The organism is Corynebacterium sp. HMSC068G04, from assembly GCF_001814885.1.
Lineage (GTDB): Bacteria > Actinomycetota > Actinomycetes > Mycobacteriales > Mycobacteriaceae > Corynebacterium > Corynebacterium hiratae.
The window spans coordinates 15,511-66,420 of the sequence record NZ_KV818318.1; the positions used below are offsets into that span (position 1 = coordinate 15,511).

Consider the following 50,910-nt stretch of genomic DNA (forward strand, 5'->3'; position numbering starts at 1 on the left):
AATGCCCCATTGTTCCGTGGTGGGCCTAGCTGGAATCGAACCAGCGACCTCATCGTTATCAGCGATGCGCTCTAACCGACTGAGCTATAGGCCCTTGACCGGAACGAGTAGTTACTCTACATAGGACCGGCGATTTATTACAAATCGCCTGGTCACATGCATTATTTGAAGCTCTTTTTCCTTCACTTTGTATCGCTATTGATGCGGCTCATCTTGCAGGCGGATCTTGAATCCACCAAAGACGTCCACGATGGCGTTATATATAACAGCCATGAGCGGCGCCAGGATCGTCATCAGGACGGCGATGATGGCGCCGAACAGGGCGGCTGCAGAGACGACCAATCCGAAGGAGACCTCAAAGCCGCCGCCGACACCGCCAACAAGGCTGTTCAAGGAATCCCAGATGCCCGCCTGGTCAAGGCCGATGTACAGCAGGCACACTGCGATGATCCAGGCCACGAGGCCGACGAGGGACATGGCCAAGCCAACGCGGAACGCCGACATGGGCGAAATCCGGGCTAGGTGAAGCTCTCGTCCAATCATGGGTTACTCCTCGTCCTTATCGGAGCCCTTGTCTTCGCCCTTTTCCGGCTTGGAGTTCTCTCCAAGCTTGAGGTGCTCGGGCTTGACGTCCTCAACGGACTTTTCACCCTTGGCAACTGCCTGGGCGTCTTCTTCGCCGTCGTCCTCAACGTTGCGGTCGATGGCCAGCAGCTCGACGTCATCTGCCAGGTTGACCAAACGCACGCCCATGGTGGCGCGGGAGCTCGGGCGAATCTGGTTGACTTCGGTGCGAACAACACCACCTGCAGAGGTGATGGCAAAGATCTCGTCGTCCTCGTCGACGGCGATTGCTGCAATGAGCTTGCCGCGCTTTGGCGTGTACTTAAAGGTCATCACGCCGAGGCCACCGCGGCCCTGCGGTGTGTACTCCTCGATGGCGGTGCGCTTGCCGTAACCACCAGAGGTAGCCACCAAGAGGAACTGGCCGTCATTGACCACAGACATGGACAGCAGCTGGTCATCGCCGCGGAAGCGCATGCCCTTCACGCCGGCGGTAGCACGGCCCATCGGGCGCAGCTGGTCGTCGTCTGCAGTGAAGCGGATGGCCTGGCCCTGCTCAGAGGTCAGCAGGATGTCATCGCCCTCGTTAACAAGCTGTGCACCGATGAGCGCATCGCCTTCGTTGAGGTTGATCGCGATGAGGCCGGCAGAACGTGCGGACTCGTAATCGGTCAGGCGGGACTTCTTCACGCGGCCCTGCTGGGTAGCAAGAACCAGGTATGGGGCGTCCTCGTAGGACTGGATCTGAATGACCTGAGCAATTCGCTCCTCCGGCTGGAACTCCAGCAGGTTGGCCACGTGCTGGCCGCGAGCGGTGCGGCCCGCCTCCGGAAGCTCGTAGGCCTTGAGGCGGTAGACGCGGCCGAAGTTGGTGAAGAACAGGATCCAGTCGTGCGTGGAGCAGACGAAGAAGTTCTTGACAATGTCATCCTGCTTGAGCTCCGCGCCGCGCACGCCCTTCCCGCCGCGCTTCTGGGCCTTGTAAGCATCGACCTTGGTGCGCTTGGCGTAGCCAGTAGCGGTAATGGTGACCACGACGTTCTCGCGGGCGATGAGGTCCTCATCGCTGACGTCGCCGGAAGCGGCAACGATCTGGGTACGGCGCTCATCGCCGTACTTTTCGACGATCTCCTCCAGCTCATCGTGGACGATCTGACGCTGGCGCTCCTCGCGGGCCAGGATGTCCTTGAGGTCTGCGATGATCTCCTCGATCTCCGCCAACTCATCAATGATCTTCTGGCGCTCCAGGGCGGCCAGACGGCGCAGCTGCATAGCGAGGATGGCATCTGCCTGGACATCGTCGACGTCGAGAAGCGCCTTCAGGCCCTCACGTGCCTCATCAACCGTGGGGGAACGGCGGATGAGCGCGATGACCTCATCGAGCATGTCGAGTGCCTTGACCAGACCGCGCAGAATGTGGGCGCGCTTTTCGGCCTCATCGAGGCGGAACTGGGTACGGCGGACGATGACCTCGATCTGGTGGGCCACGTAGTAGCTCAGCATCTGATCCAGGCGCAGGGTGCGCGGCACGCCATCCACGATGGAAAGCATGTTGGCGCCGAAGGAGGTTTGCAGCTGGGAGTGCTTGTACAGGTTATTAAGGACAACGCGTGCTACGGCGTCTCGCTTGAGGGTGACCACGATGCGCATACCCACGCGGTCGGAGGACTCGTCCTCGATCTTGGCGATTCCGGCGATCTTGCCGTTGACCACAGACTCCGCGATATTGGAGATCATGTTGTCCGGGTTGACCTGGTAGGGCAGCTCAGTGATAACGATGGTCTGGCGGTTGCCCACCTCCTCAATGGAGGTCACGCCGCGCATGCGGATAGAACCGCGGCCGGTGGTGTAGGCATCCTTGATGCCCTGATCACCCACGATGAGGCCCGCAGTCGGGAAATCCGGGCCCTTAACGCGCTCCATACAGGCAGCCAAAGCTTCTTCCTCGGAAGCATTCGGGTTATCCAGCAGCCAGTAAATGGCTTCCGCCAGCTCGTTCAGGTTGTGCGGCGGAATGTTGGTGGCCATACCGACAGCGATACCGCCGGAACCGTTCATCAGCAGGTTCGGAACGCGGGAGGGCAGAATCGTCGGTTCCTGCGTCTTGCCGTCGTAGTTCGGTGCGAAGTCGACGGTGTTTTCGCGGATATCGCGGACCATCTCCATGGCCAGCGGCGTCATGCGGCACTCGGTGTAACGCATAGCTGCCGGGCCGTCATTACCGCGGGAGCCGAAGTTACCTTGGCCGTCGACCAGCGGGTAGCGCATGTTCCACGGCTGGGCCAAGCGCACGAGGGTGTCGTAGATGGCGGAGTCACCGTGCGGGTGGAACTGGCCCATCGTGTCCGAGACCGGGCGGGCGGACTTTACATAGCCACGGTCCGGGCGGTAGCCGGAGTCATACATGGCGTAGAGGATGCGGCGGTGAACCGGCTTGAGGCCGTCGCGAACCTCCGGCAGGGCGCGGCCGACGATGACGGACATGGCGTAGTCGATGTAGCTCGACTCCATCTCCTCATTGATGTCAATTGGTTGGATGCGATCGAAGAGATCACCGTTGTTATCACTCATGAGGCCCTATCGTACCGTTTGAGGACCTCTGAGGCTGTTTCTGGCGCGGCAGTGGTATCACAGTGATACCATTCCCACCATGGCCATGACACTACGCCTGACCCCAGAGCAAGACCACGCGCTGACTTTGTTGGCTTCCGCGCAAGGTACCTCCAAGCACGAGGCGGTGGTGCGCGCCGTCGTCGCGGCCGCCGCACGGACCTTGTCGGAGGCCGCCGTGCAAGACACCGCCCGCCGGCTGCTGCCCGGGCGTTCAGAATTGGAGGCGGAGATCCGCCAGGCTCGGGGCTCGCGCAAATGAGTGTTGAGCAACTGATTGTGATCGCGCGGGAGTTTTGCCGGTCCTATCGTGTACGGATTACTGACTTCGCTGCCCTCGCCGCTGCGGCCGCTGCCAGCACGGCAACCATCGAGGGGATTGCCGTGCACGGCAGCCGTGCCGCGGCCGCGCAGTCGCTGGAGACGGTCTTGCGCTCAGTGCCCGCGTTGAGCGGAAAGAATGAAGAATTCGCGCGATTGTGCGCGCAGGTCTATCTTTCTGTTGCAGAAGTTATGTAAGTTAAACGTGATAAAGAAGTCTCTATTCCCTTCTGAGAAAGGAATTCCCTATGTCCTCTATGTCTTTGAAGAAGTTCCTCGCCGCCGGCGTTGTGGCTACCACCCTCACCACTTCCGTAGCCCCCGCCGCGAGCGCTGAAACCACGAATGATGATTGGAAGGCCAACGTAAATCCCGACTTCGAGCAGGGCGAAGGCGGCTCCTCCCTGACCGGCTCCACGCCCATCGACATGACGCTCATCATCGGCGGTTCCATCGCTGCAGCGATGGCACTGCTCAAGCTCGTCGTGGATAACAACCCAGCCCTGCGCGCCCAGGCAGATGAATTCGCCGCGCAAATCGGCATGGCAGGCTCCTCCGGTTCGTCCGAGCACAACCGCCTCTACGAGGGTGGTCTCGACTTCGACCTCGAGCGCCTCGCCCGCACCAATGGTTTCCCGGAGATTGCTGACCAGCTTGCCGCGCTCAAGGCAGGCTCCAGCGCCCCGGCACAGTAAGCTCGCCTGTATGACAAACCTCTCCCAACTCCTCCAGTCCCCTACCCGCAACGCCGTGGTGGCGGACTTGTCCACGGCAGCAGATGATGCCGTGGCATCGCTCACTGGTATCACCGGCATGGCCTTCAAGGGCGCTTTGGTGGCCGCAAAGAAGGCGGATTCCAAGGTTCTGTCCAAGGGAATCAACCAGATGCTGCCGGAGCTGCTCAACACCCTGGATTCCTATTGGAAAGAATTTGAAGGCTCCGAGCAGTCCGACTTTGGCACCTACTTGGACGGGCGCAGCGGCGAAATTACAGAGTCCCTTATGTCTGCAGCTGATAAGTCCGCCGAAGATATTAAAGCCCCCGGTATCGCGCGGACCTACAAGTCGCTGCGCGGCAAGGCCTCGTCCATTGTGGAGCCTCACGTGGCGACCATCGGCCGTGTGGTGCAGCGCCACATGGACTCTGTGTAAGTGGATTAACTCTCCGGGCCGTAGACACCGAAGAACAAAAGACCAGCACCTCGTTCTGAGGGCTGGTCTTTTTTGCTTTCTCTTGTTCCCCTATGGGCTCGTGCTCTGAGACGCCTTAGACGTCGAGGAAGCGAACGTCCTTCGCGCGGCGGGTAATGAAGGAGCGGCGAGCGGCCACGTCATCACCCATCAGGATGGAGAAGAGCTCATCGGCGCGCTGCGCATCTTCCAGATCCACGCGGCGCAGGACGCGGGTGGTCGGATCCAAGGTGGTCTCCCACAGCTCGGCAGCGTTCATCTCACCCAGACCCTTGTAGCGCTGGATGCCGTCGTCCTTGTTGATTTTGCGACCCTCTTCCAGGCCCTCAGCCAGCAGCTTGTCGCGCTCAGCATCGGAGAAGGCGTAGCCCGGCTGGCCCTTGGCCCACTTCAGCTTGTACAGCGGCGGATTCGCCAGGTAGACGTGACCATCCTCAACCAGCTGCGGCATGAAGCGGAAAAGCAGGGTCAGAAGCAGCGTGGCGATGTGCTGGCCGTCCACGTCAGCATCGGCCATGAGCACGATCTTGTCGTAGCGCAGCTTCGAAATGTCGAATTCTTCGTGGATACCGGTGCCCAGGGCGGTGATGATGGCTTGGACCTCAGCGTTCTTGAGAACCTTGTCCATGCGGGCCTTTTCCACGTTGAGGATCTTACCGCGCAGCGGCAGGATGGCCTGGAACATGGAATCGCGGCCGCCCTTCGCGGAACCACCTGCGGAGTCACCCTCCACGATGTAAAGCTCAGAAAGCTTCGAATCCTTGGAGCGGCAATCCGCCAGCTTGCCGGGCAGGCCGCCGAGGTCGCCGGCGGACTTGCGGCGAACCAACTCACGTGCCTTGCGAGCAGCTACGCGGGCATGCGCGGAGGACACGGCCTTGTTGATAATGACCTTGGCCTCAGCCGGGTTGGCGTCAAACCAATCGTTGAGGTGCTCGTTGACGGAGCGCTGGACAAAGCCGCGGATCTCAGAGTTACCGAGCTTGGTCTTGGTCTGGCCCTCGAACTGCGGATCCGCCACCTTTACGGAAATAACGGCAGCAAGGCCTTCACGGCAGTCATCGCCGGAGAGGTTGCCATCCTTTTCCTTGAGGAGCTTGTGCTCCTTGGCGTAGCGGTTCATCAGGGTGGTCAGAGCCGCGCGGAAGCCCTCCTCGTGCGTGCCGCCTTCGTGAGTATTAATGGTGTTGGCGAAAGTGTGGACGGACTGCTTGTAGCCCTGGTTCCACTGCAGCGCGATTTCCACCTCATGGTCCTCACCCTTAACGTCGAAGGCAACGATGGTGGGGTGGATGGCGGACTTATTCTTGTTGAGGTGCGCAACGTAGTCCTGCAGACCGTTCGGGTAGTGGTAGGTGACTTCCTTCTTCTTCTTGGAAGTCTTGCCCTCGCCGTCCTCGCCCTCCTGGCCGGCTTCGTCCTTGTTATCCAGGGAGCTCAGGCTGACGGCGGAATCGCCGGCCTCGGCGATCTCCTCGAGCTCGGCCTGCTCCTTGGAGATGGCGCGCTCGTCACGCAGAACAATGGTCAGACCCTTGTTCAGGAAGGCCATCTCCTGCAGGCGGCGGGCGATGGTGTCGTAGTTGAACTCGACGGTTTCGAAAATTTCCGGGTCCGGCCAGAAGCGGATCGTGGTGCCGGTGCCGCGGGCATTATCGCCTTCTACCAGCTCATCAGGGATGGCGTTGTTGAAGTTCTGGTACCAGTGCTTGCCATCGCGCTTGATGTCCGCCTCGACGCGGGTGGACAGGGCGTTGACCACGGAGATACCCACACCGTGCAGACCACCGGACACGGCATAAGATTCAGAGTCGAACTTACCGCCGGCATGCAGCTGGGTCATAACCACCTGGACGGTAGGGATACCGGAGGCGTGCATTTCGACCGGGATACCACGGCCGTTATCGATGACCTCGATGCCCCCGTCCTCACGGAGGGTGACAATGACCTTGTCGGCATAGCCCGCCATTGCCTCATCGACGGAGTTGTCGACGATCTCCCAGATCAGGTGGTGCAGGCCGCGGGCACCGGTGGAACCGATGTACATACCGGGGCGCTTACGGACGGCCTCAAGGCCCTCCAGAATCGTAATTGACCCCGCATCATATGCGTGTTGTTCAGCCACGGATTCGTGTACTCCTTTTGGCTAGAGCTAAATCTAAGACTTTAGCCATTCTACACTGTGTCCCCCCACGCGAGGACACTGCACGCCCGTGAGAGCCCCAAATTTGCGTGAATTTCGCGATCGCCCCGATCAGCCGTACGTATCCTGTGAACCTTGCGGCTTGACCCATTGGCGGCCCTCATAGTTGCGGTGCTGCTTGGGGCCCTGAATGTGGAGCTTAACCACCACGTCCGGGCCCAGGCGGTCGGCGATCTTTTGCAAGATGGGCCGCTGCAGGTAGCGCAGCTCAGTGGCCCAGCTGGAGGAATCGCACGCCACGTAAACAACCTGCTCCTTGATGTTCAGCGGCTGAGTATGCGCGGCGATGCGTTCACCCACGAGGTTTTCCCAATTGCCCATGACCCAGCCATGAGCTAATTCGTGCTCCCAGCCGCGCTTGCCAATCTCGCGTTGGATCTGCGCGCCCAGGCTAGGGATGTCGAGGCTCCGGCGCCGGCGGCGACCGTCGGGTCCACTCGGCCGCCCGCGCCGAAAAGGCTTCGGCTGCTGTTCTTGTGACGTTGGCGCCAGGTTCATCTTGGGGGCCGGTTTATTGAACTTCGGCGGGTTCTTGGAATTACTCCGCGTGCGCTCAAAGAGCGCTTTGACGGGATCAAATTCCTGCTCAGTCATCGCTTTCACCGCCCGCATCGTACGGTGCGATCTCTGATACTCGGCCCTCGTCGGTATCGCGCACGCTGACGGTGAAGCGCTCGATGGGCTGTAGGTTGCCGGGCAAATCCTCATCCACCGCCGCAGTGATGAGCACTTGTTCCGCGCCTGCGGCGAGATGGACGAGCTTCTCGCGGCGCTTGGCATCGAGCTCAGCAAAGACATCGTCAAGGATGAGGATCGGATCCGTGCCATCCTGGCGCAGCAGGTTGAACTCCGCTAGGCGCAAGGAGATGGCATAAGACCAGGTCTCGCCGTGGCTGGCAAAACCCTTGGCGGGGCTCGTCCCCAGGTTGAGCGCGAGATCATCGCGGTGCGGGCCGACGAGCGAGATACCTCGTTCGATTTCGCGCTGGCGTTTATTTGCCAGCTCGGTCAGCATCATGGCCTCCATGACCTCGCGGTCGGAGGTATCCACCGTGGACTTGTACTCGATGGCCGCGGGGCGCGATTCCGGAGCTAGGCCGGCATAGGCGGCGGGGATGAGCTCGCGGAGTTCGTCGACAAGCGCCAGGCGTGCCTGGATCACCTGCGCACCGAGAGAGGAAAGCTGCGTATCCCACACATCAAGGGTGGCTAGTGCTGAGGCGCCGTCGCTGTCGTTGTAGCCGCGGCGCAGGCTCGGTGACGCCGACTTCAACAGCGCGTTGCGCTGCTTGAGCACCTTGTCATAGTCGGCCTTGATACCCGCCAGGCGCGGAGTGCGGGAGGCAATGATGTCATCCAAATACTGGCGGCGCGTTGCCGGCTCGCCGCGCACGAGGGATAAATCCTCCGGGGAAAAGAGCACTGTTTGCACCACACCCAGCAGCTCCCGCGGGGACTTCAAACGGGTGCGGTTGATCTGCGCTTGGTTCGCCGCGTGGGGTTTGATGAGCAGGTGCGCGGTAAGCTCGCGCCCCTGGTTGACCGCCGTGGCGGAAATGCGGGCGTTGGTTGCACCGTGGCGCACCAGCGGGGCGTCATGAGCGACGCGGTGCGAGGACAGGTGTGCGACGTAGCCGATGGCTTCGACGATATTGGTCTTGCCAAAACCGTTGCGGCCGATAAAAAGGGTAATCCCCGGTTGCAGCCTGAGAGTGAGCTCGGGCCAGGAGCGAAAGTCCCTGACATCGAGATCGCGAATAAACATATGGCCTAGCCCGGCAAGCGCACTGGCATCAGCAGGTAGGTGAAGTCAGTCTCCGGGGTGGGGAAAGAGCCATCCTCGTTGGCCTCCGGCAGCTCCTCCGGCTCCGGAATCATAATCGCCGGGCGCGAGGGCTCGGTAAAGCCGAAGACCACGCGGTCCGTGTGGACCACGGCCAAACCATCCTTGAGGTAGGACGGGTTAAACGCAATGACGAAGTTGTCGCGGCCGTTGAAAGCACAGGGCAGGGACTCGCTTGCGCGGCCGGAATCGGCGCCGGCGGCCAAGGTCACTTCACCTTCGCTGAACTCCATGCGGATCTGAGCGTTGCGGTCCGTCAGCAGGGATACGCGGCGGATGGCTTCCTGCAGCGGTGCGACCTCAATGCTGGCCATGGCCGTGTGGGTCTTCGGCAGCAGGGGTGCCACATTCGGGAAATCTGCATCGAGCATGCGCGTGGTGGTCTCGCGGTTATCGGCATGTAGGCCGAATAAACCTTCCGCAGCGATGTTCTCACCCGTGCCTACGGCGATCTCCACCGGGATGTTGAGGTGTGTGTCGAGGGAGCGGCCGGTCTCCTGCAGCGTCTTTGCCGGGACGAGGAGCTTGGCCTCCACGTCGGGGGATACCGGATCCCACTCGAAGGTGCGCATGGCCAGGCGGAAGCGGTCCGTCGCCGTCATCTGCACGTGGGAGCCATTGATATCGATGTGCACGCCGGTGAGCATGGGCAGGGTGTCATCCTTGCCGGCAGCGGCGACAACTTGGCTGATGGCTTCCACGAAAAGCTGCGGGTTGATCGTGCCGGTGACCTCCGGAAGGACCGGCAACTGCGGGTAATCATCCAGCGGGATGAGCGGCAGCTCGAAGCGGGAGGAACCACAAACCAAGAGAACCTTGTTGTCCTCCTGCGTCATCTCAATTTCCTTGTTGGGCAAGGAAGCGACGATGTCAGAGAGCAACTTACCGGCCACCGCGATACGTCCCGGCTCATCCACCATGCCGGCGATGCGCACGCGAGTCGACACCTCGTAGTCGAAGCCCGTGAATTCCAAACCATTGTCATCCGCGGTGATCAGCATGGCGCGCAGTACTGGTTGGGTGACCTTCGAAGGAAGGCTGCGCGCGACCCACGCTACGGCGTTAGCGAGATCATCTTTGGCAACGCGAAATGACACGGACTGCTCCATGATGGTGAGACGCTCCTCTAGTTCCGGATGGAAGATTCTTGCAAGCTCACTCCAACTTACAGGATCAGCACCGAACCACAGGAGTTTTGTCATTCGCCTCTTCGGCCCTCGATGAGACCGTGCGGCCAGGCTGGGCGCCGGCGAATCACACACATCCTTTTTCTTCTTAGTTAGGGAGAAAACAAAATAGGAGTAGTAATAAGCGCTGTGGGATCTGTGGACAACCCAGCAAAGGCCAAGCTCTCAGCCGCGAACCGATCTGTGAGTGAGGGTGTGGGATCACTGTGATCAAATGACAAGAAATGTGAGTAACTCGGTCGGGGCCGAAGTTATCCACAATCCATCCCCAGATCTATCGCCGCTGATCACAGGGTTGCTCACAAGGCTGAAGAGGCTGCTGATCTGCTGTGGAAGAAGAAAACGTGACGAGGATCTACAAATTACAACAGTGAAATTACACAGCTGTGAATAACTATGTGGATAAGTCTTCACCGATCAAAAAGACGCCCCGGCCCACGCCCGCGCGGAGGTTGTGCGGGGTGGGAGGGGACGTCGCCAAGCGCTGCGTGGTGCTAACGCTGGTTGTGGTTCTTCACGCGCTGGGTCAGCGCCTGGATCTCGTCGTAGGTGTTGCGGTTTTCTGTCATTTCCTTGCGGATCTTGCGGTCGGCATAGATGACGGTGGTGTGGTCCTTGCCGCCGAACTGATCGCCGATCTTCGGCAGGGACAGTTCGGTGAGCTCGCGGCACAGGTACATCGCCAGCTGGCGGGCGTGGGCGACGGCGCGCTTCTTACCGGAACCGCGCAGGGTGTCCACGTCGATGTTGAAGTAGTCCGCCGTGACCTCGATGATGGCCGCCGCGGTGATCTGGCGATCGGCAGAATCAGGAGCCAAATCGTGCAGGGCAATCTCCGCCATCTCCAAGCTGATTGGTTCATTGACCAGGGAAGAATACGCAGAAACACGGATGAGCGCGCCCTCGAGCTCGCGAATTGATGATTCGAAGCGGGAGGCGATGAGCTCGAGTACCGAGCGATCGACGTCTGTGCCGTCCGCAGAAGCCTTCTTCATGAGGATGGCGATGCGCGTTTCCAGGTCTGGCGGCTGAATATCCGTAATCAGACCACCCTCGAAACGGGTGCGGAGGCGATCCTCCAGGGTGGTCAGCTGCTTCGGCGGGCGGTCGGAGGACAAAATGATCTGCTTATTGGCCTGGTGCAGCGCATTGAAGGTGTGGAAGAACTCTTCCTGCGTGGACTCCTTGCCTTCCAAGAACTGGATGTCATCGACCATGAGGATGTCCAGGTTGCGGTAGCGGCGCTTGAAGGATTCTTGGCGGTCATCACGCAGTGAGTTGATGTAATCGTTGGTGAATTCCTCCGAGGACACATATTTCACCCGCAGGCCCGGGTGCAGGACCTGGGCGTAATTGCCGGCCGCGTGCAACAGGTGCGTCTTGCCCAGCCCGGAGCCGCCCCAAATGAACAGTGGGTTATAGGCGCGGGCGGGGTTTTCCGCCACCGCCACGGCGGCACCGTTGGCAAAACGGTTGGAGGAACCGATGACGAAGTTCTCAAAAGTGTGTTTCGGGTTGAGAGATTTTTCGTGGTTTGGGTTGTGCGCAGGTTCCTCGCGCGGAATGCGCGCGCCGGCTGCCTCCGAGTAGTCCGGGTAGCCGCTGGGAGCGGTGTGTTGCTGTTCGCTGTAGTGCTGAGCCAACTCATCCAGGCTGGCCGGGGAATGCGCGGCATCCCATGAGCGCGGCTGATGATGAGCGGGCGGAGCGGGTTGGGCCGGCTGGGTCGGTGGCGTGGGCGGCATGGCTTGTTGGAAAGACTGAGCCTGGTGGCCCATGCCGTACTCCGGTGCCTCGGTCTGAATGGGGCGCTGGGGGGCGGGAGCTTCGGGTTCTTCCTGCGGAGCAGGCTGCGGGGGCGCGGCAATGGTCACGGCCAAGGAACACGGCCGGCCCATGTGCTGCGACAGAGCGCGGGTGATGTACTCCCCCAGCTCAGCCTCAATAACACTCTTGGCATTCTCGTGCGGGGCGGCAATCAACGCGTAGCCATCCCCGATCATGATGGGCTCTACGAGCTGGAGGTTGAGGCGTTGGCTGTGGGTGAAGTTGGGAACGTCCGAGTTCGGTTGTTCGGACTGTGCCAGCAAATCACTGACCACAGCTTTCCAGCTGGCCCTTAGGGCTGCTTGCGGATCAGACAAAACGCCTACCTTCTGTGTGCTTCACGGCCACGCGGTGCCGGCGGGTGGGGCCGGCCACAGCTACTTACGTGCCTGAAAGAGAGGCTTCAGGGCCGCAGTATGTACTGCGTGAACGTGGGTTGGATCGGGGACGGATGGACGGATGAGGAAGAGACGGGGATGCGGAAATTCCAATTTCTTGTGATTTCCACCGGGGATTCCACACGATGTTTTAGTGTGTAACCTCGGATTCCACAAAGTTATCCACAGGTGTGAATAGGTGGTTTATCCACAGCCTATCTCATGGCTGTGGATAACTTTACATCGGCTCCTTAATGCAGTTGACCTGCTCAAATAGCAAAAGTCTCAAGTCATGATTGAGAGTTATCCACACCCTGTGGGCGGCTGTGGAATTAGATTCCTCAGTTGTACCGCGTTATGGGGATGCTGTCTAACGCACTTCTTTGCACGCCTGGCGCGACCGCGGCTCGACCGCGCCACGGTCGGTGGGAGGAGGCGTTGACCGCGCAGCATGTGGGTGAAAAGTGGCGCTCTAGCTGCGGATAAAAACATCCTTGTAATTTCGGGGACACCCAGTGTGTCGATTTGTTTAGCGCGCTACCTGTCACGTAACCTGTGATGGTCTATCGCAACAGTGCATGGTGCACATGTTGCATGTGGGAATGCCTCGCCACGCCTCATGGCGCTTCAAGTGCGAAGCCTCATCCCCACGTACACCATTCATCAGTGGATGTTTAAGCCTGAGCGCCGGCGGCGCTGGGCTGTGCCATCCACCAACAACTTCAAGGAGTTAATCGTGGCAAAGGGTAAGCGTACCTTCCAGCCGAACAACCGTCGTCGCGCTCGCAAGCACGGCTTCCGTACCCGCATGAGCACCCGCGCCGGCCGCGCTATCGTCGCCGCTCGTCGCAAGAAGGGTCGCGCTAAGCTCACCGCTTAATTCATGCTTCCAGCCCAGCACAAGCTCACGTCCCCGAGGCAGTTTCGGCGGACCATCAAGGGCGGGCGCCGGGCGGGCACGCGCACTGCCGTCGTGCATTTGCGCTTTAATGACGGTGAAGACGACATCGCGGCCACTGGGCCGCGGTTCGGCCTCATTGTGTCGAAAGCCGTCGGGAATGCCGTGGTTCGCCACCGCACCTCCCGGCGGCTTCGTCATGTGTGCATGTCGCTCATGCGCGATGGAGTCAACGGGAAAGCTTTACCCGCCAATGTCGACATCGTTATTCGTGCGCTGCCCGCCAGCAGCGAGGCCACCAGCCAGCGTCTTGAGCGTGATATCCGCAAAGCGTTAAGCACATGGGATATCTGAACTCCCAAGGCCAAGAGATCCCCGAAGCCCGCGGGTTCGGCAGGGTCTTGGTTTACGGGGTGCGCTTCTACCAAAAGCATGTGTCAGGCCTTAAGATGGTCTCCACCTGTCGTTTTGAACCGACGTGCAGTGCCTATGCCCTCGAAGCCATCTCCATCCATGGAGCCTTCAAGGGAACGGGCATGGCGCTCGCCAGGTTATGCAAGTGCGGTCCCTGGCACCCGGGTGGGTTTGATCCGGTACCGACCAAACAACAACTGAGGTAAACAACTCTCGTGCTTAATTTCATCTATTGGCCAATTTCAGCCGTCTTGTGGTTCTGGCATTGGCTCTTGAGCTTCGTCCTCGATTCCGCATGGGGCGGAACCTGGATCATCGCCATCGTCCTGCTGACGTGGACGCTCAAGGCCATCATGGTCAAGCCGACCATCACCCAGCTGCGCTCTTCACGCAAGATGCAGGAGATCCAGCCGCAAATCCAAGAGCTGCGCACCAAGTACGCCAATGACCAGACCAAGGCGGCGCAGGAGATGCAGCGCATCTACAAGGAAGCCGGCGTGCGTCCCGTGGCGGGCTGCCTGCCCATGTTCGCGCAGATCCCCATGTTCATTGGTCTCTTCCACGTGCTGCGTTCCTTCGACCGTACTGTGGCCGTCGCCGGTGGTATCGGGCACCCGGCCGGTGAGGCGATGTCAGAGGAAATGAACGCCTCCATCGCCAACTACATCTTCAAGCCCGAGCTGGTGAAGCAGTTCGTGGATGCGAAGATCTTCGGCGTGCCGCTGGTGGCCAACCTGAGCCTGAACTCCGGTCTGGAGATCGTTAAGGAAACCACCACCATGCAGGCGGCCGTTATTATCGTGCCGCTCATCGCCATCATTGCGGTGCTCACGCACTTCAACGCCCGCATGTCCCTCAACCGCCAGGAGGCACGCCGCGCCGCCGGCAAGACCGCTACCCCGCAGGGCCAGAACGCGGAAATGATGCAGCAGCAGATGGCCATGATGAACAAGATGATGCTGTGGTTCATGCCGGCCATGCTGGTCTTCTCCGGCTTCATTTGGCCCATCGGTCTGCTCTTCTACATGCTGGCTAACACCGTGTGGACCTTCTTCCAGACTCGCATCGTCTACGCCAAGATGGACCGCGAGGAAGAAGAAGAGGCAGCCGCCAAGGCTGAGCTCAAGCGCACCTCCGCGCCGAAGCCGGGTGCACGCAAGAAGGACAATCGCTCCAAGAAGCAGCGCCGCAAGAACAATAACTAGAAATTAACCCAGGAGTTTTCACAGTGACTGAATCTGTGTCCGACACTGTGCCACTGGACCCGTCTGACGTCTTCGGATCGCGTCTGCCGCTCGCGCAGAAGTATCACGATTCGCTCGCCACGGACGGGTCCACTCGTGGTTTTATTGGCCCCCGCGAGGTCCCGCGCCTGTGGGAACGCCACCTCATCAACTGTGCCGTGGTCGCGGAGGTGATGCCGCAGGGCGCCACGCTTATCGACGTCGGCAGTGGCGCCGGCCTGCCCGGCATCCCGCTTGCCATCGCGCGCCCTGACCTGAAGATCACCCTCATCGAGCCGTTGCTCAAGCGCTCGACCTACCTCAACGAGGTCGTCGACCTGCTGGGTCTGGATAACGTCACCGTCATCCGCGGCCGCGCCGAGGAAGGCCCCGTGAAAAAGCAGGTGCAGGGCGCCGACATCGTGACCTCCCGCGCGGTGGCCCCGCTGGGCAAGCTGGCCAAGTGGTCCTTGCCGCTGGTGCGTAAAGGCGGCGAGATGATCGCTCTCAAGGGCTCCTCAGTGCATGAGGAGCTGGAGCGCGACGCTGCCGATATCAAGCGCGCGGGTGGCGGAAAAGCCGAGGTCATGACCATCCACGGCACCACGATTATCCGTGTCCCGCGCGTGAACTAAAGTAGACGGCATGACTCATCCTCGTCTTATCACCATCGCGAACCAGAAGGGTGGCGTGGGTAAAACCACCTCCGCCGTCAACCTTGCCGCCGCGCTCGCTGAGGCCGGCAAGAAGGTCTTGGTGATCGACTTGGACCCGCAGGGCAACGCCTCCACCGCGGTAGGCGCGGAGCATACCTCCGGCACCAAATCCAGCTATGAGGTCCTTTTGGGTGACTGCAGCGCGGACGAAGCAATGCAGCACTGCCCCGACGATGAGAACCTCTACTGCATCCCGGCCACCATTGATCTGGCCGGCGCTGAGATCGAAATGGTTTCTCTGGTCCGCCGCGAGTTCCGCCTTTATGACGCCCTGCACAACGGTTTTCTTGAGGAGCACGGCTTCGACTACGTCTTCATCGACTGCCCGCCCTCCCTGGGCCTGCTGACCATCAATGCGATGACGTGTGCGGAGGAAGTCATCATCCCCATCCAGTGCGAGTACTACGCGCTGGAGGGCGTGGGCCAGCTGTTGGGCAATATTTCCATGATCCGTGAACACCTCAACGAGGACCTCCACATCTCCGGCGTGCTGCTCACCATGTTCGATGCCCGCACCAAGCTGGCTGAGCAGGTGGCCAACGAGGTGCGTGAGCAATTCGGCGCCGTCGTTTTGGGCAACGTCATCCCGCGTTCCGTGCGCGTTTCGGAGGCGCCGGGCTATGGTAAGACGGTTATCGCTTATGACCCGTCGTCGACAGGCGCCCGCGCCTACTCCGCCGCCGCACGCGAGCTGGACAAGCGCGGAGACTACACGCCGCACCCCACCACGGGTGCCATCGGCGTGAGCCCAGAGATTTTCGCGGAATTGGAAGGATAGGACACCATGGCAGATAAGAAGGCAGACCAGAAGCCGGAGCAGCGCCAGGGCGGACTAGGCAAGGGACTGGCCGCTCTCATTCCGTCTGGCCCGGGTGCTCCCTCCCGCAAGCCGCGTCTTGGGGATTCGGCGGCTGACATTATCCTCGGCGCTTCGACCGGCGGGGCTCAGGGCTCTGCGGCAAAGAAGGTGCAGGGTGCGCCGACCATCCAGCAGTCCACTGGCTCGAAGAAGCGGCAGGCGAAACCTTCGGTGATTGGCGCGACGTACCGCGAGATCTCCGTCGGGGACATCATGCCGAACCCGAAGCAGCCGCGTTCTGTCTTCGACGAAGATGAGCTGGCGGAGCTGGTCCACTCGATCAAGGAGTTCGGCCTGCTGCAACCGGTCGTTGTGCGCCCCGCTGAGGAAGGCGGCTTCGAGCTCATCATGGGTGAGCGCCGCTGGCGCGCCTCCTCCAAGGCGGGCCTGGCCACCATCCCGGCCATTGTGCGCGATACCAAGGATGATGATCTGCTGCGGGATGCGCTTCTGGAGAACATCCACCGCGTGCAGCTCAACCCGCTGGAAGAGGCCCACGCCTACCAGCAGCTGCTGGAGGAATTCGGCGTGACCCAGAACGAGCTGGCTGATCGCATCGGCCGCTCCCGCCCGCAGGTGACCAACATGATTCGCCTACTGAAGCTGCCAGTCAGCGTGCAGAAGCGCGTCGCCGCGGGCACCTTGTCCGGTGGCCATGCCCGCGCGTTGCTGGGCCTGCCGGATGCCGAGGCCATGGAGCTCATTGCCAACCGCATCGTGGCCGAGGGCCTGTCCGTGCGCGCCACGGAGGAAGCCGTCACCCTGTACAAGCGCGACGGCAAGCCGGCCGAGCCAAGCAAGAAGCCTGCCGCCCCGCAGCCGCAGTTCTTCACGGATTCCGCTGAGCGTCTGGCCGATCGCTTCGACACCAAGGTCACCGTCACCATGGGTAAGCGCAAGGGCAAGATGGTCGTCGAATTCGGCGACCAGGAAGATTTCGAGCGCATTTTGGCCCTCATTGAGGGCAAGGAAAGCAGCTAGCTGACCATGCTTGTCCAAGCCGTCAACGAAGGCGTTGCCATCAACCCCTTGGCGGCCCGATCCATCTTCTGGGAGCTGAAGACCACGGTCGCTGATCCGGCCTTCGAGAAGGAAGCATGGATCAGCTCCACGCTGCTGCGCTGCGGCGAGTGCGGGTTTACCGTGGGTGATGAAGCCACCGTGTTCTTCTGCCCGCCCGATCTTGCCCCCGGTGCCGCAAAGCTGCCCACCTCCCCTGTTTCGGAGGACGCGGTGCTGGTGTCCTCCCTGTTCGTGAAGTCGCACCGTGCGGCGAAGGGCTTGGAGGCAGTGCTTCTCGATGCCACCATCATGCACCTCACCTCCCGCGAAGCCAGCGCCGTTGAGGCCTTTGGTTACCGCGATGCCCGCGCCGCCGAGAATCTTTTGCGGGATAAGCCCGGCCGTATCGGCCTACTACCGGTAGAAACGCTGGAATCCGCCGGTTTCAGGGTGGAGCGCGATCACCCCATCACGCCGCGCCTGCGCCTCGAGCTGCCGCCTGCCTTCGATCTGCTGACCGCAGCCGCCGTGGAAGACCTCCTCGCCCGCGCCTTGGCCTAAGCCCGTTAGGAAGAGCGCTCCGCGCGCAGGAGCTCGTCGAAGCGGTACGTGCCGGTCACGGCGGTGTCGTCGTCGAGGAGGTAGAGGCGCTTGACGGAGACAACGATGGCCTCGGCGATGTCATCGCGGCACTCTGGGTTAGTCAGAATCGCCACGTCCTTCGGGCTGGTCAGGTAACCCAGAACTACCTGCACCACCGGCATCTGCGTCAAGCGCAGCAGCGCCCACGTGCGGCCGTGGTTGCGGCAGTTGCCCAGCTCGGTACGGGCAACGATTTCGCGCTGGATGAAGCCGGAGAGCGTCTCCCCAATGAGGGAGGAATTGCCGGACTCAGAACCGAAGTAGAAGGTGGCTACGCCATTGGCTTTTTCCGTGGGGTACTCATCGCAGGCGAGTGAAATGACCAAGTCAGCGCCAAAGGCATTGGCGATGTCGGCGCGATCGTGGATGGAGGGATCATCGGTACGCGGGCGGGAGATGATGGTCTCCATGCCGGCGGCAATCATGCGGCCGGCGACGCGCTCGGCTAGATCCCAGAGGATCTCTTCTTCCGTGATGTCGCCATAGCGGCCCTTGACCGTGCGGCCCTTGTTGAAGCCGCCGAGGCTGGGGTCGATCACCACGCGCTTGCCCGCCAACTTGGGTCCCGCGTTGCGCACGCGCTCGCGCTCTTGGATATTGTGCGCCGAGCCACCGGTGATCCGCCGACCCAGCAGATTGAGCGCGTTGATGGTGGCCGGGCCGCAAATGCCATCGCTGCGCAGGCCGGAGTTCAGTTGGTATTCCGCCAGCGCCGCGTAGGTGCGGGCCCCAAAATGGCCATCGATGCGTTCTTGGTAGAAGCCGAGTTCCTGGAGCTGTTGCTGCAGCTGGGATACATCATCTCCCACCTGCACGTTGCCCGGTTCATAAGCCAGTACCCGCGCGCCTAAGGTGTAGGAAGCCTGACGCAGCTCACGCAAAGTAAGGTCATCAATATCGCCGCTGGGCACGATGCCGCGGGATTGCTGGAAGGCTTTGAGCACTTGCGCCAGCTCGTTATCAAAGTACTTATCGGCTTCGGAATACTTCTGCTTCTTCCAGTCGGACAAGGTCCCCTGGTAGTCAGTCATCAGGCCGAGGCGGGCAAGGGTTGCGCGTGCTTCGGCGACCCGAACGCTCTGGTCACCTACACGTAAAACGCGGTTCACACCTACCCCTTTCGTGATCAAGGAGGCGCACCTTAGTGCGCCGTCAACGAGTTAAAGACTACCAGTTAGAGCTGCTTCTTTACCTGTGCCACGATGTCGGCCTTAGAACGCAGGCCAACGAACTCATCGACCTTCTCGCCGTTCTTGAAAATCAGGACGGAGGGAATGGACATGATCTGGAACATGGCACCCAAAGTGCGCTCTTCATCCACGTTGACCTTGACCACGGAGACGTCATCACCGAGCTCCTCGGCGACCTCCTCGAGGATCGGGGACAGCTTCTTGCACGGCCCACACCATTCGGCCCAGAAGTCCACGACGACGGGCTTGCCTGCCTCCACGACGTCGGCGCGGAAGGAATCAGTAGTGACGTTTTTAATGTTGCTCATGTGATCACTAACGGTTCTCGGCGAGGAAATGTTCCGCATCAATGGCCGCGCGGCAGCCGGAGCCCGCAGCGGTGATGGCCTGCTGGTAGTGGTCATCCACCAAGTCACCACAGGCAAAGACACCTGGCAGCGAGGTCTTGGTGGACGGCTGCTCTACCACCACGTAGCCAGCTTCATCGGTCTCTACCTGGCCGTTAAGGAAGCCGGAGCGCGGATCGTGGCCAATGGCCACGAACATGGCGGTCAGGTCGAGTTCACTGGTCTCACCGGTCAGCACGTTTTTTACCTCGAGGGCACCGACCTTGCCATCCTTCTCCAGGACGCGCTCGACGGTGGTGTTGGTCAGCCACTTAATCTTTGGATTGTCCTTGGCGCGCTCCAGCATGATCTTGGAGGCGCGGAAGTTCTCCGAGCGGTGAATAATGGTGACGGTCTCGGCGAACTTGGTGAGGAAGGTAGCCTCCTCCATGGCGGAATCGCCGCCGCCGACGACGGCGATGTTGTGGTCCTTGAAGAAGAAGCCATCGCAGGTGGCACACGCGGACACGCCGCGGCCGGTCAGCTCCGATTCGCCCGGAATACCCAGGTAGCGCGGAGCGGCACCGGTAGCGAGGATGACAGCGCGGGCTTCATAAACCTCGTCGCCCACGTGCAGCTTCTTCACCTCGCCTTCGAGCTCGACGGAATCTACGACTTCCATGCGCAGGTCGGCACCGAAGCGGATGGCCTGGGCGCGCATCTCTTCCATGAGCTCAGGGCCCATGATTCCCTTCTGGAAGCCCGGGTAGTTCTCTACCTCGGTGGTGTTCATGAGTTCGCCACCGTATTCAAAGCCCTCGAAGACGATGGGATTGAGCTCGGCGCGTGCTGCGTAGAGCGCTGCGGTGTAGCCGGCGGGGCCGGAGCCGACGATGGCGACATCGTGGATAGTCACTAAAAACTCCCTTGAAACGATAATTTTTAAGTAAGACTCAGATTCTACTCGCCCTCAGTCTATCGCCGCACGCAACACTTGCCGAGCCCGGGCTCGGCGCGACTTCACCGTGCCCGGCGCAACCCCCTGCACCTTGGCCACGGTATCGATGGGATAGCCAGCCACGTCGGTGAGGTACAGCGCCTCGCGCTGGTCCTCGCGCAAGGTTTCCATCGCTTGGGCCACCGTGATGCGTTCCGCCAGGTTTTCGCTGGGGTTGTGTGCGAGCGCATAGTTGCGGTCATCCTCAATGATCTCCGCATCCAGGGATGCGTTCTCTCGGTTCGATCGGTGGTTGAGGAAGTCATAGCCGGAGTTCATCACCAGCCGGTGCAGCCACGTACTCAGGGTGGCATCGTGTCGGTAGGAGGCCATATTGCAGCTGGCCTTGAGCAGGGCCTCCTGCACGATGTCCTGCGCATCATCATCGTTGCGTGTGTAGCGCCGCGCCATGGCGGTCAGGCGCGCGCGGTGCTTCTCGACGATTGCCGAAAAAGCCTTAGTATCTCCGCCAATGAAGGCGTCGACGAGTTCACGATCGGTCGGCTGTGCTGACACTAAGAATTCCCCCGGAAACTTGAGCAATGACATTTGGGTCAACACAGCCCCCAGCCGAAGCCGATGGTTTGTGATTGTCCCCCCGTTAATGTGTCTGCGAGTTTACGGGAAGATTCTTCTGTCCGCTACGCGAAGCGCTTATTGCGCGGCACGGACGCGTTGCGCGCGACGCAGCGCATCCTGGCATTCCAGCAGCACGCGGCGCAGCGCACGTGGGCGCTCGGTGGCCAGGAACTCGCTGGTGGCGGCGTCGGCCATTGCGAGATCCGGGTAGAGCCCGCGCACGAGGCGGTTGGCAATTTCGATGGGGTGCTCCTCCCAGAGCTTGGCCAGAGAATCGAAATACTCCTGGGCAAAGGCCTCGGTGAGGTGGGCCGAGCGCGGCGCGTTGAACGCCGCGAGCAGGGAATCCACCTCCGCGTTGGAGTACTTACCCGGCGTGCGCACGAGGTCGAAGACTTCGCGCTTGAGCTCGGCAGACGGGAAGGCGTGGGAGGCGCCCAGGTAGGCGGCGGCACCGGTGAGCGTGTTATCGCGCTCCTTCTCCGCCTCGAGCTCCTCGGCGCTGACGGCATCGCGGGCGGCCAGCGCGCGCAGGATGGCCCAGCGGATATCCGGGTCGAGGGCGAGGCCGTCGAGGGAGCCGTCGAGAAGCGCGCGCAGGCGCTGCGTGCCGGACTCCGTCGGGGTGGCGGCAAGTGCCTGGATGGCGGCGCGGGCGACGGTGAGCTGTGCGTCGGAGCCTGCCGGTGCTTGCTGCAGCACCTCCCACAGGCGCTCGGCGTAGTCGGCGCGAATCTCCTCGCGAGCCTCCTCGCCCACAAAGTGGTTGATGGCATAGCCTGCATTGGCAAAGGCGGTGGTCAGCAGCGTCGGGTTGGACTCCGCCGGGGCGTGCTTCAGCACGGTGTCGAGGTAGGAGCGCACCGGCCACTCGCCATCGCGGGTGAGGTTCCACAGGGAGGTCCAGATAACCGCGCGGGAGAGCTCATCCGGAACTTCAGACAGGCGCGTGCGAATGGTCTCCAAGGAGGTCTCGTCGAAGCGGACCTTGGCGTAGGTGTGGTCGCCGTCGTTCAGCAGCAGCAACGCCGGCGCCTGAAGTCCAGAAGCCTCGTCGAGGATGGTGCGCTCGCCCTCCAGATCGACGTCAAGGGTGGCGTATTTGTTCAGGGAGTCATCGAATAGCGTCACGTTGAGGCGGTGCGGGCGCGTGGTGTCTTCGGCCTCGACCACGATGGCGAGCTCGTGGATCTTATCGCCGTCGGTGTGAAGCTCCGGGGTGAGTGTATCCGGACCCCATGTGCGCAGCCAGGCGGTGGACCAGGCATCGAGGTCGCGGTCGGTGTGCTTCTTCAGGGCCTTGAGGAGGTCGTCGAAGGTGGCTGCGCCAAAGGCGTGCTCCTGGAAGTAGTCGCGCGCGCCGGCGTAGAAGTTCTCGCGGCCCACGTAGTGCACCAGCTGCTTGAGCACCGCCGCGCCCTTGGCATAAGTAATGCCGTCGAAGTTCTGGCGCGCGGCATCCACGTCTGGGATCTCGGCCTTGATCGGGTGCGTGGTGGGCAGCTGATCCTGCAGGTAGGCCCAGTTCTTGCGCTGACCGGCGAAGTTGACCCAGGCCTCGGTGTAGTCGGTGGCGTGCACCGAGGAGTCCGCGCCCATGAATTCCGCGAAGGACTCCTTGAGCCACAGGTCATCCCACCACTGCGGGGTGACTAGGTCTCCGAACCACATGTGCGACATCTCGTGCAGGATCGTATTCGTGCGCCCGGCATGCTGCGCGCGGGTGGCGGCGGAACGGAAGAGGTAATGCTCCGTAAAGGTCACCAGGCCGGGGTTCTCCATCGCACCCAGGTTGTACTCCGGAACGAAGATGGAATCGTACTTGCCCCACGGGTACGGGTAGCCGTAGTTGCTGTGGAAGAAGTCCATGCCCTGCGCGGTGACCTGCAGGATCTCATCATCCAGGTACTCCACCATGGAGGCGCGGGCAAAGGCGCGCAGCTCCACTTCCAAGGACCCATCGGGTGCGGTCCAGGTGCTGTGCTTCTCGACGTACGGCCCCGCCGCAAACGCCGTCAAATACGTCGACAGCAGAGGCGTCGGCGCGAAGTGCGCTACTTCCCTGCCCTCGGTCTTCTCGCGGCCAACCTCCGGCTGGTTGCTGAGCAGCTGCCAGCCTTCCGGGCCGGTGAGGTGCACCTCGTAGCTGGCCTTGAGATCCGGCTGGTCAAAGCAGGGGAAGATGCGGCGGGCATCAGATGGCTCGAGGTGCGAGTAGAGGTACGTGGTGTCATCGGCTTGGTCGTGCATGCGGTGCAGACCCTGGCCGGTGCGGGAGTAATAGGAGGAGCCGGTGATTTCTACGGTGAGCTCCTTCCCCACCGGAAGATTGCTCAGGTACACCCGTCCGCCGTCGAAGGTGTTCTCTACCTCCTCGCCGTTGACGCGCACTGAGTGCACGGCCTTGCCCAGGTAGTCCACGAAGGTCTCGGGTTCAGTGGTGGTGAATGTAATACGTGAGGTGACCTCGTAGGAATCAGCGTCGGTTGGTGCGCTCGTGACGTCGAGGTGCAACTCGTAGGTGCTCAGGCGCAGCGCGGCGCTGCGTGCGGAAGCTTCTGCATGGGTGAGGTTTTCGGTAGTCATGCGCTACATCTTAAACGTCGCTGCGGTGCGTATCACAGGTAAGCTGCTCAAAGTTGTTTCAAACAACTCCGCAAAAACTGTTGCCCGTAGTGCCGAAATGGGCACTACGGGCAACAACTTAGAACTACTTCCTACGGTGAGGTTTCGCGCTTTATGGCTTACTGCTTAATCGCAGAAACCTCGAGCTCGATCTTGATCTCCTCGGAGACCAGCACGCCGCCGGTCTTCAGCGGGGCGTTGAAGTCGATGCCGAAGTCGAGGCGGTTAATGGAGGTCTTGGCCTCGAAGCCCAGGCGAGTGTTGCCGAAGGGATCCTCGGCGACGCCGGCCTCGTCTACCTTGAAGTCGACAGACTTGGTGGTGCCCTTGATGGTGAGGTCACCGGTGACGGTGCCCTCGCCTGCCTCGTTAACGTCGAACTTAGTCGCGGTGAAGGTCATCTCTGGGAACTTCTCAACGTCGAAGAAGTCCTCGCCCTTCACGTGGGCATCGCGGTCAGCGCTCTTGGTGTCGATGGACGCGGTCTTCACCGTGGCGGTGGCGGCGGAGTCAGCAATGTTCTCCCCTACGGTCAGGGTGCCGTCGAACTCGTTGAAATTGCCGCGCACCTTGGTGATCATGGCGTGGCGGGCGACAAAGCCGATGGTGGTGTGTGCCGGGTCCAGTGCGTACGTTCCTGCAGTGATAGTCATGGGGGTTCCTCAGTTCTCTAGTTTGTTGACGTGACAACAACAATTATACGCCCCTCCCCTTATCTGTCAAGGGAAGAGAGCGCAAGAACTACAAAGCCCCAGACCTGCAACCCGAAACCTGCAGGTGGGCGTCGTCAAGCGCGTTGCACATCTGAGTCAGCGAGCAGGGAGTTGCGGGATCGAGGTCTGGGGAAATGCGTGAGGAGGTGCGTTAGTTGGTGGGGATGCCCACCAGGGTGGCCTCCTCTAGCGTGACGGAACCGGACTTGGGCATGTCAGTGAAGAGGATGAGGGCGCCGTCGAAGGCCGCCGACTTCTTCTTCAGCTCGATGTCCTGGCGCGCGCTGGTCAGGGTGCCGTGCGCGAGTTCGGTGAGCGTGCCGGATTCCGGATCCGTGGGATCGAAATCCTTGGTATCCACCCCGTAGACCACGTACTTCGCACCGATGGAATCCTCCTGCTTTAGCGGTAGCACGTGCAGCTGCGTGGGCTTGTCAATGCTGAGCAGAAGTCCGGATTCTGCTTCCTTCGTGGTCCACTCGCCGGTGACCTCCTTGCCCTCCGGAACGGACGTGCTCTTGACGTCCTTGAACAGCACCGGCGGGACGTTGGGGAACGTGGCCTCTGTTGAGGCTTCGCTCTTGGTCACCACCGGGGAAGTCTTCTCGTTACCCACCTGGGAGAGGATCCACACGCTCAGCGCGGCCATCGCCACGACGAAGAGGGTGGCAAGAACGCCCAGCACGATGGTGCCGGAGCCCGAGTAGCCGCGGCCGCCGAAGCCCGGTGCGGGGCTCGGATCCTCCTTGCGCGGGGTTTCCTCCACTGGAACCTGGAGGGTTTCCTCGCCCTCTTCGCCATCGCCGGCGAAGGCCGCCAGGCGGTGAGCGATGTCCTCGAGATCGGAGTCCTCGCCCTCTTCGGCATCGGCGGCAATCTCCTGCAGCACCTCCGGGGTGGGCTTGGTGGACTCCACGAGGAGCGAGATGGCGGAGGACAGCGCCGAGCGGTCCGTCTCCTCATCGTTGCTGTGCAGTACCGCGGGGAAGGCCAGCGTGGCAACGCCCTCGGTGGAAATGCGGATGCGGTTGCGGTTCTCAATACCCAGCACGAGGTCCGCCGCGTGGGCGGCGGCCGTGGTGCGCACCAGCGGTACCAAGGCGTGGGCCACGGCGCGCGGATCGAGGTCCTTGTCTTCCGACACCGTCTTCAACGAGGTGCCCTCGACCCAGTCCGCCACGACGAGGCAGCCCTGGCGGTAGGACAGGATATCGATGTTCTCCGCCACGGCATCCAGCTCCATTTCCGCCAGGCGGCGCGTGGCGCGGGAGACCTCGGCGGAGCGGCGGGCGGCCACGGCCGGGGTGGCCGGAGCCATCGGTGCCTCGCCCGTGGTATCCACGAAGGTCAGCGATACCAGGCGTCCGGTGGCCTGCTCGCGGGCCTTCCAGAAGCGGGTACCCGGGGCGGAGCCATAATCCTTGAGCAGGCGGAAGCGGCCATCGGAGACTGGGGCACCCGGTACCAGGCGCGGGCCGCGGACGATACCGGCAGACATCGGCGGCGGCACCGGCGAGGAGTTGAAGGCATCCACGCTGAAGATGGGCTGGAACTCCAGCTGCTCCGGGGCTTCGACCTCGATGGCCTCTGCATGCTCGATCTTGATGATGCGGGACATACCCGGAATGCGCTGCAGCTGGCGGCCAAGGTTGATGACTTCCGGTAGGCCCGAACGCGAGAGCACGATGCCGGTCACGATCACGAAGACCAGGCCCACGACGGCCAGCTTGAGTAGGTACACAAACGGCGGAACCTCGGCCGGGAGCACGAAGTTGATGCCGTAGTTGAAGGCGTAAGCAACGACCAGGCCCACGATGGAGGCCAGCACTGACCACACGGTGGTGGCGATGACCGCGCGGCCACCCAGGCTGCCCAGCTTGCGCTTGAGCAGGAAGCCGCCGATGACCGCGCCAGCCACGAAGCCGAAGCCGTTGGCCGTACCGAGCAGGATGACCACGCGCTCCGGGGAGTCCGCCACGTGCGGGGCCAGCAGGGAGAGCACCACCTTGGTCAGCGTGATGCCGGCGATGATGAAGGTGGGGGTCCACGCTTCCTCACGCGCGTAGAACACGCGCAGGTGTAGCAGCACCAAGGCATAGGGGATCAGGGTAAAAGCGGAGAAGCTCAGCGTGAGGCCGAGCAGCTCGGCCGCGTCGGCGTCGAAGGCGCCGTACTGGAAAAGGCCGCGGGCAATCGGGATGCCGAAGCCCGTCATGAAGATGACGATCGGAATCAGGGCGATAAACGTCAGCTTCGTGCCCAGCGTGAGATCCCGAACCACGGCCTTGACGTCACCGTCCGCGGCGTTGCGGGACAGGCGCGGCATAATCGCGGTCAGCAGGGTGACACCAATGACGCCGTAGGGCACCTGCAGAAGCAGCCAGGCCTGTTGGTAGGTAAAGGGCGCGCCTTTATCGGCATGCGCCGCCACGCGGGAGGTGATGACGTAACCCAGCTGGGAAATCGCCACATAGGCCACGATGGCCAACGCCATCCCACCGAACTGTTTGAGCCGGTCATCCAAGCCCCAGAGCGGCTTGAGGTTAATGCCCGCCTTCTTGAGGTAGGGGAAGAGAATGAGGCACTGCACCAGGACGCCCGCCGTGGTACCAAGCGCCAAGAGCAGCACGTGCCCGTCCGTGATCGGCGAGGGCGCATTGGGATGTAGGCTGCCCGGCACCAGCTGATAGGCCACGAGCACCGAGATCGAGATGATGTTATTGACCACCGGCGCCCACGCACCCGGCCCGAAGATGTTCTTGGTGTTGAGCACCGCTTGGAAGAGCGCGAAGAGCCCGTAGAAGAAGATCTGCGGTAGCAGCAAATAGGCAAAGGAGGTGGCCTGCACGGCGTTGACCTTGCCGTCCTCCGGCAACATCATGCGCGTGAGCTGCGGGGCAAAGATGCAGGAGAGCACCGTGATCGTCGCCAGCAGGGAGAAGGCCAGCGTGAAGAGGCGGCGGACGAAGGCCTCGCCGCGGTCGGAGTCTTCCTTCTCCGCGCGCACGAGCACGGGCACGACGAGCGAGGTGAGCACCGCGCCCAGCACGATCTCCGTGATGAGGTTGGGCAGCTGGTTCGCAGTGGTGAAAGCGGAAGAAATGGCCGGGCCCAGCGAAGAGCCAATGAGCACGTTGCGGATGAAACCCGTGATGCGGGAGATCATCGTCGCGATGGCCATCGAACCGGTGGCGCGCACAACGGCGCGGTCGGAGTTCTCTTCGCCGGGGGACTCACTCGGGGCCGAGGCAGACTTGCCCTTCAGTCCCGAACGGTCCTCGAGTTCGTCGTCGACAGCAACGACGCCACTCGGCGCGCGCTTTTCCGGGACCGGTGCCGGCGGCGAGGGCGTGACAATGCGTCGACGGGCACCAGACATAGGTTCATGTGTCATAGAGAAAAACTATCCGTGAGACTTCTTTTTCTTCCGCTTACCTAGCCGGAACAGGGCGGCAAGGACGAGGGCGAGCGCGGCGATCGCGCCGACTCCATAGACGCTAACGATACCGGCACGCGTCTGCACCGTAATGTCGATTGGATCCGAAATGAGGTGCTCAGATGGTGTTGCTAGCCACAGGCGCAGCGACATCTGGTCAACGTCGCTCGGCAGGTCAGCGGTCATGGACACGGTAATGGATCCCTTGGCCGGTATGTGAATCAAGTCCTGCGTGTTCAAGGTGGCGCCGTCGGGGGCGTCGTAGGCCAAGTGGGCGTCGACAGGCAGCGGCAGGCCGTTCTCCGCCACGATGAGCAGCGGCGATGACTCCGAAACGCGAGTGTAGACGTTGCCCGGCGGGATGAGGGAGACGGAGGCGCGGAGCTCGCGCAGCATATTCGCGTTCTTCTCCAGTCGCGTGCGGCTCTGCTTCACCGAGGGCGTGAAACCGTGCAGGCTGGAGCGGTCGGTAGCGCTCAGCGCCGTGAGCAGATCGTGGCGCAGGGGCGCCGTGAAGCTATAGCGCGTCATGGCGATGCCCGGATCATTAACCATAATGGACATCAGCTCGTCGGTATAGCGCGCCTGCTGTGTCACCTGCGTGATCTCGGCGTCGTGAAAGGCCGCGGGATCTGGATACGGGCTGCCGGGGGTACCGCTGCCCTCCTCCACATCTAGCGCGGTGACGGGGCGCGGCTGGAGGCGCCCAGAATCAAGGAGCCTCTGCGCTGCTTCCATCACCGCGCGCGCGGCCGCAGGGTCTTGGTAGTTCGGCAACTTGGCTACGGTCTCCTCTTGCGCGGACGCCACGCTTATCGACGCCCCCGCCGTCAGCGCCCGCGCCTGCTCCGAATCCATGGAAAAGTCATAGCGCAGCTCCGGGTTGGAGTACCCGGTGGTCTGCGGTTTCGAGCCGGTTTGGGCTAAGAGTGCGCCTAGGGAAGCATCGAAGGTGGCGGCCTTGCCTGCCCATTCGGAGTTATCCGCTACCAGCAGCGGGACGGGCATTGCGTGCTCGCTTGTCCCGGAGGCCGGCGCGGTCAGATGCGTGCTGAGCGGGGCGCCGAGGATGCGCTCGATGGTGGCCGCGCCCTGCTCGACGGCCTCGTGGGTGAGCCACTCGTTTCCTACTTTGGCGACGGCGTCGGTATCCGCGTTGGCCCATGGCATGAGCATGCGGCAGTCCACCTTCTTGAGCTTCTCTAGCCACGCGGCGGCGTCTTGGGCACCCGCGCCCGGTTCACCGCGATCGGAATCGGACTGGGTGAACCAGGAGTCGCGCAGGCGGGTGGGGCGTTTGGCGATAGATGGGCGGGTCTCGTTGACGGTGTAGCCGGCGGACATGCGGTCGGCGGCGTCGACAAGCGCGGGGTCCAAGGCCACGCAGCCGGAGCCGTGCAGATCATGCTTCAGGTAGGCATCGAGCAGCTGATCGAGGCGCCCGCCCGGCGAGAGCTGCTCTGCCAGCTGCTCGCTTTCTAAGATGAGCTCCTCGCCGCCGGTATCACCTGGAACCACGTCCACTTGGGCGGTGATGGGATAGACCAGGGAAAAGGAATGCTCGCCCTCCTCTTCGGCATCCGGCTCTTCTCCTTGGAAATCCAGGATCGTCCGCTCCTCCGCGAAACTGGCCGCTTGGCCGTCGCGGGTGCCGGTCAAGGTAAACAGGAGCGGGTACGCGCCGGGCTCCGTGATGGCCAGGGTCGAGTCCTCCCCCAGAGCGGTGGGCACCTTGACGGTGACGTCGCGGCTCTCCCCCGGTTGGAGCGTCCCTGCGCCGAGCGAGGCCCCATAATAAGGAAAGGATCCTGCGGCCAGCTCTTGGCGGGCCTGCGTAGTGGAGGTCACGGCAGTGCTGCGGCGGGAGGTGATCTGAAGATCATCAACGGCGCTCTCGGTTGGGTTGTGGATGCGCAGCTGCAGCTCCAGCGTCTCCCCTACCCGCGCCTCGCTCGCGCTGAGCAGGCTTAGCTCCAGCTCATCAGGTCCGCGGGAGCCGAGCCAGTAGTGGGAGTCGGTGATCCCAGTATCGAGGGTTTCCGCCTGGGCCACGGGGACGGTGCAGCCCACCGCCAAGGCCGCGATGGCCGCCGCTGCGCGCCAGCTCACCGCGGGGTCGCCTTTCCTTCGGCAGCTTCCTTTCGCGCGAGATCCGGAAGAAGGTCGTGGGCGATGCGCGCCAGCTTGCGCTCGTCGGCATAGGCCAGGTGCTCGATGAGCTCGGAGACCGGGATCCAGGACACCTCCGTGACCTCCGGGTCCTCGTCGTTCATGATGCCATCGACAAAACGCAGCAGGTGATGGTGCACGGTCTTGTGAATGCGCACGCCATCGGAGACGAACCAATAATCAATCATGCCCAGGTCCGCGAAGACCTCGCCGTGGATGCCGGTCTCCTCCCAGACCTCGCGCTCGGCGGTCAGCTCCTTGGCTTCGCCGTTTTCCACATGTCCCTTCGGCATGGACCACAGCAGGCGCCCGCGGCGGTCCAGCCTGCCGATGAGCGCCACATAGATCTGTGAGAGGTCTACGTTGCCGTCCTCGTCGACGGCCTCCGCCAATCCGGACACGACGAGTCCGCCCGCGGACGTCTCATCCCGCGTGGTCATGCGGTTGGTGGACGTGCGCTGGGGGCGTCCCGTGCGGTGGTTCCGGTGGCCCGCGCCCCGTCGGCGGCGGCGCTTGGACCCTGGCGTGTTCTTAGTCATCCCTGCTAATCGTAGTAGACTTCGATCCGTGAATTTTCAGGACACTCAGCTAATCGGCGTTCTCGCCCGCGCGGACGCCACCGTCGCCCGGCTCAGTGGCCTCTTAAGCGGCCTGGTGGAACGCTTTGCGCTTCACGACGCCCCCCTCTACCTCGTCGGCGGCTCCGTCCGCGACGCGCTGCTCGGCCGCCTGGGCAACGACCTCGACTTCACCACTCCGGCCCGGCCCGACGTGGTCTATTCCATTCTTGAGGAGTGGGCGGAGACGGTGTGGGATACCGGCATTGACTTCGGCACGGTCTCGGCGGCCTATAAGGGCCAGCAGATCGAGATCACTACGTTCCGCTCAGATAGCTATGACGGGCAGTCCCGCAACCCCGAGGTCATGTACGGCGATACCCTCGAGGGCGATCTCGTGCGCCGCGATTTCAAGGTCAACGCCATGGCCATCGAGCTGCGGCCCGACGGCACCCGCGAATTCCACGATCCGATGGGCGGTCTCGAGGACTTGGCGAATCGCATCCTCGATACCCCAGATGCGCCGGAGATTTCCTTCCACGATGATCCTCTCCGCATGCTCCGTGCTGCGCGTTTTGCGGCGCAGTTGGAGTTTGACGTCGCCCAGCGCGTGCGCGATGCCATGACCGACATGGCGGGCGAAATCCAGCGCATCACCGTGGAGCGCGTGCAGGTGGAGCTCAACAAGCTCATCTGCGGTGTCGCGCCGTGGAAGGGTATTGACCTGCTCGTTGACTCCGGGATTGCTGATTATGTTTTTCCGGAGATCCCGGCGTTGCGCATGGCTCCCGACGAGCACGCGCAGCACAAGGACGTGTACGCGCACTCGCTGACCGTACTGCGCCAAGCCATGGAGCAGGAGGAAGACGGTCCCGATCTCATTCTTCGGTGGGCCGCCCTGCTCCATGACATTGGCAAGCCGGATACCCGCGATACCACCGACGGCAAGGTGAGCTTCCACCACCACGAGGTGGTGGGCGCCAAGCTCACCCGTAAGCGCCTGCGCAAGTTGAAGTTCCCCAAGGCCACGACCGAGGACATCGGCCAGCTGGTCTACCTGCACATGCGCTTCCACGGTTTCGGAGATGGCCAGTGGACCGATTCCGCCGTGCGCCGCTACGTCACCGATGCCGGCGATCTCCTTCCGCGCCTGCACAAGCTCGTTCGCGCTGACTGCACCACCCGCAACGAACGCAAGGCCCGCCGCCTGCAGCGCACCTACGATCAGTTGGAGGAGCGCATCGCGGATATCGCCGCCAAGGAGGATCTTGCACGCGTGCGCCCGGATCTCGATGGCAACGAGATCATGGAGATCCTCGGCCTTGAACCCGGCCCCGAAGTGGGCCAGGCCTGGTCTTACCTCAAGGAGCTCCGCCTCGAAGAGGGGCCCCTCGAGCGCGAGGTGGCTATTGCGAAGCTGCGCGAGTGGTGGAATTCTAGATAGGGATGTACGCAGACAGACTTTTCAACGCCCTCGAGCGCAACGATCCCGCCCCTGGCCAGCTCCTTGTGGCGGCGCCCGACATTCTCACGCCCCACTACAACCGTTCCGTCATTCTCATCACGGAGCAGCACGCCGGGCGCACGTATGGCGTGGATCTAACCAACCGCTCCGAGGTCGCCCTCTTCAACGTCATGCCGGAATGGGTACCCGTAGCGGCCAAGCCGCAGGCCCTCTATATCGGCGGCCCGCACAACCAGCAGGCGGCCATTGGTGTGGCGCTGACCCGCCAGGGCGTGGACATTGAGAAAGAGCCTTCGCTGAATCGCCTCGCCCCGCGCGTGGCGCTCGTCGATCTGCGCGTGAGCCCGGAGGACGTCACCGATCTGGTGGAGGGTATGCGCTTCTTCGCTGGTTTCTTTGAGTGGGGCCCGGGCGAGCTGGATGAGGAAATTGACCGCGGCGAGTGGTACGTGGCCCCCGCCCTGCCCCAGGACGTGGTCTCCTCTGGCTCGACCGATACGTGGTCGGACGTCATGCGCCGCCAAGCCATGCCCCTGCCGCTGTTTGCGACCTTCCCGCGCTACATCGATGAAGATAATTAGAGCTCTTCGCTTCTCCCTGCGCTAACATCTCTGCCATGCGCGCGGAGATCATCAAGGCTATACGGACTTGCATGCCCATCGCCGTGGGGGTGGTGCCGCTGGGTCTCGCCTTCGGCGTGCTCATGGTCCAGACCGGCTTCGACTGGTGGTGGACCCCTATCTTTTCCATCGTTATTTACGCTGGCTCGATGGAGTTTCTTGCTATTTCCATGGTGACCGGCGGCGTGACGCCCGCCGTCGCCGCGCTCACGGGTTTCATGGTCAACTTCCGGCACATCTTTTATGGATTGACCTTCCCACGCGATCAGATTTCGGTGCGCCTCGGTCGCGCCTATTCCACGTACGCGCTTACCGACGAATCCTATGCCGTCCTCTCCGCCTTTCCCCGAGACTCTCGCCCAAGTGGCGCCTTCGTCTTCACGGTGCAGCTGTACTGCCAAGTGCTGTGGGTCGGTTCCGGCATCGTCGGCGCGGTGGCCGGTCAGGCAATCCCGCCCTCTGTGAAGGGACTGGAGTTTGCCCTCGTCGCGCTGTTCATCGTCCTTGCTATCGATTCTTTCCAGAACAACAAGGACTACTCGCTTCCCCTGTCCGCAGCGGCCCTGGGAATCCTCGCGGGCTTTGTATTTCCCGGACAGCTGCTCATGGTGGCGCTGAGTGCTTATTTCTTGCTCTTGGTGGTGCGCTACCTCTCTCCGCGTATCGATAACGCACTGATTCTGCGGAGGGAGGCGTCATGCCAGCCGGAGTAACCCTAGCCAGCATATTCGCCGTGCTGATCCCCGTCGGGATTGTGACCGTCGTGCTGCGTTGGCTTCCCTTCGCCTTCGTGAAGGCCCTGAAGGGTAGCCAGTTCATCAGCATGCTCGGGTTCACCATGCCGGTCGGCGTGATGACAGTTCTGGTGGTCTATACCTTATTCGGTCAAGCCCGCGATACGGGAAGCATTGTTGCTCCCTTCGTAGCCGCCGCTGTGACCGCCGCGTTGCACCTGTGGCGCCGCAATTCCGGTCTTTCCATCTTCGGCGGGACGGCCTTCTACATGGTGCTGGTGAATCTCGTACTGTAGCGCGGGTGCTCTAAAAGTCGCCGAATAGCGCGATGGCCTCGGTCCACAGGGAGTGGAACTGGAAGGCGTCGATAAGCTCGGCGTCGATGTCGGGGAACGTGTCGTAGGTGTCAGGGTGCGGCACCACTTGCTGTGGGATGTTGGCGTCACCCACCGAGGCGGTCGGCGTTGCGGCGCCGACGATGGCGTCATTCGGCGCGAGGGCAATCATGCGCAACATGGAGCACGCCTCGTTGCTGATTTCCTCGAGTTCCGCGATGTGGATGGCGGTGCCGACCTCTGGGACAGTCATGGTGGTGCGAACGTAAAGCTTTTTCATGTGGTCTCACTCTACCCGCGAATAGCGAGCCGCCATAGACGCGCAAATCATCAATTGCACCTGGTGGTAGATCATGAGCGGGAGGATGAGAAGCCCCAAAGACGTGCCACCCGAGGCGAAGATCACCGAGGCCATGGGCAGGCCCGTGGCCAAGGACTTTTTCGAACCGCAGAACTGGATGGCGATGGTGTCTTCTCGGTCGAAGCCCAGTTTTCTGCTCACCACTTTGGTCAGCCAGAGCATGAAGAAGACGAATGCAGTTGAGAACACAATCTGGAACAGAATCTGCCAGACGCTAATCGACGCCCATATCCCGTCCATCATTCCCTTCGAAAAGGCGGCGTAAACAACCATCGCGATGGAGCCGCGGTCCACCACTTTGGTGGCTTTGCTGGCTGCGACTTTTCCTACCCACTTTCTTGTTAATTGCCCGAGCACGAAAGGCAGAAGCAGAAGCACGGAAATCTCGAGGAAGACGGAGCTATCGATGTGGATGCCGTCGCCGGCCCCCATGAGGGTCATGACGAGTAACGGTGTGAGGACAACGCCGGCGAGGTTAGACACTGATGCGGAGACGATCGCTCCAGGAACGTTGCCGCGCGCGATGGACGTGAAGGCTACCGATGACTGGACCGTTGATGGAACTAGGGTGAGGTAAAGAATGCCCAGGTATAGATCGGTTGGGATGAAAGCCGTGAGCGGACGTAGTGCGAGACCGATGATCGGATACACCACGAAGGTAAAGACCAAAATGGTCAGATGGAGTTTCCAATGCTTGACGCCGTTGATCGCCTCGCGCGTCGACAGCCGGGCTCCGTAGAGAAAGAAGAGGACGGCAATTGCGATGTTCGTGAGGACGTCGAAGGTATCCGCAAAGCTGCCTCGCGCGGGAAGAACGATGGCGACCGCAACGGCGCAGAGGATGAGGACAATGAGGGGATCGAGTCTTTTGAGGCGCTCAAGCATATAACAGAGTGTAGACGCACCCCCACCGTTTCACGTGAAACATCGGTTTGAGCGAAGCGGCCCGAAGCTTCGACCGTGCGTTAGGCGGTGACGTTGCGTACCGTTCCCCCGTCATTCTCCACGCCGTACTCCGTGAGCGGTTTGGCGCTGGGACCGCCGGTCACTTCGCCGGTGCCGAGGTCAAAGCTGGAATAGTGGCTGGTGCAGGTGGCGGTCATGCCCTCGATTTTTGTAATGAGGGATCCCTGGTGCGGGCAGGTTTGGGAGTAAGCTTTGAACTCCCCTTCCGTGGGTTGAGCAAAGATCACCTTGTCCACGATGATGGCTGATCCAACGGGAATATCCGTCGCGGCTATTTCGGCGGTAGGTTCTTTGCCGCAGGCGGCGAGATAGGCACCAGCGAAGGTGGTGGCAGTACCGAGGAGGAAGAGGCGGCGGGAACACGTAGTCATGGTGCTTACTCTATCTGATCGGCGTGTTCCATAGTGTGAGGTATAGCGTTCTTAACTGAGTTTGCCATCCCACACAGGTAACTCCTCTTCCCTACTGCCGCCGAAATCGTAGGATCCGTACGATGTACCGACATCGCTATAGATGATCCCTGGCGAAGCCACGTGGCGTCCGCTCCGTAAATCATTCGTGAAGGCATAGGTTGCCCCAGCGCTCAGAACACTAATGCTGAGTGCGGCTGCGGCGATGATTCGGATTGCTCGGGTGTTAACGCTTTTCTTCATGCCATCCATAGTGCGCCGTAGGTTAAAGGTTGTCACGAGACGATGCCGGCTTCCCACTAAGTTGGCGTTGAGTTCCCAGTCATCTTTCAGACTGGGTTCGGTATACAAAGGGCCATTCCAATGGTGAGTATCGCCCACCATTGGAATGGCCTTTGGAATAATAATGTTAGTGACGAAACGCGAGCAATCAAGATGTCACTATAATAACGTCACTGTACGTTATTGATTGCTAGCGAGGATTGCTGTTATCGGCACGCTTTGCGGCAGCACGGGCCGCGGAGACGTCGACAGTCGGTGCCTCTCCCCCGCACCCACCGTCGCCACAGTTGCAGGATTCACCGCAACCCTCATCCTCTTTGTGGGCTTGGTCCCAGAGATACGCCGCGCGGGCGCCCATATTGGAACCGACCGAGAGTGCGAGAATAGCTACAACGAACGTGAGTGCTGGGATCAACCACATCCAACCCTCGGCCCTCAGCGCGATGATTCCGCCAAACACTAAAGCGACGCCGGCGAGGAACCAGAACGGTCCTGCAACGGCGTGGGCATTATCCCAAGCTTCCTTAGTCTTGCGGATCTCCGCGAGGCGCAAACCGACGACGCTATTACCCGGGAGCTTCCGGAGCGAGGCTAGGCCGCCGACGACGACAAAGATGGCGGCCACGATGAGGAAGATGATTCCGACTACGAGCATGCCCATAGTCTATCCCGCCCCATAGTTAGGGAGAAAGTCAGTTCAATTTATTCGCACGCTGCTGTAATATACATTTCGTGTCGCTTGGTAGATATTAAAGACTTTATTATCGAGCGAACTGATCAGCGTGGTAGCAACCATAGAAAAGATTCAATCATGACATTTAAGAGTGTTCTCAACTCTCTGTTGTTCAAGATTATCGTCGCGATAGTCTTGGGCATCATCGTTAGCCAGTTTGCCCCGGAATGGTTTGGCAGGGCTTTCGCAACCTATAACGGCCTGTTTTCAAACTTCCTCGGCTTCTTCATTCCAGTCCTTATCCTTGCTCTCGTGGCCCCGGCAATCGCAGGCCTTGGGCGTGGTGCCGGTAAGTGGTTGGGCATTACTGCGGGAATTGCCTACGGCTCGACTATCGTGGCAGGGCTTATCGCATACGGCTTGACCCAGGTCCTCTACCCCACTTTGCTGGCCGGACAAACGCTCAATACCGAGGTTTCTGACATCGATGCGGGAGCTCTCGAGCCGTACTTTACGGTTGAGATGCCAGCGCCTTTCGAAGTGATGACGGCGCTGCTGCTGTCCTTCTGTATCGGCGTAGCCATGACGACTGTGAAGTCGGACAATCTTTACGCAATTACGAAGGAATTTGAGAACGTCGTCATCAAGGTCATTTGGGGTTTCGTGATCCCCCTTCTGCCGATCTACATCTTCGGTATGTTCCTCTCCTTGGGTATGAATGGAAATATCGGTACCGTGCTGATCGCCTTCACTAAGGTGCTTTTGCTCGCGGTTGTGATGACCTTGGTCTACCTGGTCCTGCAGTACATTATCGCTGGCGCGATTGCGGCCAAGAATCCATTCTCCGCACTGAAGAACATGGCCCCGGCGTACTTTACTGCGTTGGGTACTTCTTCCTCTGCGGCTACTATTCCGGTCACTCTCGACGCCGCACTGAAGAATGGAATCTCTAAGCCGGTGGCAGGTTTTGTGATTCCGCTTTGCGCTACGATTCACCTTTCTGGTTCGATGATCAAGCTCACCCTGTACGCTTTCGCGATCGTGTACATGGCTGATGGCATGGAGGCTGACCTTGGGAAGGCCCTTGGCTTCATCTTGCTGTTGGGCATCATGATGGTTGCTGCTCCTGGCGTCCCGGGTGGCGCAGTGATGGTCGCGGTCGGACTTCTGCAAGCGAATATGGACTTTGATGACTCGATGGTCGCATTGATGATTGCCGCCTACATCGCTATTGACTCCGTGGGTACCGCCGCAAACGTTACTGGCGACGGCGCCATCGCCATGATCGTCGACCGCTTCGCGCGCGATAAGATTGAGGGCCTAGAGGCCGAGGCAGATGCCGAGGCTGCTGACGAAGAGCTTAGCAAGGCCTAAGTTTCACGTGAAACCCTGAAGCTTCTACTCCCCCTTTTCCGACATGATATCCGCTATGGATAGTTGGGCGAAGGGGGATTTTTCTTGCCCTAATTTCGGAGAGTGTGCGCAGCCGTGTAGGGGGGTGTTCCTATATAGTTTGTCAACCTCGTGGGTGGATTAGCCGGGGTTGATTTTTCAGCCGGGGTTGTTTGGCCGTGTTGTTTTCTGGCATGGCTGTTAGCCGACTGGGGTTTCCCAGTCGGCTATTTGGTTCTTGGGGTTTAGGCTGCTTTGACTTCCTGTGATTGGTCGGGGTCGCGGTAGTACTCGTGGTTGCTCATCATGGCGTATAGGACGTTGAGCCGTCTGCGGGCTAGCGCTACTACTGCGGCGTTGTGTCTCTTGCCTTCACGGCGCTTTCGTTCATAGAATTGCCGTGAACGCTCGTGGAATCTGATGGATGCAAAAGATGATTGCCATAGGGCGTTCTTTAATTTTTTATTGCCAGCTCTGTTCAGTGAGTTCGACATGATTGAGGTTCCGGACTGATTCGTTCGGGGTGATAAGCCAGCGTAAGAGGCTAGGTGCCCAGCTGTCGGGAAGTCGGACATGTCGCCCGCGGTCATGAGAATTTGGGCAGCCGTCTTCGGCCCGATTCCTGGCATGGATAGCAGGATTTGAGTGTGGGGGATGTCGTTGATGAGCTCGATGACTTCCTGCTCGATTTGTTTGCGGTGCTCGAGTTTTAAAAGCGCGTCCTTCGCCGACATTGCTACGCCCATTTCGGCATATTGTGCACCAGCAATGGCGACTGTTTGCTCAGAGATGGCAGCGAATATGGCATCGATGACGGGCTCGGGATTGCGTGCCTTATAGCGTCGAGCGAAGGCAGCTGCTTTGGCTTTTCCGAGGCGCTTTTTTTTGGTGGGCCCGCCGTAGCGTGCAAGTAGGTGCAGAACCCATTTGCGGTGGATTATCTGGCCGCGAAGGGCTTGTTCGAATTGCGGGTAGCAGCCAACTAGTGCACTTCGAATCTGATTGATGAGCCTGGTGTAGGAGCGTGCTAAGTCTTCGTCGATGCCGTTGAGGACTTTCAACTGGAGGAAGGCTTCTTCGACGCGGTCGACACTGCGGAGGGATTCCGGAAGGTTCTTTGCAGCGTGGGCGATGATATATGCATCCCGGATATCAGTTTTGGCATTACCAGCGTGGATACGTGAGAGTTGACGCATAGCCAAACCTGGAAGGTAGCGAACGTCGATTCCGATATCTTGGGCAACTGCGACAGTTAGTCGACCAATGTTATTGGGCTGGTCCACGACGACAAGGACCTTGTGGTCGTTTGCGATAAACGTTGAAAAGAGTGTGCGCAGGGATTTTTCGTTTTGGTTGATGCGCTTTGATAGTACTTGGGTACCGTCGATATCTAAGACGCAAGCGTGGTGAAAGTATTTGCCAACGTCCATGCCGATGACATAGTCGTAGGTCATGCCGGACCTCCTAGCGAATTGAACGAGTATGAGACTTATTTCATCGCTGGTGGTCGGACATACTTCACGCTGGCATCCACATTACTTTGAGACCTCACACATCCTGTGTGGGTCAGGTTCCTATTAGCAGTCTGGAGTATGTCACTGCCTTCGGCGGCATCACCCCCCGGATCATTTTCAGACAGGGACGAAAACAAGCCATACCGAAGCCAGCGACTAGTTCCACTGCCACAAGGCAGAAGGAACGCAGATAAACATAGCCTGCCCCAGCATGGGGCTAGGAGTACGAATCCTGGGCTCCTTCAAGCGGAACTGCTAACAACGTAATGGGGCTAGTGGCCCGATGCGTAGACTGCGGTTCTGGCCGTGGCGGTTCGGGCCTAAGCCCCATTTTCTTGGGAGAGGTCTTGCGCCTTATTGTTAGAACAGGTATTCTATAGATGGGTGTGGGGGAACGAATTGTTCCGCAAATTTAGGGGTGCAGCTACCCATGGCAACCACAGCACAATCATCTACGTCACTTCCCACCGCATACTTTTCCCACTCAAATCCGCATGATCCTGAATGCATGGCTGGTCAGCTCATGCGCAGAATCGAGTACGAATTCTGGTCAGGCATCCAACCACCACTCGATGAGGACTCCGATACCGCCTTTATGCGCATCGGGCAAAAGACCGGAAAATCTCCGGCTCACGTTGCGCGCAATGTCATGGCGCTGATCCGTCTTGATGAAATGCCGAAGCTGCGTGCCCTGCAGAAGGCGGACTTTTTACTGGACATGCAGATGCTAGTTGCTATCGATCAGGTGATGGCAAAGCTTGGCAATCCGACGGCGGCTGTTATAGCGGAAGTGGATGAGAAGCTATCCGTCTGGTTAACGCCGACCAAGCCGAATCAAATCTTTCCCTCAGTAGAGAAGATACGGCGCAAGGTTAGAGACATCTGCAAGGTGCTCGATGACTCTGTATCCTTCCGTGACAAGCGCAAGAAGAATCGCTACTCTCTTCTCACCCGCGGGGAACGTGGGTTAATCGAGCTAGAAGTGGATAGCAACGTGGGTGTCGTCATCCACGAAACCATCAAGTTGGCAGCAAAGGAACACGGCGTCTCCATGGCCGATGCGCTGGTACTGCTCATTACCGGCAAGATCGAGCCAGAGGCGGGTAAGGTCGTCGTCCACGAATACAAGGCAAAAGACGTCGAGGGTGCGCCGGTCTATGTCCAAGGACATGGGTGGAACGGCGAGGGCGTTCCGGCTTCGAAGACCGTGAGGCGCGATTTCACCACTGCCCCGGAAGCTTGTCAGGGCTATCAGCCTTCAGAATTCACGCGAAAGTATGTCGAGGGCCGCGACGGTACGTGCCGGGCACCTGGTTGTAATCGTCCTGCATGGGCCTGCCAGTTGGATCACCGGATTAACTACGCGGATGGAGGCCCGACGCATCCGGATAACATGGTGGCCCTGTGCCAGCACCATCACAATATGAAGACCGACGGGCGGGCCTTTTACATCCTGGATCCCGTAACCGGCGATGTCGTGTGGCTGTACGAGGACGGAACCTGGGCGGTCACGGAAGCGACCGGCCCATTGGCACCAGCCTCGAAGATGTGGGCCCGGACCATTGCGGAAGACGTCGTTGCTCACCGTCGCAAGATGCACGAAGCCGCGCAGGCTCTGAAGGTGGAAATGGATAACGGAACCATGGTCGAAGTATTCGACATGACTGATCCGGCAGATCGCTACACGAATGGCGGAGAGGAGATTCCCTTCTAGGGAAGCGTTTCACGTGAAACGGCCCCCTTCCGCCCTGCCGCGCGTAGGCGCGGATTTTGACGGAAAGAGGCCGTTGTGATTTGAACTTAGCTAGGACTGCTTCTGCCTGGTGGCTGCCTTCATGGTGGAGACGAAGTCGGTGACCGCAGCGGCGAGAGTGTCGTTCGGGCGGTTGTCATCGTCGAGGTGGGCATCAACGACATTGGCCAGAGCGGAACCGGTGATTGCTCCCGCAGCGCCGGCAGCAATGGCGTCGGCAACGTGTTGCGGGGTGGAGATTCCAAAGCCAAGGAGAATCGGTGCACCTCCGAAACGTTTCACGTTTCCCACTACGTCAGCGAGCCCGCGGGTCTCCGACTCCTTCTCGGTGCCGGTAACACCGTCGCGGGAAATCGCGTAGATATAGCCCTTGGAATACTTCGCTACGCCCTCGAGGGTTTTCTCGGAGGCTTGTGCTGGTGCGATGAAAATAGGATCGATTCCTGCTTTGTCGGCTGCGGCGACGAAGGGGGCGCCTTCGCGAACAGGGATATCGGGAAGCAGGATGCTATCGGCGCCGGCCTCGTGAAACTCGGAATAGAAGGTCTCTAGCCCGCGGGTGAAGGGCACGTTGCCGTAGATAAGCATGCCGATGGGCAGGTCCGGGAATTCACTGCGGATCTGACGGATCTGCTCGATAGCGGAATCCACCGTCGCACCGCCGGCGAGCGCGCGAATGTGGGAGGCCTGGATCGTTGGGCCGTCGGCGACAGGATCCGAGAACGGGACACCTAGCTCGAGAGCGTCGGCGCCACCGGCGACAGCCGCGCGGACGATGGTGAGGGCGGTCTCGGGATCGGGATCGCTGAGCATGATGAAAGGAACGAAAGCGCCTTCACCGCGTGCGGCGAGGGTGGAGAAGAGTTTCTCGTAACGGCTCATTACTTGTCCTCCGTGATCTTGAGTTCGGGGTGCTCGCTAAGGGTTCGGCGGACGTGGTCGATGTCCTTGTCGCCGCGCCCAGAAAGGGAAACGAGGATGGTGATGTCTTCATCCTTGCGCTTGAGTGCGTAGGCCAGCGCGTGTGAGGATTCGAGGGCGGGGATGATGCCCTCGCGGCGGCTAAGGAGCTGGAAGGCTTCGAGGGCTTCTGCGTCGGTGATGCCAACGTAGGTTGCTCGCCCCGTCTTAGCAAGGTGTGCGTGCTGTGGACCGACGCCCGGGTAGTCGAGGCCAGCGGAGATGGAATAGGATTCCTCAACTTGCCCGTCGGCATTGCGCATGAGGTAGGAGCGGGCGCCGTGGAGGATGCCGATGGTGCCGTTGTTGATGGTGGCGCCGTGGTGCCCGGAATCGAGTCCCTCTCCCCCGGGCTCCGCACCGACGAGTTCGACAGACTCCTCGTCGATGAAATCAGCAAACATGCCAATGGCGTTGGAGCCGCCGCCGACGCACGCGACGACGAGATCCGGCAAGCCGCCGGTCCGCTCGAGCATCTGGGCCTTCGCCTCTTCGGAGATCACCTTGTGGAATTCGCGGACGATCGTTGGGAAGGGGTGGGGTCCGGCCGCGGTGCCGAGGAGGTAGTGGGATTCGTGGAATGTGGCGGTCCAATCACGGAGCGCTTCGTTGACGGCGTCCTTGAGCGTGCCGGAACCAGAATCCACGGGAACCACCTTCGCGCCCATCAGCTCCATGCGGTAGACGTTGGGCTGCTGCCTCTCGACGTCCTTAGCGCCCATGTAAATCACGCAGTCGAGATCAAGCAAAGCGCAGGCGAGGGCGGTCGCCGTGCCATGCTGTCCGGCGCCGGTCTCGGCGATGATACGGGTCTTCCCCATCCGCTTGGCCAGGAGCGCTTGGCCGATCACCTGGTTGGTCTTGTGCGCACCGCCGTGGACGAGGTCTTCCCTCTTGAGGAAGATTCGTGCCTTGCCGCCAAGTTTGGTGGCTTCGGTGAGAGGGGTTGGGCGGCCGAGGTAGTCGCGAAGGTAGCCGGCCAGCTCTTCGCGGAAGGCGGGATCGTTCTGGGCATCGACGAAGGCCTTCTCCAATTGGTCGAGCGCTGGGATGAGGGATTCGGGAACAAATTGCCCGCCGAATTCGCCGAAATATGCGGGTAGGAGGGTCTCCCTGGTGTCCTGTGAGTTAGTCATGGTGTTCCTTTTGGCTAGGGCTTGGGGCAGGTCTTGGTTGGGGATCAATACGTAAAGTGACGAATGGTCTCGAAGGCCTTGGCGATGAGAGCGGTATCCTTCCTACCGTTAACCTCTACGCCTGAATTGATGTCGAGGCCAACGGTACCGACGCGGAGAGCATCCGGTAGGTTGTCGGGACTGAGGCCGCCAGCGAGTAGTGCCTTCTTCTTTACGCCGTCCGGAACCGTAGTCCAGTCGAAGGATGTGCCGGTGCCGCCGGCGCCGGAGTCGAGGATGAGTTTGTCGGCGGCGTCGGCAAGCGCGGAGGCAAGGGCGGGGCCATGGGGCGCCGTCATGTCGATGGCGCGCCAGACCTGGCGCTCCCCCGCTACGGCGCGCACTGACTCAATGAGTTCCAGCTCAGCCTCGGTGCTTCCTTGGTAAGGCGCGTGGAGTTGTAGGGCGGCGATGCCGTCGAAGGCAAGCTCCTCCCAGCCGGAGGTGCGGCGAGAGACCGCGACGTAGTTGAGGTCGGGTTCGTGGGCGATGATGTCGAGCGCGGTTTCACGTGAAACATTGCGCGGGGAGGCCCCCTCGAAGATGAATCCTCCGTAGACGGCACCGGCGGCACGGGCGGCCTGGGCCGCTGACCACGTCGTGAGGCCGCAGACCTTGTTTTGGCCATAGACCAGCTCACGGGCGGCCCGGTCGATATCGGGCGTGCCGGTGAGCTGGGAGCCAACGAGGAAGGCATTGGCATGAGAGCCCAGACGTCGAACGGTCTGGTTGTCGCGGATGCCCGACTCGGAGACGATGACCTTGCCAGAAGGAACGTGGTGCGAAAGGCGCTCGGAGCGAGTGAGATCGATGCTGAGGTCGTGGAGGTTGCGGTTGTTAATTCCGATCACGTCGATGCCAAAGGCAGTGGCGCGGGCGACCTCCTCCTCGGTGATGGCCTCGGTGAGGACATCGAGCCCAAGGGAATCCGCCAGCTGCTTGAGTTCCGCGTAGGTGTCGTCATCGACGATCGACATCATGAGCAAAATGGCGTCGGCGCCGAAATAGCGAGCGGCGTAGACCTGAATGGGGTCAACGATGAAGTCCTTACACAAGACAGGTAGGTGCGTGGATAGAGCCACGGTCTGCAAGTGGTCGTAGTCGCCACCAAAACGATCCGGCTCGCACAGCACCGAAATGGCCGAAGCGTAGCGCGAGTACACCCGTGCGATGGCCCCGGGCTCGTAGTGCTCACGAATCAGCCCCAGCGACGGAGAGGCAGACTTGCACTCCATGATGAAGCGGTTGGTGCCGCGGAGCGCATCGTAGAAGGAGCGCTCCGAGCGCGGGAGGGAAGCTAAATCAACGTGCGCCAGGCGCTCACGGATAGCGGCCAGGTGCGTGCGGCGCTTGGCGACGATCCCCTCAAGCACGGTCGGCAGAGCCATAGTTCGCCTCCTCGTGCTTCTTCAGCCATGCGGCCACGGTGCCATCCTTGATGAGCTGGTCGGCATGCGCGACGCCCTCCTGAATGGAGTCAGTTGTGCCATTGAGATAGAACATCGCGCCGGCGGTGGCGGCGATCGCATCGTGGTGAGCGGGCTTGCCGGTGCCGGCGAAGACGGCGCGCAGGGCCTCGGCGTTTTCTTTGCCGTTGCCGCCGGCGAGGTCAGCTAGCTCGTGGCGGGAAATGCCGAGGTCCTCCGGGGTGAGTTTGTAGTGGGTAATGGTGCCGTCGCGAAGCTCCCAGACCTGGGTGGTGCCGTGGACAGCGATCTCATCGGTACCGGCACCGTGGACGACGAGCGCGCGTGTGCGGCCAAGATCCTTGAACACCTCAGCAATGAGCTGGCCCTGTTCGGGGTTGGCGATGCCCATGATCTGGAACTCTGGGTGGCCTGGGCTGAGCAGCGGGCCCATGGTGTTGAAGAGTGTGGAGACGCCAAGGCCCTTGCGAACCGGTTGCACGTGGGCAACCGCCGGGTTGTACGCGGGGGCGAAGAGGAACGTGAAATTCGAGGCCTCGAGTTGGCGGACCGCGCGGTCCGGATCGAGATCAAGCGGAATGCCGAGGGCCTCAAGGACGTCCGCGGAGCCCGACTTGGAGGATACGGAGCGGTTGCCGTGCTTGACCATCTTGACCCCGCCGGCGGAGGCGACGAGGGATGCGCCGGTGGTGACGTTGATGGTGTTCGCGCCATCGCCACCGGTTCCCGCGGTATCCATGAGGCCCTTGCCGGTAACCGGGAAGGGGCGGCCGGCGTTGAGGAAGGCGCGGGCGGCGCCGGCTACATCGGCGAAGGTCTCGCCGCGCGTACGGATGTGGGTAAGGAGGGCGGCGATATGGATGTCGTCATACTCCCCCACCGTCAGCGGGGTGAAGACCTCGATTGCTTCCTCGAGGGTCGGTTCGGAGATATCGAGGAATTCCTGCAGTGTCTTGAGGGCGTGGTTATTGGTCATTACTTGGCTCCTTCCATGGTGGGCAGAGAAGAAAGTTGTTCAATGCAGCGTTCGATCATGATGGGGCCGGTCGGAGTTAGCACCGACTCCGGGTGGAACTGAAGGCCGAGGGCCATGCCGTCGAGGGTTTCCGCCGCCATCGTGACAGGGCCGATGTCGGTCTCCGTCTCCGCGAGGCTGCGCATCTGGGTGGGAATGCTCGCGCAGCCCAAGGAGTGATAGCGCGCAACGGGGACGAGGCGGCCCACGTAGTTCGGATTATCTGGCTCGGAATCAGTAGTGAGCCCTTGGAAGAGCGGGTGCTTCGCGCCAGCGTCGGTCAGCGTCATGGGCACAGAGGAACCGTGGACTGGGCCGCAGGGCTCGACGGTGCCGCCGAAGTACTCGAGCAGCGCCTGGAAACCCAGGCAGATGCCGAGGATAGGGATGCGGCCGAGGGAGGCGTCGATAAGCTGCATCATCGATCCGGCGTCGCGCGGATGGCCGGGGCCCGGCGAGAGAATGATGATATCGGGCTGGGCGGCGAGGACCTCCTCCACCGGCACCGTATTACGGAAGACGGTGGTGTTATACCCGGCGAGGGCGTCGACGAGGTTGTAGACGAAGGAATCGTGGTTATCAATGAGGACGACGTGCGGGTTCATCGGATGACCTCCAGGGATGCGTTGTGTGCCTGGGCGATAGCGCTGAGCACCGCGTAGGCCTTGTGGACCGTTTCATCGGCTTCGGATTGGGGGATGGAATCGCGCACGACTCCCGCGCCGGCCTGGACGACGGCCGTGCCATCCTTGACGTAGGCGGAACGGATGACGATGCAGTTATCCATCGAGCCATCGCCGCGCAGGTAGCCGATAGCGCCACCGAAGGAGCCGCGACGAGTGCCCTCGGTCTCACGGATGAGCTCCATCGCGCGCAATTTCGGCGCGCCGGTCAGAGTGCCCATGTTCATGCAGGCGCGGTAGGCGTCGAGGGCGTCGTAATCCTCGTGCAGCGTGGCGACGACGCGGGAGACCAAGTGCATCACGCGGGAGTAGCGGTCCACCTGGAGCAGATCAGCGACCTGTCGGGTGCCGGGGACGGCGACGCGGGCGAGGTCGTTGCGGGCCAGGTCCACCAGCATGATGTGCTCGGAGACCTCCTTGGAATCGGTGCGCATCTCGAGTTCATTGCGGATGTCCAGCTCGTGGGTCGCGCCGCGCGGGCGGGTGCCGGCGACCGGGTAGAGCTGTACCTGCCGGTCGGTGGCCGTGTACTTCAGGTTGGATTCCGGAGAGGCGCCGAAGAGCTCATGCTCGGTGCCGCGCAGGTAGAACATGTACGGCGAGGGGTTGGTCTCACGCAGCGTGCGGTAGGCAGCGAAGGCGTCGGGGCAGTCGAGGCTAAACGCCCGGGAAGGGACCACCTGATAAATATCGCCGGCGTGGACGTTGCCCTGGAGGCGCTCCACGTGGCGTCGAAAAGCAGCGTCGTCGATGGAGGCGCGCGCGGAGATCGTGGTGAGTGGCTGTGGGGGCTGGGGCGTGATGGGCTCGGTGCGGGCGGCGAGGTCGAGCTCCTCCTCGAGCGCCTGCTTGTCGACGCCCCACCCCTCAATCTTCGCGGTCTCCGTCAGGTGGTCCACGGTGAGAACGTGCTCGGCGACGAGAAACTCATAATCGGGGTAGCCGTTGAGTCCGTCGGGAACCGAGGGTAGCTTCTCGAAGGTTTCGACGTAGTCGAAAGCGAAACCGCCACCGATGAAGGGCAGTGATTCACTGGAATACAGTTGGCTGAATTGTAAGGTGCGCAGGATATCCGCGGTGGAGGTGGCGCGGAGGCGGGCGCGCTCATCGTGTTCGGTGGAAAGCTCGAAGCTAAAGGTGGTGCTCTCCTCGCTGTCCTGGCTGATCCTGGAGCGGAAGTCCTGGCGAAGCTCGTCGAGGAGCAGCTGGCCAGCGGATGTTAATGCGGTAGCGGTGACCTCTTGGCCGTGGCAGACGACTTTGAGCGCTGCCTTGGTGATCGCAATGCACGTGAGGTTCTTCTTGGATTCAATGTCCGCGGATTCTAAGAGCAGGGAATCTTGCGGCGTGGCGAGGGCATAAAAGAGCGCACTGGCATCGGGTGTGTACCCGACCTCGCGTTTGGCTGTAAACGGCATACGGTGTCTTTCTTTAACGATATTGTGTGCTGCCGCGAGCTTTTAAAGAGAGCAAAACGCCGAAAAGCCCGCAGCTGCGGGCCTTAAATATGGGAGAACAACGAGGCCCGCGGGTTACGCGCGCCACCACCAAAGGTTAGATATGTTCTTCACATCACTGACTCTAACACCGATACCTTCTGTCGTACAGATAAATGACAGCGGGTACCCCCGTGGGGTTTGGGCGCGGCAGTGCCACCTCGGCGACAGTGATATAGGAAACATGCAGCTTAAGCGTGTGATATAGAACTCTAAAACTGTCACAGTATAGCTTTTGGAGGGCTAAGAGTACCCCCGTGCGGGAAAAATATTCACAAAACTGCTGCTTAAGCGTATGGAAAGAGGCTTAAATAGCGGTCACAACAGTCACTCTAGAGTAGAAAAGGACCGTTATGTTCTCTAAAACTGCTGCTGCTCTCTCCGCTCTCGCTCTGAGCGCCGCCGCCCTCGTGGGATGCTCCTCATCCTCGGACAACGCCGGCGGTGATTCCGGCGGTGGGGACTCCTATTCCATCGGTATCAACCAGCTGGTTCAGCACCCCTCCCTCGACGCCGCGGCGGAAGGCTTCCAGGAAGCCTTCGAGGAAGCGGGCGTGGACGTGGAGTGGGACATCCAGAACGCCAATGGTGAGCAGGGCACTGCGGTGTCCATCTCGCAGCAGATGGCAAACGCTAACCACGACCTCTACCTGGCAATCGCCACTCCGGCCGGCCAGGCCATGAGCAAATCCATCAAGGACAAGCCGCTTCTGTTTACCGCGGTGACGGACCCCGTGGAGGCGGAGCTGGTGGAGTCTCTGGATAAGCCGGGCAAGAATGTCACTGGTACCTCTGACGCCGCGCCCATCGAGGAGCAGGTTGAACTGATTACCCAACTGGTTCCAGATGCCAAGACCGTCGGCGTGGTCTACTCCTCCGCCGAGGTCAACTCCAAGGTGCAGGTGGAACAGTTGGCAGAGGCCGCTAAGCCGAAGGGCATTGAGGTGAAGTCGCAGACGGTGACCTCCGTGACGGAGATCCCGCAGGCCGTAGAGGCGCTGGGCGATGTCGATGCCATCTACGTGCCGACCGACAACATGGTTGTTTCCGGCATTTCTTCGCTCATCAAGGTAGCGAATGACAAGACCATCCCGGTCATCGCAGCGGACTCAGGTGCCGTTGAAGGTGGCGCTGCCGCCACCATCGGTATCGACTACAAGGAACTGGGCCGCCAGACCGGCGAGATGGCGCTGCGCATCCTTCAGGACAGCGAGGACCCAGCCGAGACCCCGGTAGAAACCGCCTCTGAGTACACCTACGTCATTAACGAGGATGCCGTGAAGGCACAGGGCGTTGAGGTACCGAAGGAGATCCTGGAGAAGGCTGAGACGCTGTGATTGGTGCACTCGAGCTAGGGCTCATCTATGCGGTCATGGCCGTGGGCGTCTACCTGACATTCCGCGTCCTTGACTTCCCGGACCTGACCGTCGATGGCTCCTTTACCACCGGGGCTGCGACGGCCGGCGTGCTCATTACGAATGGGGTTAATCCCTTTCTGGCATCGGCCGCGGGCTTTGTCACCGGCTTTATCGCCGGCTGCATCACGGGGCTTCTGCACACGAAAGGCCGCATCGACGGTTTGCTTGCGGGTATCCTCACCATGATTGGTCTGTGGTCCATCAACCTGCGCATCATGGGCAGCGCCAACGTTCCGTTGCTCTCCCAAGATTCGGTGTTTACCCCGCTGGATGCAGTAATGGGGTCGTGGGCCGGGGTGGGCTTGCTCGCCTTGGGTGCGGTGTTGCTCTGCCTGCTGATCGTGTGGTTCCTGTCCACGGACCTGGGACTTTCGCTGCGCGCAACAGGTGACAATCAGCAGATGATCACCTCCTTTGGCGTGTCCACCGATTTCACCAAGATCCTGACCCTGGCCCTGTCCAATGGCCTGGTGGGCCTGTGCGGTGCTCTCATCGCGCAGTACCAGGGCTTCGCCGACATTTCGATGGGTATCGGACTCATCCTGGTTGGTCTGGCATCCGTCATTCTGGGACAAGCGGTACTCCCCCAGTCGCGCTTGTGGATGGCCGTGGTGGCGGTGGCCTTGGGCTCTGTGATCTACCGTCTCATCATCTTCGCTGCGCTTCAGGTAGGCCTTAACCCGAATGACATGAAGCTCATCACGGCGCTGCTGGTTATTGTCGCTCTGCTGGTGCCGCGTATGACGAAGGTGCGCGGGAAGAGGAAGGCCTAGATCATGCTCAAAGTAGATAAGATTTCGAAGACCTTCTTCCCGGGTACGGTCAACGAACGCCGTGCGCTTCGCGACGTCTCCCTGGAACTTGCCTCCGGCGACTTTGTTACTGTCATCGGCTCTAACGGTGCCGGAAAGTCGACGCTGCTGAACTCCGTCGCGGGCCGGCTCATCCCGGATTCGGGAAAGATCTCGATCGACGGCCAGGACGTGACGAGCCAGCCGGAGCACAAGCGTGCAAGGAAGGTCGGGCGCGTCTTTCAGGACCCCATGGCGGGTACGGCACCAAACCTCACGATTGAGGAGAATCTCTCCTTGGCGTACCTGCGTGGCAAGAAGCGGGGCCTCGGTTTGGGTCTCAACTCCGCGCGCCGGGCCATCTTCGTGGAACAGTTGGAATCCCTCGAGCTCGGCCTAGAGAAGCGTCTGGGAACCAAGGTGGGGTTGCTCTCCGGCGGTCAGCGCCAGGCGCTGTCGTTGCTCATGGCCGGCTTCACTAACCCGAAGGTGATGCTTCTGGATGAGCACACGGCGGCCCTCGACCCGCAGCGCGCCGAGCTGGTGACGACACTGACGAAGCGCATTGTGGAGCAAGGTCAGCTCACGACTCTGATGGTGACGCACAATATGGCGCAAGCGCTGCAAGTGGGAAACCGTCTCATCATGATGCATGAGGGAGAGATCATCTATTCCGCTGACGCCGAGCAGAAGGCGAAGCTCACGGTAGAGGATCTCATGGCGGAGTTCGCAAAGATTAAGGGAGCGACCTCCGATAGGACGCTGCTGCAGTAGCATTCCTGCGAGGTTGTTTCACGTGAAACCTAGGTGCTGTGTTCGGCAGCATCTAGGTTTCTTTTGCTAGGTTTCTTTCTTTCTGTGGGGGCTGAGCGGCGGCATTAAAAGAGGGCCCAGCGTTGTGCTGGGCCCCTTTCAGTTTCAAGCTCCTTGAGCTTGAAACCTGACTTAGGCCAATTTAGTGCGGAAGTTCG

At 61.0% G+C, this 50,910-nt stretch carries 49 protein-coding genes and 1 tRNA gene; 21 read left to right on the forward strand and 29 right to left on the reverse strand.

Features of this window, described 5'->3' with window-relative positions:
* Positions 1-17 precede the first annotated feature (17 nt).
* The 3 genes from HMPREF2993_RS05105 to gyrA all read right to left on the reverse strand — a co-directional run bounded on the left by HMPREF2993_RS05105 (position 18) and on the right by gyrA (position 3,135).
* Positions 18-94: transfer RNA gene (locus HMPREF2993_RS05105), tRNA-Ile, on the reverse strand.
* Positions 95-195: 101 nt separating this feature from the next.
* Positions 196-543, reverse strand: a complete 348-nt coding sequence (locus HMPREF2993_RS05110; protein ID WP_070512874.1) for a DUF3566 domain-containing protein — start codon at positions 541-543, stop codon at positions 196-198.
* A 3-nt stretch (positions 544-546) separates the two neighbouring features.
* Positions 547-3,135: a DNA gyrase subunit A gene (gene gyrA, locus HMPREF2993_RS05115; protein ID WP_070701388.1), complete on the reverse strand. Its 2,589-nt coding sequence runs from the start codon at positions 3,133-3,135 to the stop codon at positions 547-549.
* Positions 3,136-3,214: 79 nt separating this feature from the next.
* Here gyrA and HMPREF2993_RS05120 point away from each other — a divergent pair, with 79 nt between their 5' ends.
* The 4 genes from HMPREF2993_RS05120 to HMPREF2993_RS05135 are packed head-to-tail and all read left to right on the forward strand — an operon-like array spanning position 3,215 to position 4,647.
* Entirely contained in the window at positions 3,215-3,436 is a 222-nt protein-coding gene (locus tag HMPREF2993_RS05120; RefSeq protein WP_070701389.1) for a CopG family transcriptional regulator, read from the forward strand.
* Complete coding sequence (locus HMPREF2993_RS05125; RefSeq protein WP_070701391.1) at positions 3,433-3,693, forward strand: cell filamentation protein Fic; 261 nt, start codon at positions 3,433-3,435, stop codon at positions 3,691-3,693. The genes HMPREF2993_RS05120 and HMPREF2993_RS05125 overlap by 4 nt, the downstream gene beginning before the upstream one ends.
* 50 nt (positions 3,694-3,743) lie before the next feature.
* Positions 3,744-4,190: a hypothetical protein gene (locus tag HMPREF2993_RS05130; RefSeq protein WP_070701392.1), complete on the forward strand. Its 447-nt coding sequence runs from the start codon at positions 3,744-3,746 to the stop codon at positions 4,188-4,190.
* A 10-nt stretch (positions 4,191-4,200) separates the two neighbouring features.
* A complete protein-coding gene (locus tag HMPREF2993_RS05135; RefSeq protein WP_070701394.1) occupies positions 4,201-4,647 on the forward strand; it encodes a DUF6918 family protein in 447 nt (148 codons plus the stop codon).
* A gap of 115 nt (positions 4,648-4,762) precedes the next feature.
* Here HMPREF2993_RS05135 and gyrB read toward each other — a convergent pair whose 3' ends face one another.
* From gyrB to dnaA, 5 genes are all read right to left on the reverse strand, one after another.
* Positions 4,763-6,811, reverse strand: a complete 2,049-nt coding sequence (gyrB, locus tag HMPREF2993_RS05140) for a DNA topoisomerase (ATP-hydrolyzing) subunit B (protein WP_070547230.1) — start codon at positions 6,809-6,811, stop codon at positions 4,763-4,765.
* A gap of 129 nt (positions 6,812-6,940) precedes the next feature.
* Positions 6,941-7,483, reverse strand: coding sequence for a DciA family protein (locus HMPREF2993_RS05145; protein WP_049155655.1), 543 nt, complete (start codon positions 7,481-7,483; stop codon positions 6,941-6,943).
* Entirely contained in the window at positions 7,476-8,654 is a 1,179-nt protein-coding gene (recF, locus tag HMPREF2993_RS05150) for a DNA replication/repair protein RecF (protein WP_049155653.1), read from the reverse strand. Before recF ends, HMPREF2993_RS05145 begins: the two co-directional genes overlap by 8 nt.
* Positions 8,655-8,659: 5 nt before the next feature.
* Positions 8,660-9,841 carry a DNA polymerase III subunit beta gene (dnaN, locus tag HMPREF2993_RS05155; RefSeq protein ID WP_046648700.1) on the reverse strand — a complete coding sequence of 394 codons (1,182 nt, stop codon included), beginning with the start codon at positions 9,839-9,841 and terminating at the stop codon, positions 8,660-8,662.
* Positions 9,842-10,413: 572 nt separating this feature from the next.
* Entirely contained in the window at positions 10,414-12,063 is a 1,650-nt protein-coding gene (gene dnaA / locus HMPREF2993_RS05160) for a chromosomal replication initiator protein DnaA (RefSeq protein ID WP_046648701.1), read from the reverse strand.
* Positions 12,064-12,859: 796 nt separating this feature from the next.
* Between dnaA and rpmH the strand changes: the two genes are divergently transcribed.
* Genes rpmH through HMPREF2993_RS05200 form a run of 8 tightly spaced genes read left to right on the forward strand, consistent with a single transcriptional unit; the run spans position 12,860 to position 17,796 of the window.
* The gene (gene rpmH / locus HMPREF2993_RS05165) at positions 12,860-13,003 is read left to right on the forward strand and encodes a 50S ribosomal protein L34 (protein WP_003847033.1); all 144 of its coding nucleotides are present in this window, start codon (positions 12,860-12,862) and stop codon (positions 13,001-13,003) included.
* A gap of 3 nt (positions 13,004-13,006) precedes the next feature.
* Positions 13,007-13,375 carry a ribonuclease P protein component gene (gene rnpA / locus HMPREF2993_RS05170; protein WP_046648702.1) on the forward strand — a complete coding sequence of 123 codons (369 nt, stop codon included), beginning with the start codon at positions 13,007-13,009 and terminating at the stop codon, positions 13,373-13,375.
* The gene (gene yidD, locus HMPREF2993_RS05175) at positions 13,363-13,641 is read left to right on the forward strand and encodes a membrane protein insertion efficiency factor YidD (protein ID WP_175975006.1); all 279 of its coding nucleotides are present in this window, start codon (positions 13,363-13,365) and stop codon (positions 13,639-13,641) included. Before rnpA ends, yidD begins: the two co-directional genes overlap by 13 nt.
* 9 nt (positions 13,642-13,650) lie before the next feature.
* On the forward strand, positions 13,651-14,640 hold the full coding sequence (gene yidC / locus HMPREF2993_RS05180; RefSeq protein WP_049155646.1) for a membrane protein insertase YidC: 990 nt from the start codon (positions 13,651-13,653) through the stop codon (positions 14,638-14,640).
* A 23-nt stretch (positions 14,641-14,663) separates the two neighbouring features.
* Entirely contained in the window at positions 14,664-15,293 is a 630-nt protein-coding gene (rsmG, locus tag HMPREF2993_RS05185) for a 16S rRNA (guanine(527)-N(7))-methyltransferase RsmG (protein WP_046648704.1), read from the forward strand.
* A gap of 10 nt (positions 15,294-15,303) precedes the next feature.
* Complete coding sequence (locus HMPREF2993_RS05190; protein ID WP_046648705.1) at positions 15,304-16,152, forward strand: ParA family protein; 849 nt, start codon at positions 15,304-15,306, stop codon at positions 16,150-16,152.
* A gap of 6 nt (positions 16,153-16,158) precedes the next feature.
* Positions 16,159-17,214 (forward strand): ParB/RepB/Spo0J family partition protein, encoded by a 1,056-nt coding sequence (locus tag HMPREF2993_RS05195; protein WP_046648706.1) that lies wholly within the window; start codon positions 16,159-16,161, stop codon positions 17,212-17,214.
* A 6-nt stretch (positions 17,215-17,220) separates the two neighbouring features.
* Positions 17,221-17,796 (forward strand): hypothetical protein, encoded by a 576-nt coding sequence (locus HMPREF2993_RS05200; protein WP_046648707.1) that lies wholly within the window; start codon positions 17,221-17,223, stop codon positions 17,794-17,796.
* Positions 17,797-17,801: 5 nt separating this feature from the next.
* Here the strand turns inward: HMPREF2993_RS05200 and HMPREF2993_RS05205 are convergent, their stop codons facing one another.
* From HMPREF2993_RS05205 to HMPREF2993_RS05245, 9 genes are all read right to left on the reverse strand, one after another.
* A complete protein-coding gene (locus HMPREF2993_RS05205) occupies positions 17,802-18,986 on the reverse strand; it encodes an N-acetylmuramoyl-L-alanine amidase (RefSeq protein WP_070512899.1) in 1,185 nt (394 codons plus the stop codon).
* Between the two features lie 65 nt (positions 18,987-19,051).
* Positions 19,052-19,375 carry a thioredoxin gene (gene trxA / locus HMPREF2993_RS05210; RefSeq protein ID WP_046648711.1) on the reverse strand — a complete coding sequence of 108 codons (324 nt, stop codon included), beginning with the start codon at positions 19,373-19,375 and terminating at the stop codon, positions 19,052-19,054.
* 7 nt (positions 19,376-19,382) lie between these two features.
* On the reverse strand, positions 19,383-20,309 hold the full coding sequence (trxB, locus tag HMPREF2993_RS05215; RefSeq protein ID WP_049155640.1) for a thioredoxin-disulfide reductase: 927 nt from the start codon (positions 20,307-20,309) through the stop codon (positions 19,383-19,385).
* A 54-nt stretch (positions 20,310-20,363) separates the two neighbouring features.
* Positions 20,364-20,906: an RNA polymerase sigma factor gene (locus HMPREF2993_RS05220; RefSeq protein WP_049155637.1), complete on the reverse strand. Its 543-nt coding sequence runs from the start codon at positions 20,904-20,906 to the stop codon at positions 20,364-20,366.
* 138 nt (positions 20,907-21,044) lie between these two features.
* The gene (gene pepN / locus HMPREF2993_RS05225; RefSeq protein ID WP_070701396.1) at positions 21,045-23,555 is read right to left on the reverse strand and encodes an aminopeptidase N; all 2,511 of its coding nucleotides are present in this window, start codon (positions 23,553-23,555) and stop codon (positions 21,045-21,047) included.
* Between the two features lie 158 nt (positions 23,556-23,713).
* Positions 23,714-24,247, reverse strand: a complete 534-nt coding sequence (locus HMPREF2993_RS05230) for a YceI family protein (protein ID WP_070512907.1) — start codon at positions 24,245-24,247, stop codon at positions 23,714-23,716.
* A gap of 211 nt (positions 24,248-24,458) precedes the next feature.
* A complete protein-coding gene (murJ, locus tag HMPREF2993_RS05235) occupies positions 24,459-27,701 on the reverse strand; it encodes a murein biosynthesis integral membrane protein MurJ (RefSeq protein WP_070701398.1) in 3,243 nt (1,080 codons plus the stop codon).
* A gap of 9 nt (positions 27,702-27,710) precedes the next feature.
* Positions 27,711-29,852 (reverse strand): hypothetical protein, encoded by a 2,142-nt coding sequence (locus tag HMPREF2993_RS05240; protein ID WP_070547223.1) that lies wholly within the window; start codon positions 29,850-29,852, stop codon positions 27,711-27,713.
* Entirely contained in the window at positions 29,849-30,451 is a 603-nt protein-coding gene (locus tag HMPREF2993_RS05245; protein ID WP_046648718.1) for an NUDIX hydrolase, read from the reverse strand. The genes HMPREF2993_RS05240 and HMPREF2993_RS05245 overlap by 4 nt, the downstream gene beginning before the upstream one ends.
* A gap of 28 nt (positions 30,452-30,479) precedes the next feature.
* On the opposite strand from HMPREF2993_RS05245, the gene HMPREF2993_RS05250 reads away from it, so the two are divergent.
* From HMPREF2993_RS05250 to HMPREF2993_RS05265, 4 genes are read left to right on the forward strand one after another with little or no spacing between them, the layout of a single operon-like run.
* A complete protein-coding gene (locus HMPREF2993_RS05250) occupies positions 30,480-31,913 on the forward strand; it encodes a CCA tRNA nucleotidyltransferase (protein ID WP_046648719.1) in 1,434 nt (477 codons plus the stop codon).
* 2 nt (positions 31,914-31,915) lie between these two features.
* Complete coding sequence (locus HMPREF2993_RS05255) at positions 31,916-32,515, forward strand: YqgE/AlgH family protein (RefSeq protein ID WP_070701401.1); 600 nt, start codon at positions 31,916-31,918, stop codon at positions 32,513-32,515.
* A gap of 35 nt (positions 32,516-32,550) precedes the next feature.
* Positions 32,551-33,267 (forward strand): AzlC family ABC transporter permease, encoded by a 717-nt coding sequence (locus HMPREF2993_RS05260; protein WP_070701403.1) that lies wholly within the window; start codon positions 32,551-32,553, stop codon positions 33,265-33,267.
* Positions 33,252-33,584, forward strand: coding sequence for a branched-chain amino acid transporter permease (locus HMPREF2993_RS05265; protein WP_070517644.1), 333 nt, complete (start codon positions 33,252-33,254; stop codon positions 33,582-33,584). Before HMPREF2993_RS05260 ends, HMPREF2993_RS05265 begins: the two co-directional genes overlap by 16 nt.
* Before the next feature lie 10 nt (positions 33,585-33,594).
* Here HMPREF2993_RS05265 and HMPREF2993_RS05270 read toward each other — a convergent pair whose 3' ends face one another.
* The 5 genes from HMPREF2993_RS05270 to HMPREF2993_RS05290 all read right to left on the reverse strand — a co-directional run bounded on the left by HMPREF2993_RS05270 (position 33,595) and on the right by HMPREF2993_RS05290 (position 36,297).
* Entirely contained in the window at positions 33,595-33,903 is a 309-nt protein-coding gene (locus HMPREF2993_RS05270) for a hypothetical protein (RefSeq protein ID WP_049155610.1), read from the reverse strand.
* 6 nt (positions 33,904-33,909) lie between these two features.
* Entirely contained in the window at positions 33,910-34,869 is a 960-nt protein-coding gene (locus HMPREF2993_RS05275) for a bile acid:sodium symporter family protein (RefSeq protein ID WP_070701405.1), read from the reverse strand.
* Between the two features lie 80 nt (positions 34,870-34,949).
* On the reverse strand, positions 34,950-35,321 hold the full coding sequence (locus HMPREF2993_RS05280) for a Rieske (2Fe-2S) protein (protein ID WP_049155608.1): 372 nt from the start codon (positions 35,319-35,321) through the stop codon (positions 34,950-34,952).
* 51 nt (positions 35,322-35,372) lie between these two features.
* Positions 35,373-35,603: a hypothetical protein gene (locus HMPREF2993_RS13420; protein ID WP_141758258.1), complete on the reverse strand. Its 231-nt coding sequence runs from the start codon at positions 35,601-35,603 to the stop codon at positions 35,373-35,375.
* A gap of 229 nt (positions 35,604-35,832) precedes the next feature.
* Positions 35,833-36,297, reverse strand: coding sequence for an SdpI family protein (locus HMPREF2993_RS05290; protein ID WP_049155670.1), 465 nt, complete (start codon positions 36,295-36,297; stop codon positions 35,833-35,835).
* A 156-nt stretch (positions 36,298-36,453) separates the two neighbouring features.
* Here HMPREF2993_RS05290 and HMPREF2993_RS05295 point away from each other — a divergent pair, with 156 nt between their 5' ends.
* The gene (locus HMPREF2993_RS05295; RefSeq protein WP_070701409.1) at positions 36,454-37,689 is read left to right on the forward strand and encodes a dicarboxylate/amino acid:cation symporter; all 1,236 of its coding nucleotides are present in this window, start codon (positions 36,454-36,456) and stop codon (positions 37,687-37,689) included.
* 263 nt (positions 37,690-37,952) lie between these two features.
* Here HMPREF2993_RS05295 and HMPREF2993_RS05300 read toward each other — a convergent pair whose 3' ends face one another.
* Positions 37,953-39,161, reverse strand: coding sequence for an IS110 family RNA-guided transposase (locus tag HMPREF2993_RS05300; RefSeq protein WP_070701411.1), 1,209 nt, complete (start codon positions 39,159-39,161; stop codon positions 37,953-37,955).
* A 568-nt stretch (positions 39,162-39,729) separates the two neighbouring features.
* Between HMPREF2993_RS05300 and HMPREF2993_RS05305 the strand changes: the two genes are divergently transcribed.
* Entirely contained in the window at positions 39,730-40,935 is a 1,206-nt protein-coding gene (locus HMPREF2993_RS05305) for an HNH endonuclease signature motif containing protein (protein ID WP_246822366.1), read from the forward strand.
* Between the two features lie 90 nt (positions 40,936-41,025).
* Here HMPREF2993_RS05305 and trpA read toward each other — a convergent pair whose 3' ends face one another.
* Genes trpA through HMPREF2993_RS05335 form a run of 6 tightly spaced genes read right to left on the reverse strand, consistent with a single transcriptional unit; the run spans position 41,026 to position 47,652 of the window.
* Positions 41,026-41,856, reverse strand: coding sequence for a tryptophan synthase subunit alpha (trpA, locus tag HMPREF2993_RS05310; protein ID WP_070517640.1), 831 nt, complete (start codon positions 41,854-41,856; stop codon positions 41,026-41,028).
* Positions 41,856-43,070 (reverse strand): tryptophan synthase subunit beta, encoded by a 1,215-nt coding sequence (gene trpB, locus HMPREF2993_RS05315; RefSeq protein WP_070701416.1) that lies wholly within the window; start codon positions 43,068-43,070, stop codon positions 41,856-41,858. The genes trpA and trpB overlap by 1 nt, the downstream gene beginning before the upstream one ends.
* 44 nt (positions 43,071-43,114) lie before the next feature.
* Positions 43,115-44,497, reverse strand: a complete 1,383-nt coding sequence (trpCF, locus tag HMPREF2993_RS05320; RefSeq protein WP_070701418.1) for a bifunctional indole-3-glycerol-phosphate synthase TrpC/phosphoribosylanthranilate isomerase TrpF — start codon at positions 44,495-44,497, stop codon at positions 43,115-43,117.
* On the reverse strand, positions 44,475-45,512 hold the full coding sequence (gene trpD, locus HMPREF2993_RS05325; protein ID WP_049155595.1) for an anthranilate phosphoribosyltransferase: 1,038 nt from the start codon (positions 45,510-45,512) through the stop codon (positions 44,475-44,477). The genes trpCF and trpD overlap by 23 nt, the downstream gene beginning before the upstream one ends.
* Positions 45,512-46,156 carry an anthranilate synthase component II gene (locus HMPREF2993_RS05330; protein WP_070701420.1) on the reverse strand — a complete coding sequence of 215 codons (645 nt, stop codon included), beginning with the start codon at positions 46,154-46,156 and terminating at the stop codon, positions 45,512-45,514. The genes trpD and HMPREF2993_RS05330 overlap by 1 nt, the downstream gene beginning before the upstream one ends.
* Entirely contained in the window at positions 46,153-47,652 is a 1,500-nt protein-coding gene (locus HMPREF2993_RS05335; RefSeq protein ID WP_070701422.1) for an anthranilate synthase component 1, read from the reverse strand. The genes HMPREF2993_RS05330 and HMPREF2993_RS05335 overlap by 4 nt, the downstream gene beginning before the upstream one ends.
* A 431-nt stretch (positions 47,653-48,083) precedes the next feature.
* Here HMPREF2993_RS05335 and HMPREF2993_RS05340 point away from each other — a divergent pair, with 431 nt between their 5' ends.
* The 3 genes from HMPREF2993_RS05340 to HMPREF2993_RS05350 are packed head-to-tail and all read left to right on the forward strand — an operon-like array spanning position 48,084 to position 50,713.
* The gene (locus HMPREF2993_RS05340; protein WP_070701424.1) at positions 48,084-49,067 is read left to right on the forward strand and encodes an ABC transporter substrate-binding protein; all 984 of its coding nucleotides are present in this window, start codon (positions 48,084-48,086) and stop codon (positions 49,065-49,067) included.
* The gene (locus tag HMPREF2993_RS05345; RefSeq protein ID WP_046648734.1) at positions 49,064-49,921 is read left to right on the forward strand and encodes an ABC transporter permease; all 858 of its coding nucleotides are present in this window, start codon (positions 49,064-49,066) and stop codon (positions 49,919-49,921) included. The genes HMPREF2993_RS05340 and HMPREF2993_RS05345 overlap by 4 nt, the downstream gene beginning before the upstream one ends.
* A 3-nt stretch (positions 49,922-49,924) precedes the next feature.
* Entirely contained in the window at positions 49,925-50,713 is a 789-nt protein-coding gene (locus tag HMPREF2993_RS05350; RefSeq protein WP_046648735.1) for an ABC transporter ATP-binding protein, read from the forward strand.
* Positions 50,714-50,910: the final 197 nt, after the last annotated feature.

What these genes read in the sequence shown, in the direction of transcription:
- HMPREF2993_RS05300 (WP_070701411.1), bottom strand. Translation starts at nt 39,161, where the DNA reads ATGACCTACGACTATGTCATCGGCATGGACGTTGGCAAATACTTTCAC.
- HMPREF2993_RS05245 (WP_046648718.1), bottom strand. Translation starts at nt 30,451, where the DNA reads ATGACTAAGAACACGCCAGGGTCCAAGCGCCGCCGCCGACGGGGCGCG.
- HMPREF2993_RS05135 (WP_070701394.1), top strand. Translation starts at nt 4,201, where the DNA reads ATGACAAACCTCTCCCAACTCCTCCAGTCCCCTACCCGCAACGCCGTG.
- murJ (WP_070701398.1), bottom strand. Translation starts at nt 27,701, where the DNA reads ATGACACATGAACCTATGTCTGGTGCCCGTCGACGCATTGTCACGCCC.
- HMPREF2993_RS05290 (WP_049155670.1), bottom strand. Translation starts at nt 36,297, where the DNA reads ATGCTCGTAGTCGGAATCATCTTCCTCATCGTGGCCGCCATCTTTGTC.
- HMPREF2993_RS05120 (WP_070701389.1), top strand. Translation starts at nt 3,215, where the DNA reads ATGGCCATGACACTACGCCTGACCCCAGAGCAAGACCACGCGCTGACT.
- HMPREF2993_RS05305 (WP_246822366.1), top strand. Translation starts at nt 39,730, where the DNA reads ATGGCTGGTCAGCTCATGCGCAGAATCGAGTACGAATTCTGGTCAGGC.
- trpA (WP_070517640.1), bottom strand. Translation starts at nt 41,856, where the DNA reads ATGAGCCGTTACGAGAAACTCTTCTCCACCCTCGCCGCACGCGGTGAA.
- HMPREF2993_RS05195 (WP_046648706.1), top strand. Translation starts at nt 16,159, where the DNA reads ATGGCAGATAAGAAGGCAGACCAGAAGCCGGAGCAGCGCCAGGGCGGA.
- yidD (WP_175975006.1), top strand. Translation starts at nt 13,363, where the DNA reads ATGGGATATCTGAACTCCCAAGGCCAAGAGATCCCCGAAGCCCGCGGG.
- trpCF (WP_070701418.1), bottom strand. Translation starts at nt 44,497, where the DNA reads ATGGCTCTGCCGACCGTGCTTGAGGGGATCGTCGCCAAGCGCCGCACG.
- rnpA (WP_046648702.1), top strand. Translation starts at nt 13,007, where the DNA reads ATGCTTCCAGCCCAGCACAAGCTCACGTCCCCGAGGCAGTTTCGGCGG.
- pepN (WP_070701396.1), bottom strand. Translation starts at nt 23,555, where the DNA reads ATGACTACCGAAAACCTCACCCATGCAGAAGCTTCCGCACGCAGCGCC.
- dnaN (WP_046648700.1), bottom strand. Translation starts at nt 9,841, where the DNA reads ATGGAGCAGTCCGTGTCATTTCGCGTTGCCAAAGATGATCTCGCTAAC.
- HMPREF2993_RS05145 (WP_049155655.1), bottom strand. Translation starts at nt 7,483, where the DNA reads ATGACTGAGCAGGAATTTGATCCCGTCAAAGCGCTCTTTGAGCGCACG.
- HMPREF2993_RS05260 (WP_070701403.1), top strand. Translation starts at nt 32,551, where the DNA reads ATGCGCGCGGAGATCATCAAGGCTATACGGACTTGCATGCCCATCGCC.
- HMPREF2993_RS05255 (WP_070701401.1), top strand. Translation starts at nt 31,916, where the DNA reads ATGTACGCAGACAGACTTTTCAACGCCCTCGAGCGCAACGATCCCGCC.
- HMPREF2993_RS05280 (WP_049155608.1), bottom strand. Translation starts at nt 35,321, where the DNA reads ATGACTACGTGTTCCCGCCGCCTCTTCCTCCTCGGTACTGCCACCACC.
- HMPREF2993_RS05230 (WP_070512907.1), bottom strand. Translation starts at nt 24,247, where the DNA reads ATGACTATCACTGCAGGAACGTACGCACTGGACCCGGCACACACCACC.
- HMPREF2993_RS05295 (WP_070701409.1), top strand. Translation starts at nt 36,454, where the DNA reads ATGACATTTAAGAGTGTTCTCAACTCTCTGTTGTTCAAGATTATCGTC.
- HMPREF2993_RS05200 (WP_046648707.1), top strand. Translation starts at nt 17,221, where the DNA reads ATGCTTGTCCAAGCCGTCAACGAAGGCGTTGCCATCAACCCCTTGGCG.
- HMPREF2993_RS05350 (WP_046648735.1), top strand. Translation starts at nt 49,925, where the DNA reads ATGCTCAAAGTAGATAAGATTTCGAAGACCTTCTTCCCGGGTACGGTC.
- HMPREF2993_RS05190 (WP_046648705.1), top strand. Translation starts at nt 15,304, where the DNA reads ATGACTCATCCTCGTCTTATCACCATCGCGAACCAGAAGGGTGGCGTG.
- HMPREF2993_RS05130 (WP_070701392.1), top strand. Translation starts at nt 3,744, where the DNA reads ATGTCCTCTATGTCTTTGAAGAAGTTCCTCGCCGCCGGCGTTGTGGCT.
- HMPREF2993_RS05125 (WP_070701391.1), top strand. Translation starts at nt 3,433, where the DNA reads ATGAGTGTTGAGCAACTGATTGTGATCGCGCGGGAGTTTTGCCGGTCC.
- HMPREF2993_RS05265 (WP_070517644.1), top strand. Translation starts at nt 33,252, where the DNA reads ATGCCAGCCGGAGTAACCCTAGCCAGCATATTCGCCGTGCTGATCCCC.
- recF (WP_049155653.1), bottom strand. Translation starts at nt 8,654, where the DNA reads ATGTTTATTCGCGATCTCGATGTCAGGGACTTTCGCTCCTGGCCCGAG.
- HMPREF2993_RS05110 (WP_070512874.1), bottom strand. Translation starts at nt 543, where the DNA reads ATGATTGGACGAGAGCTTCACCTAGCCCGGATTTCGCCCATGTCGGCG.
- HMPREF2993_RS05340 (WP_070701424.1), top strand. Translation starts at nt 48,084, where the DNA reads ATGTTCTCTAAAACTGCTGCTGCTCTCTCCGCTCTCGCTCTGAGCGCC.
- trxA (WP_046648711.1), bottom strand. Translation starts at nt 19,375, where the DNA reads ATGAGCAACATTAAAAACGTCACTACTGATTCCTTCCGCGCCGACGTC.
- HMPREF2993_RS05330 (WP_070701420.1), bottom strand. Translation starts at nt 46,156, where the DNA reads ATGAACCCGCACGTCGTCCTCATTGATAACCACGATTCCTTCGTCTAC.
- HMPREF2993_RS05335 (WP_070701422.1), bottom strand. Translation starts at nt 47,652, where the DNA reads ATGCCGTTTACAGCCAAACGCGAGGTCGGGTACACACCCGATGCCAGT.
- HMPREF2993_RS05275 (WP_070701405.1), bottom strand. Translation starts at nt 34,869, where the DNA reads ATGCTTGAGCGCCTCAAAAGACTCGATCCCCTCATTGTCCTCATCCTC.
- HMPREF2993_RS13420 (WP_141758258.1), bottom strand. Translation starts at nt 35,603, where the DNA reads ATGAAGAAAAGCGTTAACACCCGAGCAATCCGAATCATCGCCGCAGCC.
- gyrA (WP_070701388.1), bottom strand. Translation starts at nt 3,135, where the DNA reads ATGAGTGATAACAACGGTGATCTCTTCGATCGCATCCAACCAATTGAC.
- trpD (WP_049155595.1), bottom strand. Translation starts at nt 45,512, where the DNA reads ATGACCAATAACCACGCCCTCAAGACACTGCAGGAATTCCTCGATATC.
- trpB (WP_070701416.1), bottom strand. Translation starts at nt 43,070, where the DNA reads ATGACTAACTCACAGGACACCAGGGAGACCCTCCTACCCGCATATTTC.
- HMPREF2993_RS05270 (WP_049155610.1), bottom strand. Translation starts at nt 33,903, where the DNA reads ATGAAAAAGCTTTACGTTCGCACCACCATGACTGTCCCAGAGGTCGGC.